Genomic DNA, 46,371 nt, shown 5'->3' with positions numbered 1-46,371 from the left:
AGTGAAAGTACGCATGAACTAAATGCACTGACTGGGTGAATGGATGTCAGGTGCTATTATATCGCCCAAGGCTTTGTTATTGCAGGCTTTGGATACAGTTTCAGCCGGTTGAACTCACGGATTCAGGAACGAGTAAGTAGTTATATCCGGGGGTGTTCAGAGCACCCCCGGCAGAACTCAGCTTACGGCGCTGGTGCCCATAAGCTTTGCAGCTGTCCCAGCAACGACGAGCCCACTCCCTGGTTACCCAGGAATCCCATCACAATCGGCACAAACTGCTGGATCATGCCTGCGTCCATGCCAAGGGCCGAGAATGCGGTCTGAACACCGTCCATAGAAGTCACGTTGGACAGCAGGCTTTCACCCAGCCCGCCACCGCCGCCCAGCAGGCTGGACAGGCCGGAAGCTTCGCTGGTCAGACTGCTCATGGCGTCTGTACCCAGCTGATTCTGTGCAAGCTGCAACAGGGCTCCGGTGCCGCCAACGGCCTGGGTCTTGGTTACACCAAGGTCATTCTGGAGCTGGCCCACCAATTGCTGGGCTTCGCCAGTGACTTCCGTTGTGGACGAAAGTGCTTGTGTGCCGGTGGCGAGAGCATCGTTCAGGCTGAAGGCGCTAGCGGCTGGGGCCAGCAGGTAGATGCTTGAAACAAGAAGAAACTGTTTGAGAATTGCGCTCATAAGGGTGTCCTGATGATGGGTGGGCAATAGTATGATGCTAATCAATATGGGGGCGACTACAACTTAATAAAAGTTCGGGAAACCGAGACAGCCCCGTTTTTGTCGGCCTGCTGATTTCTGCTTCTGCCTATATCACCAATGCAGCAAGCATGCTAAAACGTCGTCGGCCAGCCGTCGCCAGCACTCCTGGTGGCACCGGGCACTTTTCCATTTCTCAGGATGTCAGCATGTCAGACAAATTTTTCTACAAGGGCCGGCAGGACGCACGTCAGCATCACACTACATATGGCGGCTTCAAAACCAAGGCCAGTCAGAAAAGTGGCAGCAAGAAGTACCCGTTAACACTGGTTGTCACCAGTGAGGCGCGGAAGCAAGAAGTTGAAGCCCTGGTGGCCGAGGCTGGTCTTTTTGCGAATATCACGGTTGATGCCCGTGACGGCGCAGTTGAGTCCATCGCTGAGCTGACCGTACTCTTGAACAAGGTTGAAACCATTACCACAACGAAAGCACCGTCCCGGAATGATCCCTGTAGTTGTGGCAGCGGCAAGAAATTCAAAAAGTGCTGTGGCTGATAGCGGCCACAAATCAAGGCAGCCGGGAAGCGTTCGATACGCGGTATGTCGCTGGTTCTTTGATATTATGTGCGTCTTCCACAACTGACAGAACAGGAGCTCACCATGGCGGAATCATCTCTCAAAGAACAGCTTGGCAACGCTGTAAAAGATGCCATGCGCAACAAGGATAAGGACCGGCTTGTTACACTGCGCATGGCCCAGGCGGCGGTGAAGCAGATCGAGATTGACGAGCGCCGTGAGCTTGGCGACGACGACGTTCTGAAAGTGCTGGATAAAATGCTCAAGCAGCGCCGTGATGCGGCCAGCCAGTATGAGGAAGCGGGTCGTGGTGAGCTGGCGGACAAAGAACGGGCAGAAATGGCCATTATTGAAGAGTTCATGCCCGCTGCTCTCAGCGAAGAAGAGCTTGAAGGTTTGATTCGTGCGGCCATCAGCACCACTGGTGCCAAGGGTATGCAGGATATGGGCAATGTAATGAACGAGTTGCGCCCCCAGGTAACCGGCCGGGTGGATATGGGACAGTTAAGCAAGATGGTGCGGGCTGCGCTGGCCGGTTAAGGCTTGGTTATTGCCGCATTTGTGTTTAGCATTGCTGCTTCATGGGTACTGCAACGGTACCCGTGAGGTCAGAAAATTATGGGCACTCTCCGTCACGGATTGAAGGAGCAAAGGAATGAGTAAGAATGTGGTTTTGTTGGGCGATCTGGGCACAGACCATGAAGGGTTTCCGCCCACCCCGGTGATTGCCGGTTCCCCCGATGTTCTGGTTGATGGCAAGCCTGTCGCCCGTGTGGGCGATCCCCTGGCACCGCACTCCAAGCCCAAGCATCCGCCTCATCCCCGCGCCGTAGCGGCGGGTTCTGCTACTGTGCTGATTAATGGCATCCCTGCAGCCGTTACCGGCAGCGCCGTGTCTTGCGGTGGTGTAACCATCGGCAGCGGTAGTGTGGTGATCGGGAGTTAACTCCCGGGTAAGCAGAGCTGCCTCGGCAGAATTCATGATAGGCTTCGGTTTTAGCACCGCCGTTTCAGGCGGTGGCGTTATTTTATGGAGCCTTCATGAGCGATAACCCCCTGGCGCAGATTCTCGAGATGGACGGCGAGGAGCGATACGATTACTTCCTGGATGCCGTTGTTGAAGAGCGGGAAATCTGGATTCTGGTCAATGCTGATAACCAGTTTCTGAAAATTGTTTCCGACGAAGATGGCGTTGCTTACCTGCCGGTCTGGCCCGGTTCAGAATTTGCTGCTGACTACGCCAAAGACTCCGGCGATCTCTCTCCCAAAGCGGTTTCCTTGCCGGATTTCTTCCGGAAGTGGGTAACCGGCCTGAGTCGCGATGGCCTGGACGTGGGCGTTTTCCCCGGTGGGCAGGGCGAGCTGTGGATTACCTCCCCGGATGAGCTCAAGCGGGACCTGCAAGAACTCATGGCGTTCTGATCACCTCCCTGAATCTCCGGAGATCACTATGGATGATGCCTGGCTCACAGCCTTGCCGAAAGCAGAGCTGCACCTGCACCTTGAGGGTGCCCTTGAACCGGAACTGATGTTTGCACTTGCCCGGCGCAATAATATTGAACTGCCGTGGGCCGATGTAGAGGCACTGCGGCAGGCTTATTCTTTCAACAACCTTCAGGAATTCCTGGACCTGTATTATCAGGGTGCGAACGTTCTGCGCACGGAACAGGATTTCTATGACCTTACCTGGGCCTATCTGCAGAAATGCCATGCCCAGGGCGTGGTGCACGTTGAGCCTTTCTTTGACCCGCAAACCCATACCGAACGTGGTATTCCGTTCGAGGCCGCCATCACAGGCATCGGCACCGCACTGCGTGACGGCCGTGCACAGCTGGGAATAACCGGCGGGCTGATTCTGAGCTTTCTTCGCCATCTGTCGGAAGAGGAAGCCTTTCAGACCTTGGAGCAGGCCATGCCGTTTCGGGATCAGTTCTTTGCCGTAGGGCTGGACAGCTCCGAAAAGGGGCATCCGCCCAGCAAGTTCGAGCGGGTGTTTGCCAAGGCCCGGGCCGAGGGCTTTCTGGCGGTTGCCCATGCCGGCGAGGAAGGGCCGCCGGAGTATATCTGGCAGGCTCTGGACCTGCTCAAGGTCAACCGGATTGACCACGGTGTTCGTGCGGCCGAAGATCCCGCCTTGCTCGACAGGCTGGCGGACGAGCAGGTTCCGTTAACGGTTTGCCCGCTTTCTAACATCAAGTTGTGCGTGTTTCCGGATATGGCGCAGCACAACATTCTTGAACTGCTGGAACGCGGTTTGAATGTGACCGTGAACTCGGATGACCCGGCGTATTTCGGTGGCTATGTGCTGGAGAACTTCACCGCGCTGCGGGACGGCCTGGGCATGACGGAAGACCAGGCCCGGCGGCTCGCCCTCAACAGCATGAATGCCCGGCTGGTTTAACAGCGACTGGTTAAGGAAACTAAAATGATTGTATGTGGCGTTGAACTGACCGGCAGCGATGCGGTGGTGTGTTTGCTGAATCTCGACCGCGGGCAATTCAGCCTGCCGGAGTGTAAGGTTCGCAAGCTGTCGCTGCGCAAAAACCATACTCGCGAAGACCTGAAACAGTTTCAGGCTGACTTCGCGGGCCTGATGGCTGAACACGAGGTTGGTTGTGTGGCAATCAAGGAACGGATGCCCAAGGGCAAGTTCGCCGGCGGGGCCATCAGCTTCAAGCTGGAGGCGACCATTCAACTGATGGCCGGAAACGAGCCGGAAGTCCGGTTGCTGCCGTCTTCCCTGATTAAATCCACACTGGCTTCGAATCCGTTACCCATTCCGTTTGCTGAAACCGGCTTGAAGGCCTTTCAGGAAACCGCCTTTGTCGCCGCCTATGTCGGGCATATGACCAAGTAGCCGGCAATCATTCGGAAAGTAGTCTCTGGAGGTGGCATGGCAAAACTACCCACCCAAGCCCGGCAAAGGGCAACGCTAAAGCGGCTCGAGACATTCAGCCGCTTTATGGATAGCAGCATTATGGGTAGCGACTTTCCATTTTGTGAGTATGGCGGCTACACTTCCGGCTTTCCGTGGGCATAAGGACTCCACCGATGGTATCGTTCCGTGCTGCTTTGTATTTCCTGGTTCTATGGATGGTGAGCATTGTCGTGCATGCAATGCCAACGTTGGACATTGCCCAGGCCGAGGTACGTTTGACGGATTTCACCGTAGAGTACTTTACGGATGACTCCGGGTCGCTGGACTTTTCGTCGGTGCGCCAACAACCCTTCCAGCCAACAACCAGTACAACCACATTAGGAACAAAGGCGACGGTAACCTGGTACCGGGTTGCGGTATTCAACGCCGCAGAGCAGGAGCGTGAGCTCTTCCTGCACCTCCCCAAGGCGTATCATGTGCGTGCTATTGATATCTATGAAGAGCGCTCGCATACACTGATTGACCGCGCCTCGATAGACCTCAACAATGCCTCCGATGCTCCCCTGATGTATCAGGGTACCGTTGTTTACCCTTTTCGAGTGCCGTCAGGAGAAACCACGGTGCTCTATGTTCGTAGTCATGTCTATTCACACCAGTGGTTTTCTCTGGAGATATTCGATGACGAGCATTCCCGTCGGGCTCTGGTAGGCGGTCATCTGGATATTGCCCTGTTGGTCGGAATGATGATTGCTCTGGTGTTTTATAACGGCCTTTTGTACTTCGCTACCAGCAAGAAAGAGAACATTCTCTATTCGCTGTACCTTATCTCGGGGTTGGTGTGGATCGCCTTATCGTACGGCTTGATTGCCAAATCCTTCTCCGCATACGGCGATTCAGTCTTCATATTGAATCTGTCGCTGATCACCATGCCGGTTTTTCTGCTGCTATTTATGATGGCCATATTCGAGACCCGGCAGCACTACCCTACGGAGCACCGTTTCCTGCAGGTTATGTTGGCGTTGCTGGCTGTTACCTTTGCCTATGGGATTTTTGATATTTCGGCAGCGTTGAAGCCCGCCAGCAGTCTGGCAGCATTGATGATGGTGGTAACTTTCTCGGTCAGTATTTCACTGTTTCGCAAAGGCCATCCGTTGGTGAAATTCTTTCTCGTTGGCCACACGTTCTTCGTGGTTTTCAACGGCTTTGCGGTGCTTTACTACAAGGGGTTGATTGAACCGGGTTATATCAGCAGTCATGGCGTTGGTATAGGCATTGTGCTGGAGGCGCTCACGCTGGCGTTTATTATTTCCTACCGGATAAAGATTTTGGAGGATGTTCGATCCAGGCAAGATGAACTGAAGAAGCAGGCAGCTACTGACCCGTTGACGCGACTCTATAATCGCCGCTACTTCATGGCCGAAGCGGGGTATCTGCTAGAGAAAGCAAAGTCGACTGGGGAGCCGTTGTCGGTGATTGCTGTCGATGTCGACTTCTTCAAAGCCGTTAACGATACTCATGGTCACAGTATAGGGGATCAGGTGCTGACGAAGATTTCGGCTATTTTTAAGAAGCACAGTCGGTCCCGTGATCTGGTGGCGCGTTTTGGTGGTGAGGAATTTGTGCTTCTTCTACCTGATGCCGACCTCGCGGAAGCTCGACGTTGCGCTGAGAGGATACGTGAAGCAGTTGCGGGCGAGACCGTCGTCGTTGAAGGTGGTGAGGTGATTCAGGTCACCGTAAGTTTGGGAATTGCAGAAGTGAATGCGCTGGTGGAATCGGTCGAATGCGCCGTAGATCGAGCAGATAAAGCACTTTACAAGGCTAAGGAGCAAGGTAGAAATCGGGTCTGTTGCTATCAGTCCGATGCCCTGACAATAACAACATAAAAAATAGGAAAGTGACTATGGACCGGTACGATTTCATTATTGAAGGCGGCCGCTATTTCGACGGCACTGGAGCGCCTTCTGCCATTCGTAACCTGGCAATCAAAGGGGGCCATATCGCCAAGGTTACTGCTGCCCCTATTCCTCATGCCGAAGCCGAGCGCGTAATTGATGCCACCGGCAAGTGGGTAACCCCCGGTTTTCTGGACACCCATACCCATTACGATGCCGAATTGCTGGTCAGCCCGAGCCTGTCGGAATCCGTTCGCCATGGCGTGACCACCGTGCTGGTGGGTAGCTGCTCATTGAGCATGATCTGCAGTGATTACGAGGACGCATCGGACATCTTCACCCGCGTAGAAACCGTTCCCCGGGAGCGGGTACTACCCATTCTGAAGGCCCATAAAACCTGGTCTACCCCTAAACAATGGGTGGAGCACATCAAGCAGGTGCCTCTGGGACCGAATGTGGTCAGCTTTCTGGGCCATAGCGATTTGCGGGTGGGGGTGATGGGGCTGAGCCGGGCGACGGACCTGGCGGTTCAGCCCAGCGAGGAAGAAATGCAAACCATGGAGCGGTTGCTGAAAGAAGCGCTGGATGAAGGCTTTCTCGGGCTTTCGACTATGTGCCTGAAGTGGGACAAGGTGGACGGCGACCGGGAATGGTCGAAAAGCCTGCCCAGTACCTACGCCATTCACTGTGTATGCAGACGGTATTGATGTGGTGTTCTTTGAAGAGTTTAGCGACGCCGGTGCGCACATCCGCAATATGGCATTCTACAACCTGCCGCTGCGCATGCTGAAACTGGTGCACGAATCCATCGGGGAAGGCGACCCGGTGATGACCCTGGAGCAGGCCGTGCATCGGCTGACCGGTGATCAGGCTGACTGGTTTGGTATCGACGCGGGCAAAATCCGGGAAGGGGACAGGGCCGATGTGGTGGTGCTCGACCCGTCAGGGTTTGGCCAGAACCTGGAACAGGTGCACTGGGGCGAGATGGAGAACTTTGGTTTGCAGCGGCTGGTTAACCGTAACCCGGGCATTGTGAAAACTGTGCTGATCAACGGCAAGCTGGCGCTGGACGACGAGCAACTGGTGCCGGAGTTCGGCCGGGAAATGGGCTACGGCCGGTTTATTCCTGCGCGTTAAGGCTTTCCATATCGTAACCGCCAAGGCCTGTCGTGTCGGCTAACATGTAATGTCTGTTTGAAACATGTTCAACCGAGTACGACAGGTTCCGGCTATGGCCAAAAGGTCTTTCATTCGTAAATCCCTGCGCCTGCTAGCCCTGGCATTCGGGGCTGTTGTGGCCCTGGTTTTTCTGACCGTCCTTTTGTTCCGGTTTGTGAACCCGCCGACCTCCGCCTTTATTCTGGCTTATCAACTTGGCACTGCGCCAGAGCCTCTTCGGCAGGAATGGGTGCTCATGGCGGAGATTTCACCCTGGATGCCTCTGGCCGTGGTAGCCAGTGAAGACCAGCGCTTCCCCTATCATTCCGGGGTGGATTTCGAGGCCATCCGCAAGGCAGTATCCGAGTATAAGGCCGGAGAGGGCTTGCGGGGCGCCAGCACCATTACCCAGCAAACCGCCAAGAACCTGTTTCTCTGGAATGGTCGCAGCTTTGTTCGCAAGGCGCTTGAAGCCGTGCTGGCACTGGGGATTGATGGCCTGTGGCCAAAGGAGCGGGTGCTGGAGGTTTACCTGAATATTGCGGAATTCGGGCCCGGAATCTACGGAGTAGAGGCCGCCAGCCAGATCTACTTCGGCAAACCTGCCCGCAAATTATCCCAGACCCAGGCTGCCCGTTTGGCCGCCGTGCTACCCAATCCAAAAGTGTTGAGCGTAACGGCACCCACAGCTTATGTGCAGGAACGGGTGGTCTGGATTCAGCAGCAGATGAACCAGCTCTCCGGGCTCAAATATCTTGAACAGCTGTAATGCGTCAATCGGTATGGGGCGGCAATACAAACCGCTCAAGCACGGTATACACCGAGCCACTTGCACCGGGTGTGCTTTCGAACAGCACGAAGTCCTTGACCGGCATGGTGCCGAATGAAGTGTTCCTGTGGCCCCCAAGCAGTGACGCCACCGAACCGGTCGGTGGGCGGAATCGACTGATTGTTATGTGAGGTTTGAAGCTTGGGTTTTTTAGCGTAAACCCGTTGTTGGTGAGTCGGTTTGCGAGGTTTTGTTGGAACTCCCGAAGTTGGTCTTCCGGCGATACTCCAGCCCAGAGAATTTTCGGGCTCTCCGGGGAACCGAAGCAACCCAGTCCCTGCACATTGAGTTCAAAGGGGGCACGGGTAACGCCTCTTGCCAGGTCGCAGGCCAGAGCCACCTGCGGCTCTTCGACCTGGCCGAGGAATGCCAGGGTCAGGTGCAGTTGTCCACGGCTTTGCCAGCGAGCCCCGGCTACCTGTGTTTTCATCTGCAGGAGGCTCGCCTTGACGGCCTCGGGTATCTCCAGTCCGAAAAACAGCCTTGGCATAACGCGTTTCCGCCTTCAAAGGCTCAAGTCAGTTTCATATTTCATCATATCCCTCTTGATCAGCAATTTCCCGTCCCGGACAGACGCCAGCACGGGTTGCTGTCCCATCAAGACTTCATAGGGGGTCTGCCCCTGCTGAACGATACACCGGGCCGGTAGCCCTTCTTCAATGCCATAGTCCTTAAGGTCCAAGGCGGCTGCACCGTTATCGGTGATGAGCTCCAGAGACTTTTCGATCTGGCTCATGCCCAGCATGTGGCAGGCGTGCAGGCCGACGTCCAGGGTGCGCAGCATGTTGCCATTGCCGATGGGATACCAGGGGTCGCGAATGGAGTCCTGGCCGAAGGCGACTTTCAGGCCGGCGTCCAGTAGTTCCGGTACGCGGGTCAGGCCGCGGCGCTTAGGGTAGCCATCGAAACGGCCTTGCAGGTGCAGGCTTTCGGTGGGCATGGATAGGAACCGAAGGCCGGATTTTTTCAGCAAGCGGAACAGCCGGCTGCAGTAGGCATCGTTGTAAGAGCCCATGGCACAGGTGTGGCTGGCGGTTACCCGGGATCCATAATCCAGGCGTAGGGCTTCAGCGGCAAGCACTTCCAGGAACCGGGATTCCGGGTCGTCAATTTCATCGCAATGGACATCCACCAGCCGGTCGTTCTTGTGGGCCAGCTCCATCAGCCAGCGCACAGACTCGGCGCCGTAATCCCGGGTGAACTCGAAGTGGGGGATGCCGCCTACCACATCGGCACCCAGGCGCACCGCCTCTTCCATCAGCTCTCGGCCATTCTTGAAGGACAGGATGCCTTCCTGTGGAAAAGCTACGATCTGCAGGTCGACCAATCCGGCGGTCTGTTCTCGCACTTCCAGCATGGCCTTGAGGGCCGTCAGGTTTGGGTCGGTTACATCCACATGGGTGCGCACGTACTGGATACCGTGGGTGGCAAACAGCTTAAGGGTTTCGGTGGCCCGTTTGATCACATCTTCATGGGACAGCATGGCTTTGCGCTCGGCCCAGCACTCAATGCCTTCAAACAGAGTGCCGCTCTGGTTCCAGCGGGGTTCACCGGCGGTCATGGCAGCATCCAGGTGGATGTGGGGTTCGACAAAGGCCGGCGTAACCAGGTTGCCGGCGGCATCCAGTTCGTTGTCCCCAGCGGCGGCGGGCCCTGGCATCGGGAGAATGTTGGTGAAACGCCCGCCGGCAATGGTGAGTTTGTACAGTCCATCCTTGCGCGGCAGGCGGGCGTTTATGATTGCGTTCAGTTGTTCGGTCATTTTGTCTCCTGGTGTTGGCGCACCGGCGGTTCAGGGTTAAACAGCAGGTGGGCCATGAGCAGTGATTTGAAATTGTCTGAGCTGTCGGCGTCACTGGCCAGGCCATCGGATAGTTGGTTCATCCGGTTACGAACGGTGTTCCGGTGGCAGCTCAGGGTTTCTGCCATAGCGCTCTGGTTGCCGCGACAGCTGACCCAGGCCTCTAACAGGTCTGCCGAACCGGCGAGAAGTTCGGTATCAACGTTTCCACCGTTTGTGTGCTCAGCCCGGACAATCGCCCTGCCGATGATTTCAGTCACCTCGACCATGGGCAGGGAATAGGGCTGTTCAAACAATGGAAGTGCCAGATCGTCGGCCAGTTGGCACAGACTGTTCGGTAACTGGCCAATGTACGCATCTCCTGTGAGAACGACCAGCCCGGCGATGTTGCAAGCTTTGCCTTCGTACAGACATTCGGCCAGGTTCTGGGGGCTGCGATGCCGGCTGATGCCGGTGACAAACACCAGTTCACCACCTTTGACCCAGTCCTTGAAGGAGCGGTTTTCAGCGAGGTAGGGCCAGCGTACCGGATTGCCGGCGGCGGCATCGCCACCCCGGATCCGGATGGTGCTCAGCCCCGGGAGCTTGGGTACATCGATGCACTGTAGGGCCATTTATGCGGTTCCCATCACCATGGCCCGGCGTTCCAGCACCGCCTGGGAAACCACTAGCACCACGCTGTAGCTGAATGCGGCCACCAACACACCGACAATCGGCGCAATCCAGGGCGAGGTGTAGGCTGCTGCGGAGCCAATCGCGTAAGCGGCAAGGCCGGGTACGTTGAACGCGGGCAGTGTTGTTGTGGCCAGGTTCGGGTACTGGCGTTTATAGCCGACAAAGTAGCTGGCCATGATCACGCCGCCGATGGGCGGGATAAAGGTGCCCAGCAGGACAAGAAATGGAATCAGCCACTGGTACATGCCCATGACCGCCAGGACGGTGCCGATGCCGGCCCCGACAATGGTGACCAGTTTGCGGCGGCGGGTACGGACCAGGTTGCAGCCTGCGACAGCAAAGTTATAGACGGTGTTGTCCTGGGTGGTCCAGAGGTTCAGGAACAGCATCAGAATGCCCAGTGTTGCCAGCCCCTGCGCGACCATGATATCGACAATGTCGGCCTGTTGATAAACCAGGGCACCGAAGGCGCCGATCAGGGTCATCAGGCCGTTGCCCAGGAAAAACGCCAGTAGCGTGGCGATGACGGCAGTCTTTCCGGATTTGGCGAAGCGGGTCCAGTTGGTGGCCTGTGTACCGCCACTGACAAAGGTGCCGAACACCAGGGTAATAGCCGCCGCAACCGTCATCTCACTGGATGGAGTGATCGCCAGTAAACCGGCCAGCCCGCCGGCATCCGAGGTGGCCATGGTCATGCTGACGGCTACCAGAATAATCATGGCGGGCACGGCCACCCGGGACAGCCACTCAAGGCCGCGATAGCCGATAAAGGCCGTGACGCAGAAACCGAACCCGAACAGGACCATCAGCGGGGTGGTCAGGCTCTCCGGCATGCCGGTCAGTTTCACTAACAAGACGGCCATGGTGGCGGTGCCCCAGGCGTACCAGCCAATCTGGGTGAAGCCAAGGATGATATCCGACAGCTTGCTGCCCATTTCTCCAAAGGTGAAGCGGCTCATAAGGGCGGTGTTGAGACCACTCCTGGCTGCAATGTAGCCCAGTACAGCGGCATAGATTCCCAGTAGCAGGTTACCTGCTGCGAGTACCATCAGCATGGTGGAAAAATCAAAGGCCACACCAACGGTGCCGCCGGCCCACATGGTAGCGGTGAAAAAGGTGAAGCCCAGCAGTACCAGCCCCATGGACCAGACGCTTTTGCGTTGATCCATGGGCACCGGGCTTAGGGGGTAGTCCTGCTCTTGCGGGGTCGCCTGAGTAGTCATGGTGGTTTCTCCGTATCGTTAGTCATCACGACAAGCGTTCGCAACCTTCATGCCATTTCTGGATTCGGGCAGGTAAAAGCCTGCAGGCTCCGGGTACTCATTGTGCATATTGCACAATTTCTTGGGTTGCGGAGCCCCGGGACTGCGGTTTATGCATGGAATTGGTGCGGGATCACCGAGCCCTATCCAAATTGGTGCAGGGTTGAATTCTAGAACAACCCGATCTGCGGCGTAGTCAACTCTACCGGCAGTGCTTCCAGTTCTGGAATCTTCTCCCGCAGCAATTCGGTCCACAACGCAGCCAGCTCCACCGCATGGCCGTTGTCGGGCATGTGCATGAATACATAGGGCTGAATGCCAGCCTCAATCCAGGCGGCCACGCGATCTACCCAGGGCGCAAGGAAGGTTCGGTTGGTTTCCAGGTCGGGGTGGCCTATGTAGCGAATCACCGGCGCCGCGTCGCTGGGCAGGATGTGCACCGGAACTCGGGGCTTCTTGCGCTGGGCATCGATGGTTGATTCACAGTCGGGCGTTGCCGAGAACAACGCCCGGCTATCAAGAACCACCCTTGCCAGCTTTCGGGCCCGCAAACCCTGGTTCAATGCCCGTTCTTCGTCACCCTTGGCGAAAAACGCCGGGTGGCGGACTTCTACAGTCCAGTGAAGAAACTCGGGTGCGGTATCCAGGAAATGCCAGAGCTGGTCTAGCCGCTGAGGGCCAAAGCCGGCGGGTAGCTGCAGCAACATAGGGCCCAGCACATCGTTTAGCGGCTCAATCAGCGATAGAAAAGTATCCAGCTCATCGCCCACGCCGGTGAGAAAGCGTTCGTGGGTGATGGCTCGGGGCAGTTTGAACAGGAAGCGGAAGCTGTCCGGCACCTGCTGCCGCCATTGCAGACACTGATCCCGGCTGGGGCTGGCGTAGAAGGTGGTGTTGCCCTCAACGGTGTTGAACACCCGGGCATAGCGCGCCAGGGGAGTGCCGTCGGGTGGCAGCTGGTTGTTCCAGTTCGGATCTTGCCACTGGGGACAGCCGAGGTAGTAGGGCAGTGCCATCTTTTTTTCGCTGCTCTGCTGTGGATAAATTGATCACTCAGGCGCAGGGTTGATCAGGTTGATCAAATAACCTACGCATACCGCCAGCCCTTGGGGTTACACGCTTTACACCGCCTATCCTTTCGTTCCTAACAAAGTTATCCACAGAGTTTGTGGGTAACTGGGGATATCAAAGCTGCACTTTTCCCCTGAGCGCCTTGGTTTTGCCTTTTTTGGTTTTGCTGTCCACACGCCGACGTTGAGAGCCCTTCGTTGGCTTGGTGGGGCGGCGGGCTTTCTGTTGCTTTACCGCTTCCTGAATCAACTCTTTCAGGCGCTGAAGGGCATCGTCCTTGTTTAGCTCCAGGGTGCGGAAAGACTGCGCCTTGATCACGATGATGCCGTCTTTGCTGATTCGCTGGTCAGACAACGCCATCAACCGTTCCTTGTAGAACGGCGGCAGGCTGGAGGTCTGGATATCGAACCGGAGGTGAACGGCAGAGGCAACCTTGTTGACGTTCTGCCCGCCCGCGCCCTGGGCGCGTATCTGGGTGATCTCGATTTCCCAGTCTGCCAGTTCAACGGCGTTGGAGATTTTCAGCATGGGCTTCCTCAGCGTCGGAAAAAGCGGGGGTTACGTTCGATAAAGGCATCAATCCACCGCTCCAGGAACGAGGCCTCGTCCGGATTCTTCAGGTAACGCCAGCCCAGAATGGAAATGATCAGGGCACCAATGGCATCAACAATCAGGTCCCACATGGTATCGGTCAGCCCGGATGGATCCCCCAGCATGGGTTTTTGCATGTTCATTCCGAATAATGAATCCATGGTGAATTCGAAGACCTCCCACAGGGCCCCAATGCCCAGGGCAAACATGAAGGCAAAGAGGGCAACAAAGCCCGGCTTCAGGTGCATCTGGAGCTTCTCGGTTTCGTTCATGATATGCACCAGCAAAAAACCGAGGATGCCAAGCAGGAAGCCCGAAGTGGTGTGCAGGGCCATGTCCCACCACCAGAAGCGGGTGTAGTAGTCGCGAATTTCGCCCAGAAACAGGGACGCGAACACAAAGCCGATGGCCGCCAGCTGCAGTTCCGGTGGAATGTGAATGCGGAAACGCCGCTCAAACAAAACCGGGAAAAAGGTAATGGCAATGATCATGCTGGTCAGGAAGGCAGTGAACCAGCGCTGGCCGATTACAGCAAACACCGCCTCGGCCAGGAGTATCAGTTGCAGGGCAATGGTGATTCTCTGGTGGGTAATTCGAATGCGCATGCACAAGAGGTTCCTGATTTCGTTACGCTTACCCTATCACATCACGCCGGTTTCCAAGCTCCCCGTGACGGTTGCCACGGCTCCGATTGGTGTAGGATAACGGGCATAACCTGAAGCAAGAGACGTTTTACCATGTTGAAGACATTTCTGATGACATTGCTGGCGGCCAGTGTTGCCTTGTTGGCGGGCTGCTCCGGGCCGGAATCTCCGCAGGAAGTTTCTGAAGCCTTCTGGCAGGCGGTTGTTGAAGGCGATGCCGGTGATGCTAGTGACTACTCCACGCTGGTCGACGAGGCTGCGTTCGACAGTTTTGGCGAGAACTGGAAGAACGTGCAAGTGGCCTGGGGCCGCGTTGTTATTGATGAGCAGGTTGCCCGGGTAACCACCACCCTGAGCGGGCTGGAGGGGCGTGATGAAGCGGTTGAAACGGTCACCTACCTGGTGCGCCAGGGGGATGAATGGCTGGTGGACTACTACCGCACCGGCGACGCCCTGGAAGATGGCCCGGTGTGGGGCAGCCTGGTTGGCCAGCTGGAAAAGCTGGGCGAGGATCTTAAAGCCCGCTGGGCACAGCAATCCGATGAGCTGGCACAGGAACTTCAGCTGGTGGGGCAGGAGCTTCAGCAGCAAGCCGCACAGATGAGTAGTGAATTCTCGGGCCTGGCAGAAGAGTATGGTGAGCAGCTGGGGCAACAAATGGAAGCCTGGTCCCAGTCATTGCGAGAGGCGCTGAAAGCCAATCCTTCGGCCTCTTCGAAAGACCGGCGCACGCTGAATGAGGCCGTTACCCAGCTTGAAGCGCAGCAGCAAAAACTGGAAGAGGCGGACCTTCAGGCATTGGCCGAAAGCACCGTTGTGGCCGCAAAGACCCAGTTGCAGCTGGGTGAATTAGGTGAGGAATTTGCCGCCTACAAAGCCGAGTGGCAGCAGCGCCTGGCCGAAATAGAATCGGAAATAGAACGGTTTATGCAACAGCTAAAGGAAGGTTAGGAACCTTTTGGGCTGGCATCCGTGATTATTCATTACACCACTCAGATATTCGGAGAGAATCAAGCGTGAAACCTGCATTTATGTTTGCGATTGCAGCCACAGCCCTGCTGGCTGGCTGCCAGACTTCCGGTTACATGACCTCGGCGGCCACCGATGGAGACGGCGTTACCTGCGCTGAGATCTATCAGGCCTTTGATGCCTATGAGCGCGATCGGCAGTCTGCCAGTGCCCTGGCTGACCTGGGGCGGGTGATCAGCCCCGCCGCCGGTAGTTATGCCGATATGGGCGTGAACCAGGCGTCCAAGTACTACGAAGAAATCAAAGCAAGCGCGAATATTGCATTGGCGATGCGCGGTTGCCAGCCCATCCAGTAACACCGGTCATTAGCTGACAAGAGGAATGCGTATGTCCGTCGAAACCAAACTTGTGGTGTGTCCCCACTGCCATAAGGCAAACCGGGTGCCTGTTGATAAACTTGCCGCCGGTGGCAACTGCGGTGCCATGAGTGAGGCCCAGATCAGCCAGTGGCTGCAAGGGCAGGCGGGATGAGGTTTCCTGCCGTAACGGTTGTACTGGTGGCTGGTGCGTTGCTGTATGTGCTGTGGGATCAGATGCAGGACGAGCCAGCCCCTGAGGACCCGGCCAGGTACACCAACCTGGCTGCCAGCCCGGCCAAGCGCAGTGACGTGGTGGACTGGGCTGTTACACAGATTCCGGAAGTCTGCGCCCAGGCAACCGGGGGTAGCGGAGACCGGTTTGATGACTGCGTGGAGCGGGCGGAGTCCCGTACCTCCACCTGTCGAAGGGCGATTTACGATAACTTTCCGGACAACGTGACATCAGAAGCAGTTTTCCGGGATGTTTCGATTACCATGATGAATTGCCTGGTGCCGGAGTCGGGCCGGGTTCAGCCCTGATTTTTTCAAGAGACAAGGAATCGTCGTTTGGAATTCATTTTCATTATCCTTGTGGCCGGCGCTGCCCTGCTGGTGCCGGTCGGTTCGCTGCTGGGCTTTCTGGCGTTTCGCCAGCGTGACCGGCACGCCTCCCGTGTTGAAGCGCTGAGCCGTGAAGTCGCAACTCTCCGGCAGGAGCTTGCCGCCCTCAAGAGCGGGAATGCTTTCGGAGAATTTGCGCAAGCAACGGCAGACCTGGCACCCGAGCAGGCGCCTGCGGCTGCGCCCGTTTATCCTGCACAAGCAGAATCTCAGGTTGTTCCGGAAGAAAATCCTCCCCAGGCTACTCCTACACCGCCGCCGCAACCCCGGCAACTTTCCCTTGAAACCCGGCTGATCAACGCCCTGAAAGCAAACTGGATGGTTTGGCTGGGTGGCCTGAGTGTAAGCCTGGCCGGAATTTTCATGGTCAGCCATTCCATCAGCGCAGGCCTGATTGGCCCGGTTCAGCAATTTGCGCTGGCTCTGTTGAGTGGCCTGGCACTGCATGCCGGTGCGGAATATCTGCGCCGGCGCCATACGGGCACCGACCAGGTGTTCGCAGCTCTGGCCGGTGGTGGCAGTATTACCCTTTATGCAGCCTTGCTGGCGGGTGTCCGCCATTATGAGCTTATCGGCCCCGTTACCGGGTTGATACTGCTGGCAGTCGTCTCTCTGGCGACCATGGCGCTGGCCTTGGTGCACGGCCCGTTACTGGCCGTGATGGGGCTGTTTGGCGCCTATGTGGTGCCTTTGCTGGTGGGTGGCGAAGGCGGCAGCGTCCTGTTCGTGCTGAGCTACAGCTTTCTGATTACCCTAAGCTCCATGTTGTTGATGCGGCGCGTTCACCGTGACTGGCTCTGGTATGGCACGCTGCTGGGCGCTCTGGGATGGTGGTTATTGGCGGGTATGGGCTCGGCCGCAATGCTGGCGACTGCGGGCTACCTTTCGGCGTTGTTTGTGCTGTTTTCCATGTGGCCCGGTGAAGTCAGTCTTTCCGGAGAGCGTCGTCGTGAAGCATTGATTGCCCTGCTGGCAGCCTGGGCTGTGTCCATTTACCAGCAACCGGCTACAGAGCCGCTGTTTCTGGCCTGGTTGTTTATATTGCCGGTGGCAATTCTCTCGCCTTCCGGGCGCGGGGCTTTCTGGTACTTGCCCTGGCTGGCGGTGCTGGCAACCGTTGTGGGTTGGCTCGGGTTTGCGGCTAAGGCTTCGGGAGAGTTTCTGCTGGTTACCCTGGCCGAAGAGCATCACGGAATGTTCCTTACTTACCTGATGCTGGCAGCTGTCGCTACCCTCATGTCCGGGCTCTGGCAGTGGCGCCAGCAGTTGCCGCTCAGGCGCTGGGCCTCATTGGTGATGATGGCTCCGGTTACCTGGTTGCTGCTGGGTTGGTTGTTATTGGTGCCGGCAGGCGAAGCGTCTGGCGCCTGGGCCCTGGTTTCCTTGTTCGCTGGTGGTGTTTATGGCGCTCTGGCCTGGCGGCTGGAGCAGCGCAGTGAGTGGCGTGCCGGGTTGGCCTGGGCCCTGCTGGCAGCACACGCCAGTTACTCTCTGGCGGTGGTCATGTGGCTGCAGGAAGCCTCGCTTACCTTGGCGCTGGCAGCGCAGTTTGTCAGCCTGGTGTGGCTGGCCCGCCGATATCAGGCATCGGAGCTGTACTGGCTGTTGAAACTGGTGCTGGCCGTTGTGGTGGCTCGGCTGACCTTTAATCCCTGGCTGGACAACTATCAGGCGGCCAGCCACTGGACGCTGCTGACCTACGTCGGTGCTGCCGGCTTTGCGGTAGCGGCAACCTGGCTGGCCGGGCGCAGCGGTGCTATTCGCCCGTGGCTGGAGGGTGCGTCGTTGCACCTGGTTGTTTTGTTTATGGGGGTGGCCCTGCGTTTTGCGCTGTACGACGGTGACATCTTTGTTCGGGATTACAGCCTGACCGAGGCAGCTATCAATACGCTGCTCTGGGGCTCTGTGAGTGTGGTCTATGTGATTCGCGCCCGGGCCAGCGAGACCCTGGTCTGGCTGTATCGGCTGTTTGCGTGGATTTTGCTGGCCATGGCCGGGTTAAGTTATCTGGTGGCGGTTGTGGTTCACAATCCGTGGTGGACCAGCGGGGTGATTGGTGCAACGCCCGTCTTCAACCTGCTGTTACTGGCCTATGGCGCACCGGTGCTGCTGGCATTGGTAATCAGCCGTTATAGGGAGCTGGTACCCCGGCACTGGGCGCTTGCGGTGGCCGGTGCGGCGTTCCTGTTATTTACAGCACTGGAAATCCGGCAGATTTGGCAGGGCAGTGCCATGCCCCTCCAGTTCGGTATGGGCGAGGGCGAGCTCTACACCTATTCGGTGGTGGGCATGTTGTATGCTGTAGCGGCCATTCTATGGTCTGCCCGAAACCATAGCCTGATGTTGCACAAGGTTGGCATGGCGCTGCTGGGCGTGGTAATTGCCAAGATTTTCCTGGTGGATATGTCTGGCTTGCAGGGGCTCTGGCGGGTTGCTGCCTTTATGGGGCTCGGATTGGCCTTGCTGGGCCTGGCGTGGGTTTACCGCAGAAGCCGTAAGCTATAAAGTTAACAAACACTCACTTAAATAAAACGCAGTACATGAGGATATCCAGGTGACAGAACTCGTAACTTACGAACTGAATGATGGCATTGCCACCATCACCCTGAACAACGGCAAGGCCAATGCCCTGAGCCACGAGGTTTTTGAGGGGCTGAATGCCGCCCTTGACCAGGCCGAGCAGGACAAGGCCATTGTGATCCTGACCGGCCAGCCCGGTATGTTCTCCGGCGGCTACGACCTGAAAGAAATGCAGAAAGGCCCGAAAGAGGCCATGGCCCTGGTGAAAGTGGGTTCAACCCTGACTCGCCGCTTGTCTGCCTTCCCGCGGCCGGTGATTGCGGCCTGTAGCGGCCACGCGATCGCCAAGGGTGCGTTTATCCTGCTGTCTGTGGATTACCGGATTGGGGTGGAAGGCAGCTTCAAGCTGGGCCTGAATGAAGTGGCCATCGGCATGACCATGCATCACGCCGGTATCGAGATTGCCCGCCATCGCATGCCTGCGCCGTACTTCTACCGTTCTGTGGTGAATGCCGAGATCTTTAACCCGGAAGGCGCCATTGCGGCCGGCTTCCTGGACGAGGCGGTCGCCCCGGAACAGCTGATGGAGCGTGCGCTTGCCGTGGCTACCCAGATGAAACAGCTGAACATGACGGCCCACAAGCAGACCAAGCTGAAAGTGAAAGCCGATTACCTGGCGCTGCTGGATCGCTGCATTGAGCAGGACTTCGCTCACTTTGACCTGATGGGCTGATAGTTAGCTTCCATCCTTGCTGAACTGGCTGACCGGGCGGAACCGGAACAGCCAGGCCAGCAGCAGATCCGGCAGGGTCTGGATTCGGGTGTTGTAGATCATGGCGCTGTCGGTGTAGCTGTTGCGCAGCAGTGCCAGGTAGCTCTCGGTATCCGCCATGATCGCCATAAAGCGCCCAACCACTTCGTGATTTTTCATCTCCGGATAATCTTCAATCCTGGCTTTGAGCACCTGCGTTGCGGCCTGTTCACGGGCAAGCGTTCGCTCCACATTCGCGGTGGACTCCATGCTGGCGGGCGGCTCGGCCCGTAGTGAGGCAATGTGGGTCATCAGTTGTTTTTCATGGGCCATGGCGGCCTTTACCGTATTCTCCAGCATCGGCCACAGGTCATGGCGTTGCTGCAAAATGGTGTCGATGTTGGCCCTGGCCCGGTTTACCCGGTTCTTCAGGAACACCATGTCGTTGTAATGCAGCACGCCCAGATAAAGGCACAGCACCAGTGGCACCATGAGGGCGGACAGCAGCAGGTTGTCCGGGCTGAACCGGCCATCGGCGGCGAGCAATGAGGTGGCGGTGAACAGAAACAGGCCAAGGCTGGCTGCAATGCTGACAAAACTGCGGGCGCCGCGGTTAAGAACAATGTCATCTTCATCTTTACTACTGATCAGAAACGGCGTCTCGCTGTCCTGCTGGACACTAAGGCGGTCTGGGCGCTGGTTATCCAGGCCGGCAAAGCCAAGGCAATACACCTTCACATCCGGAGCCAGCAGGCGCACGGTATAGCGGCGATCGCCTCGGTTGTGGGTGTGGGTTTTCGGATAGTCGATGGTGGCGCCCTCCGGGTACACCCGGACGCGGCCGTGGTCATCTTCTAACCAGAAGGGAACCTGTTCCTTGCGGGATTCAATGGTTTTCCATTTTTCGTCTTTGTCGGACCCGGACCTTTCCTCGACTTTGTAGTAAAAGGCGACGCAGTTTTCGTTTTTCAGCGGGTCGGTCAGCAGCGGATACTGTTCGTCGGCCCGGATTTGCCCCTTAAGCTCCGATAACCCAAAGCTCAGACCGGCGGCGCTGCTGGTAGGCACCGCCTCGATCAGTCGCTTGAGTTTCACACCTTTAATGGCCAGGTACATCAGAAACAGCGCAAGCAGCCCCGCGCCGGCGGTCAGCACCATGACCGGTATGGAGTACTCAAGCCGAGCCGGCTGCTTTTTCTCCACAGCGGCAGCGGCGAGCGCTGCGGTTTGATCGTCCAGTTCCGGTGCCGGCAGGCGCTCTTCCACTATCGTGCGGAACATCCAGCGGTCCAGCCAGCCGCTGGTGCTCAGGCGGATCAGTTGTTCCAGGGCGGCAATGTCGGCCTGTACCAGTGGTGAGGCAGAACCCTCCCGAAGCTGCTGGTAGCGGCTCTCATACAAGGTGGCGATGGCAGACCACTCCTGGTTCAGGCGGCTGACGCCTAACCAGGCGAGGCTGCCGGATACCCCAACCGTCACCATCAGAATGTAGACCCAAAGCCGGTGGATTTTCAGGGCGGTGAGCGCCAGGGCCAGCCCCAGAGCCAGCAGGCCAGTCGCTATGGATATCCGGACGCCGGCGGAGAACAGCCTTTCGCCACCGTTGGTTTCCAGTTTTCCAGTGGAGATGAGGGCGGGCAGGGAGAAGCCGGACAGCCCGTCAAACCTGACTTCCCGGTGCTCACGGTTGAAATGCCCAACCACATAGGCAGTATCACCGGGGCGCAGGGCCCACTCCGAATAGATCAGGTCACCCTCCTGTTGGTTAAACGTGCGCCGGAGGTTCCAGTCCACATCTGGCTGGTTGGTTTCCGGGTTAACGGTGGCAGCTCCAGTTGCATCTTTGACCTGGAAGCGCTCACCCCACTGGCCGGATTCCAGGGTTCGCAGCCGGGTATCGCCGTCGGAGTCCCGATAACGTTCCTGCAGTCGATACCGGTAGAACACGGCGGGCGTGCCGGAATAGGGCGCAGGGCGGGCGCCAAGGGCATCGGTTACCGTGGCTTCAATCAGGTAGGGCCCGTCTGACAGTGCAGCGAGCGGGGTGGCTGGCAGTCTCTGCATCTGGCGGGTTTCGGTCATTTGTTCCAGCCCCTGATTCATCAGGTGCCAGCTTCCGGCCAGGCAGGCAATGGCGATGAGTGTGGTGATAATGCGCCCGGAAGTACTCGCCAGTGCCATGTGGATAAACGTCCTTTTGTCGTCAGCTGGAAAAAAGTGCAGTATACCTGATCAAATTACCTGCATGGCCCGCAAACCCAGGCGCACAGTAGCCTGGCGCGAGGTGTCCTTACCTTGCTAACAAAGTTATCCACAGTTTTTGTGGGTAAACCAGAAGGAAATGAGCCAGATGACTGACAAACCGGCCAAGCCTGTTGCTGCTTCTGCCATCGAGAAGCATGTGTATAAAGTATTCCCCAACGATATGAATGCCTATAACACGGTATTCGGTGGCATGATCATGGCCAAGTGTGACCGTCTGGCCCTGGTAGTGGCGGAGCGGCATTCTGCCCATGTATGTGTAACCGCAGCGGTCGACTCCATCCACTTCCGGGCACCGGCGAAGGGCAACGACACCCTGTTGTTCAGCCTGTCGCTGAATCGCAGCTGGGGGTCTTCCATGGAAATCGGCGCCAAGGTGGAGGCGGAAAACAGTTATACCGGGGAAACACGCCATATCCTGTCGGCGTTTTTCACTTTTGTGGCGCTGGATGAACAGGGGAAACCGGTGGATGTGCCGGCGGCGATGCCGGAAACCCCTGAGCAACAAAGGCGCTTTGATAACGCTGAAATCCGTCGGGCAGGGCGATTGAAAACCCGGGAGGAGTTATCCCGGGCAAACAGGTAAGATTACTGCGGTAGCAACTATCGCTTCCGGGCGCGAGTCGTGGTATATCAGCGCCCACCAAGATCAACTTTTTCGGAATCAGGTGTTATGCCAAAAGCGAGCGAGATTAAAAAGAACCAGGCCGTTGAATACGAAGGACGGGTGTATTTCGTTAAGGACATTGAACGCTCTGTACCCCAGGGCCGTGCCGGCGGCAGCCTGTACCGCATGCGGATGTACGATGTGGTTACCAACCAGAAGCTGGACGAGACCTTCAAGGACTCCGACATGCTGAACCTGGCAGACCTGGTGCGTCGTCCGGTCACGTTTTCCTACGCCGATGGCGACGAGTACGTGTTCATGGACAATGAAGACTTCACTCAGTACATGCTGAACAAGAGCGCCATCGAAGACGAGCTGTTGTTCATCACTGAAGACACTCAGGGTGTGATGGCCATTCTGGTCAGCGATACGCCGGTGGCCATTGACCTGCCACCTACGGTGGAACTGACCATCGAAGAAACCGACCCGTCTGTGAAGGGTGGTTCTGCCACCGCGCGTACCAAGCCGGCTCACCTGACCACCGGACTGGTTGTTCAGGTGCCAGAGCACATCTCCACCGGCGACCGCATCAAGGTGAATGTGGAAGAGCGCAAGTTCCTCAGCCGCGCCTGATGTGTCTGATCCGCTCCGTCAGCCGACGGAGCGGATCTCGCTGCCGCTCAGGTGGCGATACCCGCCAACAGGAAGCTCCGGGTCCAGTACCAGGCTTCCCATGCTTTCCCGGTGCAGTGACGTTACCCGATTGCCCACCGCGTGGAACATCCGCTTTACCTGGTGATACCGCCCTTCAAAAATGGTGATCCTCGCCTCGTGATCGTTCAGCGGTTCCAGCTGTGCAGGAGAGGTTGTCAATTGCTCGTACTCGAACCAGATACCCTCGGCAAAGCGTAAGGCTGTCTCCGGGCTGATGGGGTCAGCGGTTGTTACCCGGTACACTTTCGGAATCTTCACGGCAGGTTCTGTCAGCCGGCGAGACCAGGTGCCGTCATTGCTCAGAATCAGCAGCCCGGTGCTGGCCCGGTCCAGGCGCCCGCCAATGTGCAGGTGCGGGCGTAACTCCGGCTCAATCAATTCCATAACGGTGGGGTGCTGGTCGTCCCGGGTGGCACTCAGGTAGCCGGCGGGTTTGTGCAGCATCAGGTAATAGGCCGGTTCGGCCGGCTGGATAATGTCCTTGTCGATCTTCACTTCCCGGAATCGGGAAATGTCTTCGTTGCCGTCCCGGCAGACCGCCCCATCCACCCATACCCGCCCGGCTGCCAGTAACTGGTTGGCAAGGCGGCGGCTGATTCCGTTCTGGTTGCTGACGATACGGGCAAGCTTCATTCGGCGGGTGGGGCAAGTCGGCTGAGTTTGTTGACCAGCTTGCGCCAACCAATCGGCAGGCGCTCTTCCAGGGTATTCAGCCGGGCTTTGTCTGCCGGCAGCGGGTCAATGGCCTGCTTGTGACCGTAAATCACCCAGTTGTTGGTTTTGCTTTTGAATACCAGTAACAGGGGAAACTGGCGCCGGAGCTCCCGAAGCAGGTTGCCATCCGGTTCTGGCATACGATGATAGTTCAGCACCAGCCAGCCCCGGGCCGACAGCGCCCGACTGCAGGCCTTGATGAACTGGCGCTGGCTTTGGGCAGGGCTCATGCGGTCTGCGCTGTACAGGTCGGTCAGGATCATATCGGTGCCGGCTTCCGGTAAGTTATCCACCGCCACGCGGGCATCGGCAATGTGGATATCAAGCCGGTCAGACTCGGGCAGAGAGAACCACTCCCTGGCAATGTCTGCCACCTTGCGGCGCAATTCATAAACCTCGATGGACGCTTCCGGCAGCAGGGTGAACAGGCCATGTGCCAGCGCGCCACCACCCAGCCCCAGAACAGTCACTTTACCTGGCGTGGTGAAGGCGAGGGGCAAGAGCATGGCGCGGTTGTATTCGTGTACCGGAACCTGGGGAGCAGAGCGCAGAATCTTGCTTTGCTCGAACACCGAATCAAAGCTCAGGATTCGGTGCTTTCGGTCGTCAATCACAAGGATGTTGCCGTAGTTATCCCGAGCCACATGGACAATATCGCCCTTGATTTCCGGGCTTTTAAGAATGGTGCCCATCAGTTTTTGGCGTAGCGCTGGTGCAGTATGCCAACGCGTTCAACATAGGCCTTGGTTTCCGCATAGGGGGGAATGCCGTTGTAGCGCCCGACGGCACCCGGGCCGGCATTGTAGGCGGCCGTAGCCAGGCGGATATCGCCACCAAAACGTTTGAGCATTTGGGCCAGGTAATCGACGCCGCCACGAATGTTGTCCTGTATGGCAAACGGGTCGTTCACGCCCAGCTCATCGGCCGTGCCAGGCATCAACTGCATCAGCCCCTGTGCGCCCACGGGAGAAACCGCTTTGGGATTAAATGCCGACTCGGCATGGATGACCGCCCGAACCAGGGCCGGGTCTACATCGTATTCCCGCGCGGCGGTCAGGATTTCATCCCGGTAGGGTGTCAGGAACAGGGGAGTCTTGTGCCAGTCCACCCTGGAACCGGGGTCGCAGGCATAGCAATGGAACCGGATAACCTCCGCCTCGGCGTTACCCGGGCGCTGGCTGCTGTAGGCCACCACGCCATGTTCGTCGGTGTAGCGATAAACCGTTTCGGTTTTGGTAGAGGCCCGGGGCTGTGCCTTGCTCTTCACGTTGGTGTATTCCACCCGGCCATCCGGATGGACAATGCGCTGAATGCTGTCGGCCTTGGCGTTGCTGACCAACGCCATCGCCAGGAACAGGCCAGTGATGAGGGCTCGTGCCGGTGTGTTCAGGAAATAGTTACGCATTGCTCGCCTGGGGATAAACAGCCTACCAACGAATTTACCGGGATTGGCTGTGGGAATGTACCGGTAATTGTAGGATTTTAGTGCCGTGATGATACGGAATGTTGATGGGTTCACAAGAGACTTTCGGTAACTCGGCGATGCTCTTGTGCAGACAGTAGGCTACACTGCTAGGAATATGACAACACGGGAGTATTCCATGCCGTTCTCGCCAAAGCACCTTGCTGAACTGAACCTTCTGCTGCAGTTCCCTTCAACCTCCACTCAGGAAGGTATCAAGGTTCATGCCCATTCCGCTGCGCCGGAGACCGTCAAGGCAGCTGAAACGCTGTTTGCCAAAGGTCTGATCAGCCAGATGGACGGAGGCTACCTTACCCCCATGGGGTGCGAGGCGGTTGAGCTTACCCAGAAGCTCCAGGCGATGATTGCCGAGCCCTGACACCAACCTGTTTGAAACAGTAGCGCTGCACCCGGCCAAAACGGTCGGGTGGGGTGCTTTGTTATTCGTGTAGCGGCAGCCGAAACCTATGCCACCGATCTACTACTCCCTGTTTGTGCCCGCGCTGTTCGTCTGGTTGTGGAGCACCGGTTTTATCGGCGCCAAGTACGGCTTGCCGTTCGCAGAGCCGTTTACCCTGCTGCTGCTTCGCATGCTGCTGACGCTTATACCGTTGGCCGTTCTGGCGCTGGTGATGAAATCACGCTGGCCGGGTTGGCGCGGAGCCGGGCACCTGGCGGTGACCGGGTTGCTGGTGCAGGGGACCTATTTGGGCGGCGTGTTCTATGCCATTGATCAGGGCATGCCTTCTGGGCTGGTATCGTTGATCGTTGGCTTGCAGCCCTTGGTCACGGCCTTGGCGGCGGTCTTGTTGCTTCGGGAAACGGTGGCGGGCCGTCAGTGGTCAGGGTTGGTTATGGGATTGGTGGGGGTGGCCCTGGTGCTGGCTGAGAAGCTGGGGGAGGATTCAAGCGGAGCCGGCTTCTCTCCGGTTACCTTGTTTTGGGCAGGATTGTCCCTGGTTGGTATTTCGCTGGGAACGGTTTATCAGAAGCGTTTCGGAACCGGGGTAGATCTGATCTCTGGCACCATGATCCAGTACACCGCCGCCGCTGCCTTGTTTGCCCTGGGTGCTTTTACTCTGGAAACCCGCGAAATCCAGTGGTCACTGCAGTTCAGCCTTGCCCTGGGCTGGCTGGTATTCGGGTTGTCGGTAAGTGCAATTCTGATTCTGATGTGGCTGATACGCAGAGGGGCTGCTTCCCAGGTGGCGAGTCTGTTCTACCTGGTGCCGCCGGTGACGGCGCTGGAAGCCTTCATTCTGTTTGATGAACGGCTGGGGCCAATGGCGATAGCCGGTGGCGTGGTCGCAGTAGCCGGGGTGGCCCTCGTTGTGACCGGAGGGCCACGACCGGTGAAAACCTAGACCTTGGGGCCTTGCCCAGCAGAGCATCTCCTATCCTCCGTTTCAGGGGTGCCCTTTAAAAGTGGCACAGCCCTTCAGGAAGCGCAATTGAGAAGCACTTACCGTTGAGTAATGGTTTGGCAGGAATTCTACTTGCCAGCTACGATACCGGCCACCAGTCGCCCCGCCAGCGCCACCAGAATGGCTCCGAACACCCGCTCGAACCAGACCGCCCGTTTCTTCAACATATCCAGCCACTTCGGGTTGGAAAACAGCCAGGCCACAATCAGGTACCAGCCGGTATCAATCACCAGCGCGGTAGCGGCATAGCCAAACTTCGCCATCAGGCTGGTATCTACCCCGACCACCTGGCTGAACAACGCCAGGAAAAACACCGCGATTTTGGGGTTGAAGAAGGCAATCAAGAAGCCGTCCCGGGCGGCGCTGCGGGTGCTGGGAGCTTCGGGCAGGGCCTGGTCGCTTTGAGCCTTGGCGGTGAGCCCTTTAAACCCGAGCCATGCCAGGTACAGCGCCCCCGCCCATTGCAGAATGGTGAAGGCCCTTGGGGAGGCGGTAATTACCGCCGCCAGGCCGAGAATGCTCAGAAACGCGTAGATGCCCACGCCGAGACCATGGGACAGCGCCGCGACAACGCCATTCCGGCGCCCGCCGGTCATGGTCTGTTTCAGCACCAGGGCCAGGGAGGGGCCGGGCGACATGGCGCCAAGCACGCAGATGGTTACAACAGCTAACCAGGTGGTCAGGGTCATGGGGTTTCTCTGTTCAGTCGGTTTTTCGGGTGGGGTAAACAGACCGTGACAGGGTGGGCTCGCAACCGATCACCTGCCGTGCCTGTTTGTGGGCGTGAAGGTACCAGCGCTGGCCGCCATTGGTAAAGGTATTGCTGGCAACCGGGAAATCCCGGGTTTGCACGGTGCTGGGTATCGGGGTGCCATCGGCATGGCGGTACACGCAGGAGGTTCCGATGGTCATGGCCTGCCGCACGGGCAGGGTAATAAAGCCGTCATCACTGACTTGCGGGGGCTCGTCGTTGATGCTGATAACCTTCAGGCAGGGGCCGAAGTGGATGCGGTTCTGGTCGCCCACTTTTTCTTCAAGGCAATGATGGGCCTTCAGCAATACCGCGTCATCGGCAATATCGCCTTTTGGCCCGGGAAGGCTCTGGCAAGCTGCCAGGGCCGCACTTAGCAGCAGTGTGACGGCTGCGCGTTTCATCAATGGCTCCTTGGTGTCAGTTGCAGGTTGCCTTGCCAGTCGGAACGAAGGGCCTGCAGTAACTGGCGGTCGCGCCCGTAGATATCCTCCCGGAACTGGTAGGTTCCGGCGCGATCAACCCAGACGGTCCAGTACTGCAGGTGAACCGGCACCGGGTTCCGGAGGATGGCGTTGATCGGCTCGCTCGATTGCAGGGCTTCCTGAATGGCCCGATGGTCCCAGTCGCTGTTGCCCTCGAGCAACTTATTCGCCAGCTCAAACGGCCGCTCCACCCGGATGCAGCCGGAACTCAGGGTACGATCCATTCGGCTGAACAGGTATTGGCCCGGGGTGTCGTGCAGGTACACATCATACTGGTTCGGGAACATGAATTTCACCTGGCCGACGGCGTTCTGCGGTCCGGGCTGCTGCACCAGTTGATAGGGGAAGTTGTTTTTGGTCAGGCTATCCCAGTCGATGGTAGCGGGATCAATCTCGACACGGTTGGCGCCCCAGCCTTGATATACCTTGAAGCCGAGCCGGTCCAGGTAGCCGGGATCTCGGCGGATCACTGGCAGCTGGTCTTCGATCATCAGCCGGCGCGGAACCGTCCAGGTGGGGTTGAAGACCAGGTAGCGGATACGGTCACTGAACACCGGTGTCTGCCGGTAGGGTTGGCCGACGATCACCCGCTGGCGCATGGTTTCCTGGCCGTTTTCCACCATGATCAGCTCATAACCGGCAATGTTTACCAAGATGTAGGTATCGCCCAGCGAATCCGGCAGCCAGCGCCATCGCTCCAGGTTGGCGTCGATCTGTTGTAGCCGTTCCAGGGGCATCTGGTTGATGGCCGCCAGGGTTTTACGGCCGATGATGCCGTCGGGATCCAGTCCGTGGCGGGCCTGGAAGGCTGGAATCACGGCGAGCAGGTCATCACTGTACAGCTGGTCGGCAAAGCCGGTATCGAATGCTTCTGAGCTGTCGTTGTCCCGGGCTGGCAGGTCGCCGAGCAGCCTCAGCCGCTCACGGACCTCAATCATTCTGGAGTCTGTATCCCCGGGCCGGATGGCCGGGCCGGAGTCGATCACCGGCCAGGGCTGCCCTAAAAGGTCAGAGACTTCTTTGCGGAGCGCCACCAGTTTGCGGTAGGCCGGCGCTTCCGGTTTCAGGCCTTGCAGGGTTTTGTCGATGCTGTGGTCCAGTATGGCGGCCGCCAGTACTTCATGCATTTTCCTTTGCTGTTCGGAAGGTTGCCAGCGGGCGGAGCGGGTTTCCTGGTCAAGCTTGCCATCATGCAGGTGTGTGGCAAGCAGCAGGAAGGCGTCAGACAATACCAGGTCGAGATCAGCCTGCAGGTCCTCACCATTGTGGTCCAGCGGCTGCGACGCAAAGTCCGCCAGGCTGTCGTAATGGTAGTCGCCAGGGTTCAGGCCTTCATTGGAGACTTCGCGGATGGCTTGCAGCAGTTCCTCCCGTGCCGGGAAAGAGCGCCATGCCGGTTCGTAGTTTCGGGCTTCATAGAACTGCACGAGCGCGTCCCGGGAGTGCAGGTGAGCGCCAAGAACCACCACCGGCTCACCGGCCTGCAAGGCCTCGACCCGGTTGATAATACTATCGTCGCTGTGGGAATTTCCGGCCAGCGCCAGTAACATCAAACCCAACAGACAGCTCTGCCAGAATCTGCGACGGTTGGCATCCTGCATCTGTCTCCCCTCCGTGTCATCATTAGCTTTTAGCCCAGCCGTTCTAACCTGCATGCCGGAGCCCGCTTTTACCCATGTCTGACCTGACTGTAGTTCAGTATATCCTGATTGCATTGATCTTTGTCTGGAGCGGGTTTGTCCGGTCAGGGCTGGGTTTCGGTGGTGCCGTGTTGTCCCTGCCGTTCCTTTTACTGGTTCTTGATGAACCTTTGGTGTTTTTGCCGTTGATTTCGATACACCTGCTGGTGTTCTCCTCCCTCACCATCTGGCTCAACAACCGGAAAGGCGCGAAGGACCGGCAGGCCGGTGGCACGGGCACCGTAGACTGGCGTTATCTGGGGCGCCTGCTGGCGATCATGATTGTGCCCAAACTGATCGGGGTATTCGGGCTGATTACCCTGCCGGGCTATGTGATGAGCTCGATCATTTTCGTGATTGTTGCGTTGTATTCACTGTCATACATTGCCAACCGTCCGTTCCGCAGTGGCAGCAAGACGGTCGATACCATTTTCCTGATGCTGGGGGGCTACATCAGTGGCACTTCACTGATTGGTGCTCCGCTGATTATCGCGGTGGCGGCGCAGCACCTACCCAAGGAGAAGCTCAGGGATACCTTGTTTGCCCTGTGGTTTATCCTGGTACTGATCAAGCTGTCGGCATTTATCTGGGCGGGTGTCGACCTGCAACTCATTCATCATTTGTGGCTGCTGCCGGCGGCGGCCGTGGGACATGTGATCGGGCTCTATGTGCACGGCCGCATGCTCCAGGCCGAAGGTTCGTTGTTTTTCCGGGTGCTGGGTGTAGTGCTGCTGGTGGTCAGCACCATCGGGATGGTTTCTGTCTGGAGTTAGGCGTAATCTGTCAGGAAGGCATCTAATTCAGGGAGGATAACGCGATGAACGCGACCGATCCCGACTTTGCAGCCCTGCGTCGCGCCATGGTGAAGTTACAGATTGCCGGGCGGGGCATTCATGATGGCCGGGTACTGGAAGCCATGGCCAGGGTACCGAGGGAAGTTTTCGTTCCTGCCCACCTCGCAGACGAAGCCTGCGAAGACCATCCGCTGCCTATTGGCCACGGCCAAACCATTTCACAACCCTACATTGTGGCCTTGATGGCCGAAGCTCTGGAGCTCACCGGGCGGGAGCGGGTGCTGGATATCGGCACGGGCTCCGGGTACGCCGCAGCCGTGCTGGCCAGCCTGGCGCTTGAAGTGTATTCCATAGAGCGAATCCCGGAACTGGCAGACCTTGCCCGGCGAAACCTTGATGCAGCCGGATTTTCCCAGGTTCATGTGATGTGCGGTGATGGCACGCTGGGCTGGCCGGAAGCCGCGCCCTTTGATGGCATCTGCGTAGCCGCAGGGGCTCCGGTGGTTCCCGACTCTCTCAAACAACAACTGACCATTGGCGGCCGGTTGGTTATACCGGTGGGGCCTGAGCATTCTGTGCAGCAGTTGACAGTACTCACCCGCCGTTCAGAGCATGATTACCAGCAGGAAAACTTTGGTGATGTACGGTTTGTGCCCCTGCTGGGTGAGGAAGGCTGGCCCTGAGGGCGCTTCAGGTACCCAGCATTCCCGCGTAGGCTGTGTAGAAAAATGCGCAGGAACCGAGCAGGATCAGGCCCCAGGCTGGAGCGGTCATGGCAGAACGTGTCGGCTTGTTCATAGCTACCTCCCTTGGCAATGCTATTTATACGCTGACGTTTTCACTGTAGACCATGATTGACAAATGTCACAAACTAAATTGTTCAGATAACGACCAGACAACATGACTATAACAACAATAAGGAGCCGTTATGGCTATCGATCCGCAGAAACCCACCTCGCTGCACAGCCTGTTCTACTGGGCAGAGAAACATCCTGACAACGTTTACCTGACCCAGCCATACCCCGATGGCCGGGTAGAAGACATTACCTGGGCGCAGGCGGCGGATCAGGTGCGGCGGATGGCCGGTTACCTGAACGGGCTGGACTTACCTCAGCCCAGCAATATCGCCATCCTTGGAAAAAACAGTGCCCACTGGATTCTGGCGGACCTGGCCATATGGGCGGCCGGCCATGTAAGCGTGCCCCTGTACCCGACGCTTAACGGTGAAACCGCGGCCTATGTGCTGGAACACAGCGAGGCGAAGTTGCTGTTCCTGGGTAAGCTGGACGGCACAGCGGATGGCTGGAATGACATCAAGGGCCACATTCCTCCGGATCTGCCGATTGTTTCGTTGCCCATGTCGCCCAGGAACGACACGCCAACCTGGCAGGACATCGTTGCCAGTCAGTCGCCTGCCGAGCCCAGGCTGCCGAACCCGGATGACCTGGCGACCATTGTCTACACGTCCGGCAGTACCGGCCGGCCCAAGGGCGTGATGCACAGCTTCCGTACCATGATTTCGGTGGCAGACGGCCTGCAGCAGTTGTTCCCGGTGTCCTCTTCCGAGCGCATGTTGTCCTACCTGCCGCTGGCCCACGTGGCGGAGCGGGCAGCCGTAGAAACCCAGTCCCTGTATTACGGCTTCCATCTTTACTTTGCCAACTCGCTGGACACCTTCCAGGAAGACCTGCAGCGGGCGCGTCCTACGCTGTTTTTCTCGGTGCCTCGCCTGTGGATGAAGTTCTACCTGGGGGTGAATGCCAAGCTGCCCCCGAAGAAGCAGAAGCTGCTGTTCAGTATTCCGGTGATCAGCTCCCTGGTAAGAAAGAAAGTATTGAAGCAACTGGGGCTGGACCATTGCCGGGCGGCCCTGACCGGCGCAGCACCACTCTCGGCCGAGATTATTGGCTGGTACCGGAACCTGGGGCTGGAGTTGCTGGAGGTTTATGGCATGTCTGAAAACTTCGGCTATTCCCACGCCAACCGGCCCGGGCAGGCAAGGGTTGGCAGCGTGGGTATGGCCAACCCGGGCGTTGAACACCGGATTGGCGATGGCGGCGAGGTTCAGGTGAAAAGTCCCGGGCAGATGGTGGGTTACTTCAAGAATGAGGAGAAAACCCGGGAAGATATTACCGAAGACGGCTTCCTGAAAACCGGTGATATGGGCGAAATCGACGAGCAGGGCTATCTGCGAATCACCGGCCGGGTGAAAGACCTGTTCAAAACCTCCAAGGGTAAGTACGTGGTGCCGGTGCCGATCGAAAACCGGTTTAACCACCCGAAAGCGGAGGTTGTGTGCGTGGCCGGTGCCAATCAGCCGCAACCCTGCCTGATGGTTTTGCTATCAGAAGAAGCGCGTGATGAGCTGGATCGGGGGGCGGATTGCAGCGAACTGGAGCAGGAGCTTGCCCGGGAGCTGGAAGCGGTGAACGCCGACTGCGAATCCCACGAGAAGGTTGCCTTTGTGGTGGTGGTCCGGGAGCCCTGGACTATGGAGAACGGGATGCTCACACCCACCATGAAGATCAAGCGCAACGTGATCGAAGATTACTACAACCGCAAGATGGACGAGTGGTTTGCCCGGAATGCCAAGGTGATCTGGGAGTTCTGAACGTTCTTCGAGGCAAACAAAAACCCCGGCATGGAATCCATGCCGGGGTTTTTTGATTCAGGCTGCCGGGCTTATACGCCGCCCTGTACCTGGGGCATATCCTGGGCTGCGGCAACTGCTTTGCGGTTGGCAATGCGCAGTTTGCGGCCGATAAACTGCATCACCTGTTTTGTCGCGGCGCGGGTATACTGGCGGCGCATCTCCACTCCATTGTGGAGGATGCTTGATGGCTGCGGGCGAACGCTCGCGGTGTACTTCTGAATCATGGCGCCTTCCTCCTTCATCGGGTGGCTGGAATCGTTAACTTGCAAACAATTCTAGGGGTTCTTATTTGCAGTTTGAATACGGTAAACTCCGTACTCACGTTGCAAATATGCAGTAACTATGGACTGGGATTATCTTCGATATATACGGGCTCTGGCAATAGCCGGAACCTTCGCAAAAGCCGGTGAATTGCTGGGTGTTCACCAAACCACTGTTTTACGGCGACTTGACCAGATGGAAGAGTCCCTGGGGGTTCAGTTTTTCGAGCGCAACCGGGACGGATTGCAGCTGACACCAGTCGGGGAAATGGCCTTTCGGGAAGCGGAAAGGCTGGCAACCGATATGGAAAACCTCGAACGCAAACTGGTGGGCCAGGACGGTGCGCCTGTGGGCAAGGTCCGGATTGCCGCTGAAGACGCCATGATGAACGAGCTGCTCAGCCCGATCCTGGCGGAACTGGTGCGGGAGTATCCGGACATCGAACTGGAAGTGCTCACCGACAACGATGTTGCCAACCTGAGCCACCGGGAAGCCGACCTGACGCTTCGCCCGGAAAATAAACCCCAGGCTACCCTCGAAGGCGAGCGTATTGCCGCGATTGATTCGGCGGTTTATGGCGCTGCGAAATACTGCCGGCGCAATCGCGATATGGACATCGAAAACCAGCCGGAAGCCTGCACCTGGATTCTTCCGGATGAGTCTTTCAGCCACCTGGCAACGGGCCGGTGGTACCGCAAGCATCTCAAGAACGTAAACTCGGTCATTCGCTGCAACAGCCTGCAGGCGATGGCCGCTCTGGCCAGGGCCGGCGCCGGGCTGGCGGTTCTGCCTTGCTACCTTGGCGAGCCGGCAAAGGAATTACGCCGGCTGTCAGACCCCCTGGACGGTGAAAGTGTCGACCTCTGGTTGCACGTCAACCAGGACACCCAGCAAATGGCCCGGGTGCGGATTGTGATGGAGTTTCTGGCCGAACGCCTGCAGGCACTGGAGTCTGCCGTCGAGTTCAGCGCAACTCTCTGAGCTCAACCTTCAGCCGAACAGAAGGGCCAGAACTGATACCACCGCCAGCACTGGAACTCGGCTTCGCAGGTTTGCAGCTGGTTGTGGTACCGAAAGGCCCGGTTCTGAACCCTCTGCGCGAGGGACTTGATGGCTGGTTTCTGGGCAAAGGATCGCCGGGCATAGCCGCCGCGGCCCTCGTGGTAGGCAAGATACAGCTGCGCGGGCGCGGTCAGGGCAATGCCCAGGTGCCGGTGGCTCAGCTGGTTGTACCAGCCCACGAAATCCAGCGCATATTCCATATCGGTGCGAACGGTTCGCCAGCTGCCGTCTGTGGCAATCAGGTATTCACCCCAGGCCGGGTCCAGGGCTTGGGCATAGCCCAGCGCGGTGGTGGGTCGTTTCCTCGGAATCAGCCCCCAGAGCCGGGTGCGGGGAGGGCGGGCGTGGCTGCGAAAGGATGATTCGTAATAGACAAACGCCAGCTGGGTAGCCACAGGCGTGCCCCATTTCTCCTGTGAGGCCCGGGCGTAGTCATACCAAGCGGTATGTTCGCGGAAGATCTCGCAGATGTTGTCCGTGTTGGCCGGCGGGTCGGGCGCCAGCAGGCTGAAACGCAGCGTTGCCCAGATGCCGATGACCAGGCCGAGCAGGGGCAGGCCATACCAGCTCACCCGTGAGCGCCACACATTAAAACGCTTGTTGCGGTTTTTTCGGGGTTTTCTGGTCTTTTTCCGGCTCATCCCTACCAAACTGTCATCTCCGAAGCCCCACGGACACTTGCCCGGGCGCCTGTTGCCGTGTCATAAACAGGGCGATTCGATCATCAGGATAATAGAGAAATGCGACTGAACTCCCTAGTTAAACCTCTTTTAATCACCGGCTTTATGCTTGCGGGCACGGCCCAGGCTGCGCCTGATGCCAGGGAGGTTCTGGAAGCATCTCCGGTAGATGACATTGTGGCCCAGTACCCGGAGATGATGAGCCGGGGTATTCAGGACGGCCTGAAACAGAGTGGCCAGGTGCCGCCCATGGTGGCAGACAGCATCGGGTTTCTGGTCAGCAACAGTTTTCGTGCAGCCGATATAGAGCAAAGGATTGTCGCCAACCTGGAAGCTGCCCTGACACCGGAGCAGTTGGAAGAGGTGCACAGCTGGTACCAGACACCGGTGGCCGGCAAGATCGCCGAGGCGGAAATCGCCGCGTCCGCACCGGCAGCCTGGCCGGAGATTCGCAGCCGGGCGGAAGATCTGAACAAACGCTACCAGGGTACGGCCCGGGAAAAGCTGTTTGATCGCTTCGATGCGGCGTCACGGGCCACCGAGAGTGCAGTGGATACCACCATCGCCGTTCAGCTCGGGTTGGGCACCGCCATGGCGGCCCTGAGCCGGGATTCGGTGCACCACGAAAAAATGCGCGAACGGCTGGAAAGCCAGCGCCCGGCTTTGCGGGGGATGGTGGGCCAGCAAGTCTACGACGGCTATCTGTTCACCTATCGCGACATCAGCAACCAGGAAATGAATCTGTATCTGGATTTTCTTGAAAGCGAGGCGGGCAGGAGTTTCACCCGGGTGGTCACAAACAGTGTTCAGCAAGCCGTCATCGAACCGGTTGAAAGCATCGGAGCAAGGCTGGCGGCGTTTGGGAACTTCGGCGGGGAGTAGGGCGTTTACGTTTTAACCGGAACAGTGCCGCCTGCGCGATGCACAGGCGGCCGGCAAACCTTAGCTGCGGGAAGTCACTTCCAGCAGGTGGTAGCCAAACTGGGTCTTGATGGGGCCGATCACGGTGTTCAGATCGCTGCTGAACACGGCCTTGTCAAACTCGGGAACCATCTGGCCCGGGCCGAAAGAACCCAGGTCGCCGCCATTGCGGCCAGACGGGCAGGATGAATGCTGCTTCGCGACTTCCGCGAAATCCTGGCCACCTTCGATGGCTTTTTTCAGTTCTTCACACTTGGCTTCGCTGTCTACCAGAATGTGGCGTGCAGTTGCTTGTGCCATGATCAATATCCTGTAGTTGGATGACGGGTGTATGGACGGAAACGTCTGACACGAATGCTGCCCGCACCGGCCGCCAGAGGCAAGCGCTTTTTGTCGGTGTTTCTGCGGTCTCACAGTCTGCCTTGCAAACCTGTACAATGCGCGGTTTCTCTTCGCCGGCGTTGTCCCGGCCCTTACGTTTGCAGGTTCTTTTCTTGATCTCCACCGCCAATCTCACCATGCAGTTCGGGGCCAAGCCCCTGTTTGAAAATGTTTCTGCCAAGTTCGGCAACGGCAACCGTTACGGTCTGATCGGTGCCAACGGCTGCGGCAAGTCCACCCTGATGAAGATTCTGGGTGGCGACCTGGAGCCCTCGGCCGGGCAGGTCATGCTGGAGCCGAACATCCGCCTGGGTAAGCTGCGCCAGGATCAGTTCGCCTACGAGGATTGCACGGTGATGGACACCGTGATCATGGGGCACGAAGAACTGTGGAATGTGAAGAAAGAAAGGGACCGCATCTATTCCCTGTCGGAAATGAGCGAAGAAGACGGCATGGCCGTGGCGGACCTGGAAGTGGAGTTCGCCGAAATGGACGGCTACACCGCCGAATCCCGCGCCGGCGAACTGCTGCTGGGCCTGGATATTCCTCTGGAGCAGCATGAAGGGCCCATGAGCGCCCTGGCTCCGGGCTGGAAACTTCGCGTGCTGCTGGCCCAGGCCCTGTTCTCTGACCCGGACGTACTGCTGCTGGACGAGCCCACCAACCACCTGGATATCAACACCATCCGCTGGCTGGAAAACATTCTGGTGGCCCGCAACAGCACCATGATCATCATCTCCCACGACCGCCACTTCCTGAACAGTGTCTGTACCCACATGGCGGACCTGGACTACGGTGAGCTGCGACTTTTCCCGGGCAACTACGACGAATACATGACCGCCGCCACCCAGGCCCGCGAGCGCATGCTGTCAGATAACGCCAAGAAGAAGGCCCAGATTGCCGAACTGCAGCAGTTTGTCAGCCGCTTCTCGGCCAACGCTTCCAAGGCCAAGCAGGCCACCTCCCGTGCCCGCCAGATCGACAAGATCCAGCTGGAAGAGGTGAAGCCGTCAAGCCGGGTGAGCCCGTTTATCCGCTTCGAGCAGGGCAAGAAACTGCACCGCCAGGCGGTCACCCTGGTAGGCCTGACCAAGGGCTTCGACGAAGGCCCGCTGTTCAAGAACCTGGATTTGCAGATCGAAGCCGGCGAGCGTGTGGCCATCATCGGCCCCAACGGTATCGGTAAAACCACTTTGCTGCAGTGTCTGGCTGGCGCCTATGAGCCGGATGCCGGCGAGGTGAAGTGGACCGACAGTGCGGAGGTAGGCTACTTCGCCCAGGACCATACCGCCGACTTTGCCCGTGACGACACCCTGACCGACTGGATGGCCCAGTGGACCACCGGTGGTGAGCAGCTGGTGCGCGGTACTCTGGGGCGGATGCTGTTTTCCGGGGATGATATCGGTAAGTCGGTGAAGGTGATTTCCGGTGGTGAGCAGGGGCGGATGCTGTTTGGTAAGCTGATTCTGCAGAAGCCGAATGTGATGCTGATGGATGAGCCGACGAATCACCTGGATATGGAGTCCATCGAGGCGTTGAACCTGGCGCTGGAGAATTATCCGGGGACGATGATTTTTGTCAGCCACGACCGGGAGTTTGTTTCTTCGCTGGCGACGCGGATCATCGAGTTGAAGGCGGATGGCATTACCGACTTCAGTGGCAGTTATGATGATTATCTTCGGAGTCAGGGTTACGTTTAAGTATTAAACATGGGGTGCCGGCACGGGTGTGGGTTGGGCCTTCCAAAACACGCTCCTTCGGCACATCCATGTGACGCTTGAGCTCCGCCATCCATGGCTCCGCACAGTTTTGGAAGGCCCAACCCAAACCCGCGCTCTGACTTCGGAGCTGTATTCAGAAACACGTAAAGGCAACTATTTTGAATGAATCTCAGGTTATTAACGCTACTCGCAAGTGGGTCGAAGATGTAGTCGTTGGCTACAACCTGTGCCCCTTCGCCAAGCGGGAGCTGGTCAAGAACCGGGTTCGGTTTACGGTGACAAACGCCACAAACGAAGACGACCTTCTGCAGGCCCTGCATGGTGAATTGCAGCGTCTGGAAGACGAACCGGAGGTTGAGACAACACTGTTGATTCATCCGGACGTGCTGCAGGATTTCTACGCCTACAACGAGTTTCTGGACGCGGCTGATGCGTTGCTGGCCTATCTGGAGCTTGAGGGTGTTTACCAGATCGCCAGTTTCCACCCGGATTACCAGTTTGCTGAAACCGAGCCGGGGGCTGCGGAGAACTACACCAACCGGTCTCCGTATCCTATGCTGCACTTGCTGCGGGAAGCGAGTCTGGAGGCGGCGATTGATGGTTATCCGAATGTGGACGGGATTCCTGATCGGAATATCGCACTGATGAATGAGCTCGGTGCGGAGAAGATGCGGGCGGTTCTGGCGGGTTGTTTTGATAGCCGAGGAGGGAGTCAGGACTGATGTCTGGCGCGCACTATTCCTACCAGTTTCAGGCGAGCAGGGTGCGGGCGGAGTTTTTCCGGCTGCTGCCCATTTCGTTGTTTGTGGTGGCGTTTGGTGCAGCTTTCGGCCTGGCGTCTACCCAGGAGGGGTTGTCGCCGCTTGAATCGATTCTGATGAGCGCCACGGTGTTTGCCGGGGCTTCGCAGTTTGGTGCGCTGGATTTGTGGGGCACGGAGGTGTCTGTGCTGCCGATGATGGTGGTGGTGTTTGCCATCAACTCCCGCCACCTTTTGATGGGCGCTTCGCTGTATCCGATGTTGAAGCAGGTGCCGCCCGGGCGACGGTACGGTCTGATGCTGCTACTGACGGATGCCAACTGGGCGGCCTGCGCCCAGGACTATCAGAACGGTCGACACAATCTGGAGGTGATTGTGGGCGGCGGTCTGGTGCTATGGCTGGCGTGGGTTTTGGGTACCGCGCTGGGGGTGTATTTCGGTGGCCTTATGCAGAACCCGGAGGCATTCGGGCTGGATATGGTGCTGGGATGTTTCTTGCTGACGATGGCATTGGGCGGCCGGAAATCACCCCGGGTTCTGGTGGCCTGGCTGGTGGCGGCGGTCAGTGCGCTGGCGGCCTGGAAATGGCTGCCGCCGAACATGCATGTGGTGGTCGGAGCGCTGGCTGGCGGCTTGATCGGGTTGTTCTGGCTGGAGCCCAAGGCAGGTTCAGGCAAGGAGGTGGCGAGTGACCATTGAAACCACCTCCGCCGGCGTACTGGCGCTGATTGCCATTATGACAGTGGTTACCCTGGTCACCCGCTTCGGCGGTGTGTTCCTGATGTCGTTCGTGCGCATCAATCCCCGGGTCGAGAGTTTTATCAACACCATGGCTAGCTCGGTGTTGATCGCCATCATTGTGCCTATGGCGGTAGACGGTGATCTCGGGGCCCTGGCTGCGTTGGTGGCCACCGGGATAACCATGCTGGCCACCCGTAAACCCTTGCCTTCGATTACCGTCGGTCTGCTGGCTGCGGCCCTGGTGCGTTATCTGGGTTAGAGCGCGCGAGCCCAGTTTCAGAGTCGTGGTACCTCAGGTTTGTTCGTTGCGGTAGGGCAGCAGGGTTTGTGATTCGGCGAAGTAGGCCTGTACGTGTTCGGATTCCTCGCTACAGAAATCAGCGATAGCCTCCCGGAAACCCGGGTGCAGAATGCCATGCCAGGAGTGGGTGATCACCGGCTCGAAGCCCCGCACCAGTTTGTGTTCGCCCTGGGCTCCGGCGTCGAAGTGCTGGAGCCCCAGCTTCAGGGCAAGTTCGATGCCCTGGTAGTAGCAGGTTTCAAAGTGCAGATGATCATACTCTTCCAGGCAGCCCCAGTAGCGGCCGTAGAGGGTGGTTTCACCGGCCAGGAACAAGGCGCCGGCAATCATCTCGCCATGGCGCACGGCCATGATGATGTGCAGGTGCTCCGGCAGGTGTTCCCGCAGCAGTTCGAAAAAGGCCTGGTTCAGGTAGGGTGCCTGGCCTCTTTTCAGGTATGTGGCCTGGTAGAACACAAAGAATGCCGACAGCACCTGGTCGGAGATGTCCCGGCCGTGGAAGGTGTGAAAGGTAATCTCCTGATCCGCCACTTGCCGGCGTTCCTTGCGGATGGATTTGCGCTTGCGGGAAGTCAGTGCCGCCAGAAAGTCTTCAAAGTTCTGGTAACCACGGTTGTGCCAGTGGAACTGGCAGCCGGTGCGGTGCAGTTCCTGGTCGTGGCCAAGCAGGGCCTGGTCCGGCGCATCCGGAAACAGCAGGTGCCAGGAATGGGCGCCCAGCTGCTGGGTCAGATTGCCCAGTAACTGATCGAGCAGGGCGGGCGTAAGTTGCGCCCGTAACGAAGCATCCAGCAATAACCTTGGCCCCTGTGACGGGGTAAACGGAATGGCGATCAGCAGCTTCGGGTAATAGGGCAGCTGGTAACGCTGGTAGGCTTCGGCCCAGCTCCAGTCGAACACGTATTCGCCCCTGGAGTGGTTTTTCAGGTAGGCCGGGGCCAGACCGCAGATCTTGCCTTGCATGCGAAAAACCAGGTGGCAGGGTGTCCACCCGGTTTCGGTACGGGTACAGCCGGAATCTTCCAGCGCCTGAAAGAATTCGTAGCGCAGGAAAGGATTGTTGCGCCCGGCCAGCCGTTGCCAGTCGTCACGGGGAATGTCCGTGATGCTGGCGCAGGTGGTCAGGGTGATGTCAGGTGAGACGGGTTCTGCCATGGTTTCGGGCAAGCTCTGTTAACTTTCCCTATACCATACGACAGAACCGGGCTTGTGATCACTTCTGGGCGTTACCGCAGCGTTTCTCCATCTTCTGCTGCCATTTGCCCATGCGCTCCTGCTGCTTTTGCTGACGCTCCTGGTGGATCTCGTCCCAGATCTCGCGTTGCTCGTCAGTCAGCTTCAGCCGGTCGGCCATTTCAGCCCGGTATTTCTGCATTTCGGCCTGGCGCTCTTCACGGTACTCGGCGCTGAACTTGCCTTTGCCTTCGCGGAAGTTCTCGCACATTTCTTTCTGGTCCCATTTGCCACCCTGCTTCTTCATGCCCTGATCCTGGGCCATAGCTGCGGGGCTGGCGGCGAACATCGCGGCCATCAGTACGCCGGCGGTCAGTAAGGATGTTTTTGCTTTCATGGTTGTTGCCTCATCGGTTGGTGTTCCTGTGGTGATCATAGTACGCCGGTGCAACGTCAGTTGGTGTCAGGCTGGTGTAAAGGTTCGGTAAAGGCAAATGCCTGGCCGTCAGCCGTGCCCGGGCGCCGTGTTAGACTGTTGCCGGGCAACAGGAGAGAAACGGATATGCAGAACCGGGTACTGCTGGTTGAAGACGATGACGAACTCAGGGAACTGCTGTCGCAGTATCTGAGCACCCAGGGTTTCAGCGTGCGTGAGGCCGCCAATGGCCGTGACGGACTGGCACTGGCGTTGGCCCACGATTGTGACATTGTGGTTCTGGACATCATGCTGCCGGATATCAATGGCCTGGATGTGCTGCGTGAACTGAGAGCCGAAACCCATTTGCCGGTGATTCTGCTGACCGCCCGTGGAGACGAAACCGATCGTATTGTCGGCTTTGAAGTGGGAGCAGACGACTACATCCCCAAACCCTGTAACCCCCGTGAACTGGTCGCCCGCCTGCAGGCGTTGCTGCGCCGTATTGCCTGGGACCAGAAAACCGATGTGGATGCCACCCGAACCTATGGCGACTTGCGGGTAGAACCGGGGCAGCGGCGTATTTACCAGGATGACGCTCCGCTGGAGTTAACTGCCACCGAATACGAAGTGCTGCAGGTGTTGCTGGCCCATGCCGGCAGTGTGGTGCGCAAAACCGACCTGATGCAGTGGGCCCTGGGCCGCCGGCTGGAGGCTTACGACCGCACCCTGGATATGCATATCAGCAACCTGCGCAAAAAGCTGGGGAACGATGATCCGCCTCGCATCGAAACTGTGCGGGGGCTGGGTTACAGCTATCGGGTACCGGCACAATGAAGTCATTCATGTTCCCGCTGTTCTGGCGGATATTTATTTCGATCTGGCTGGCGATGGCCGTTACCGTTGTGGCCAGTAACCTCGCCACCCGTTACTTGCTGGATCGGGAGCGGCAGGCCGTTGAACGGCAAGTTGGCTTGCATGAGATCGCCCGGGAGGCCCTGAACCTTCGCAACCGGGAAAACCGCGGCGAAATGTGGCGGTTCCTGCGGTCAGAGGGCGAGCGCCTTGACCTGCACCTGATGCTGATCGAGAAAGAAGAAGGGCATCGCGGGCTGCCGCGCAATATCCGTGAGCGGATTCAGTCGGGCTGGTACCCCAACAAGCCGGCACTGATTAACCTGGAGGAAGGTTACCAGCTGGTTGCCTGGCCCCGGATGGGTGGCGACGGCTGGCTGGACCCGAGGTTGTTCCGTTTCCTGGAATTTGCACTGGCGTTTGTCCTGATCTCCCTGGCCTGCTGGTGGATTGCCCGCCTGGTGTCCAAGCCCTTGAAACATATGGAGAGCACCGCCCAGGCCATTGCCGCCGGCGATACCCGGCTGCGGGTGCCTCAGCGTATTGCCCGGCGGCGTGACGAGGTGGGGCAACTGGCGACCGCCTTCAACGCCATGACCGACCGGCTGTGCCAGTTACTGGAACGCCAGAACCATCTTCTGCGTGATATTTCCCATGACCTGAGAACACCCCTGGCCCGGCAACGGGTGGCCATAGAGTTGGCCAGTGACACCGGGGCAGACCCCGCCATGATGGCCAGTATCCTGCGCCAGAATGAGCGGCTGGAAACCATGACCGGTCAGATTCTGACGCTGTACCGGGTGTCGGAGAACGGTGACGCCATGGAGCGGGAACCGGTGCAGCCACTGGAGCTGATCAACCGGGTGCTGCAGGATGCCGCGGACTTTGCCGCACAACGGGGTGTGGACTGCCAGCTGGATGCTACTGACGCTTCCCGGGCGGTGTCGGTACGGGGCGATGCCGGATTGTTGCAGCGGGCGTTTGATAACGTGCTGCAGAATGCCCTTGACCACACGCCTTCGGGTAAATCCGTGCGGGTGTCAGTGTCGGCCCCCGATGGCAGTCTTCAGGTGGATATTGCCGATGACGGCCCGGGCGCTCCGGAGGAGCTGTTGCAGCACCTGTTCGAGCCGTTCTTTCGCGCGGACAAGTCCCGGGGTGGTAAAGGCTGGGGCCTTGGCCTTGCGATTGCCCGGGACATCGTAGCGGCCCATGGCGGAACAATTACCGCACGGAATCGTCCCGAGGGTGGGCTTGAGGTAAACATCCGGTTGCCGGTTGAGAGAGTATCATGAGTAAAGATTACCCGGTCCCGTCAGGATACCTTGAGCGGGAAACGGAAGTGAAAAAAAGCCGTTTCATTGCCCGCGTGTACCCGGTGAGCAGCCGGGACGAGGTGCGCGAGCACGTTGCCCGGGCCCATGCCGACTTTCCGGACGCCCGGCACGTTTGCTGGGGATACCAGATAGGCCGCCCCGGCTCGGCAGCGGAAGCCGCCATGAACGATGATGGTGAACCCTCCGGCACCGCCGGTAAGCCCATTCTGAACGTGATCCAGCACAAGGATATGGGCGATGTGCTGGTGATCGTGATCCGCTATTTTGGTGGTATCAAACTGGGCGCCGGCGGCCTGGTGCGCGCCTACGCAGGCGCTGCCGAGAGTGTGTTGTCGGAAGTTGGCCGTACCGTGCAGCAGGCACGGGTGCTGGCGGATGTGGAACTTGGCTTTGCCGATGAACAGCCGCTACGGCACTGGTGCGACGGCCACGAAGGCACCATTGAAGACATTACCTACAGTTCCCGTGTGAATGCCCGGGTGTCGGTGCCGGAAGTGCGGCAGGCGGAGTTTGCCGCCTTCTGCGATGCCCAGAAACTCGATTACCGTTTTGACACATAGAAGTTAGCAGCATCCGGCTGACCGTTTGCCGGCGTATACTGGATCAAGCGGCCAATTAAACAGGGGAGAAGAGCGATGCGTATTCTGTTTGTAGCAGCAATGGCGCTGGTTCTGGCCGGTTGTGCCAGCAATGTCGTGACGGACTACAACTCGGCAACCGTGTTCGGTAACTACGCCAGCTGGGCCTTTGCACCCAACCAGCAGGATTCCGGTTTTACCTCGCTGGATGACAGCCGGGTTCGTAATGCCATTGAGCGTGAATTTACCCGCAAGGCGATGAAAAAGCTGCCCGATACCGAGGCTGACCTGCTGGTGAGCTGGCAGATTGTGCCCGAAGAGCGCCTGGAGCAGGTAGGCGTCGGGCTGGGTTTCGGCTTTGGCCGGGGTAACTTTGGCTGGGCCCTGTCGGCACCGCCACCTGTGCGGGAAATCACCGAAGGCAAGCTGGTGGTTGAGCTGGCCGACCGGCGCAACGAAGAGGTGGTCTGGCGCGCAGCCAGTCGTCGCTACCTGAATGAAAACCAGTCTCCGGAAACCCGGCGCAAGCTGATTGACGAGGTTGTCTCCGAGATGTTTTCCAAATACCCTCCGGGCCTGAACTGATCAGTACACGGGATCAACCATGGGTATGAAGAACAGAAACGGCGGCCTGGTATTTTCCACTGAAACGGGCCGCATGTGCCCGGAGTGCCGGCAGCCAGTGGCCGAGTGCACCTGTGGTCAGCCGGAACGACCGGCCGGTGACGGCGTGGTGCGGGTAAGCCGAGAAACCAAGGGTCGCAAGGGCAAGGGTGTAACGCTGATTACCGGTATTCCCCTGAACGACAAAGAACTCAAGGCCTACGCCAAAGTGCTAAAAGCCAAATGCGGCACAGGTGGTACAGTAAAAGACGGCGTGGTGGAGATTCAGGGCGACCAGCGGGACCTTCTGGTGCCCTTGCTTGAGCAAAAGGGGTGGACGGTTAAAAGGGCCGGCGGCTGACGCTTCACCACATTCAGACGTTGAGGGGAGGCAGGTATGCACATAGTGGTCATGGGCGCGGGCGTTGTGGGTATCACAACGGCCTGGTTTCTGCAGCAGCAGGGGCACCAGGTAACGGTTGTGGATCGCCAGGCGCAGGCCGGCCTTGAAACCAGCTATGCCAATGGCGGCCAGATTTCCGTATGCCATGCCGAGCCCTGGGCTAACCCCTCCGCGCCCCTGAAAATTCTGAAATGGCTGTTCCAGCCCGAAGCCCCGCTGCTTTACCGGCCCCGCCTGGACCCCTACCAGTGGCGTTGGGGGCTTTCCTTTCTGACTCAATGTACGTCTGCCCGGGCGGCCCATAATATCCGCCAGATGGTGAATCTGGGCATCTACAGCCGGAGCCAGTTGCAGGCTCTGCGTAAAGAGCTGGATATTGACTATGACCATCTCGAGAAAGGCATTCTGCATTTTTACACCAGCCAGCAGGAATTTGATGCCGCCATGGAGCCGGCGCGGATTATGCGGGAGCTGGGCTGTGACCGGCAGGTAATCGATGCCGACCGCGCGGTGGAACTGGAGCCGGCATTAAAAGATGTGCGCCAGCGGATTGCCGGGGCGACCTACACCGCCGATGACGAAAGTGGCGATGCCCGGAAATTTACCCAGGCCCTGGCCCGCCGTTGCGCCGAAGCCGGCGTGGAGTTTCGCTACGGCACCGAGGTGCTGGGGTTCGACAAGGCGGGGGATCGGATACTCGGTGTTCAGACGTTAACCGAAGGCCGGCACCAGGTTCTGCGGGCCGACAGTTACGTACTCTGTCTGGGTAGTTTCAGTGCAGTGCTGGCCCGGCGGCTGGGTTTGTTCCTGAATATCTATCCGGCCAAGGGCTATTCGATCACCGTGCCGGTAAAAAATCCGGACGCGGCATTCCAGGTGAGCCTGACGGATGACGAGTACAAACTGGTGTATTCCCGGCTGGGTGACCGTATTCGGGTGGCTGGTACGGCTGAGCTGAACGGCTACACCCGGAACCTGGACTTCATCCGCTGCCGGGCGATCGTGCGCAGGGCGGCCGAGATCTTGCCGGGGGCGGGACACTGGGACCAGGCCGAGTACTGGACAGGCTTGCGGCCAACGACGCCCTCCAACGTGCCCTATATCGGCAAAAGCCATTTCCACAACCTTTACCTGAACACCGGCCACGGAACCCTGGGCTGGACCCATTCCTGCGGCTCGGCCGCGGCCCTGGCCGATATCGTGGCTGGCCGCACTCCGGAGGTGGACTTCACCTTCACCGGCCTCTGATTTTTACCCACAAAAAAGCCGGTGCCTGAAAAACAGACACCGGCTTTTTGGGGGTGGGTGGATCAGTCCGTCAGCTGGTCCCGGATCAG

Annotated in this window: 56 protein-coding genes (1 of these 56 running past the window's edge); 35 read left to right on the top strand and 21 right to left on the bottom strand. The window is 58.3% G+C overall.

Annotated elements, in window-relative coordinates:
• Nucleotides 1-182 precede the first annotated feature (182 nt).
• Nucleotides 183-680, bottom strand: a complete 498-nt coding sequence (locus LWH94_RS07005; RefSeq protein ID WP_022987914.1) for a DUF2780 domain-containing protein — start codon at nt 678-680, stop codon at nt 183-185.
• A 227-nt stretch (nt 681-907) separates the two neighbouring features.
• Here LWH94_RS07005 and LWH94_RS07000 point away from each other — a divergent pair, with 227 nt between their 5' ends.
• From LWH94_RS07000 to mtgA, 10 genes are all read left to right on the top strand, one after another.
• Entirely contained in the window at nt 908-1,252 is a 345-nt protein-coding gene (locus LWH94_RS07000; RefSeq protein WP_022987915.1) for a PBPRA1643 family SWIM/SEC-C metal-binding motif protein, read from the top strand.
• 105 nt (nt 1,253-1,357) lie between these two features.
• On the top strand, nt 1,358-1,813 hold the full coding sequence (locus LWH94_RS06995) for a GatB/YqeY domain-containing protein (protein WP_232901670.1): 456 nt from the start codon (nt 1,358-1,360) through the stop codon (nt 1,811-1,813).
• A 115-nt stretch (nt 1,814-1,928) separates the two neighbouring features.
• Nucleotides 1,929-2,219: a type VI secretion system PAAR protein gene (locus tag LWH94_RS06990; RefSeq protein ID WP_022987917.1), complete on the top strand. Its 291-nt coding sequence runs from the start codon at nt 1,929-1,931 to the stop codon at nt 2,217-2,219.
• 95 nt (nt 2,220-2,314) lie between these two features.
• Nucleotides 2,315-2,695 (top strand): DUF2750 domain-containing protein, encoded by a 381-nt coding sequence (locus LWH94_RS06985; protein WP_232901669.1) that lies wholly within the window; start codon nt 2,315-2,317, stop codon nt 2,693-2,695.
• A gap of 28 nt (nt 2,696-2,723) precedes the next feature.
• Nucleotides 2,724-3,674, top strand: a complete 951-nt coding sequence (locus LWH94_RS06980; RefSeq protein WP_232901668.1) for an adenosine deaminase — start codon at nt 2,724-2,726, stop codon at nt 3,672-3,674.
• Nucleotides 3,675-3,698: 24 nt separating this feature from the next.
• The gene (locus tag LWH94_RS06975; RefSeq protein ID WP_232901667.1) at nt 3,699-4,130 is read left to right on the top strand and encodes a DUF3010 family protein; all 432 of its coding nucleotides are present in this window, start codon (nt 3,699-3,701) and stop codon (nt 4,128-4,130) included.
• A gap of 194 nt (nt 4,131-4,324) precedes the next feature.
• Entirely contained in the window at nt 4,325-6,037 is a 1,713-nt protein-coding gene (locus LWH94_RS06970) for a sensor domain-containing diguanylate cyclase (RefSeq protein WP_232901666.1), read from the top strand.
• A 17-nt stretch (nt 6,038-6,054) separates the two neighbouring features.
• Complete coding sequence (locus LWH94_RS19605; RefSeq protein ID WP_442914972.1) at nt 6,055-6,753, top strand: amidohydrolase family protein; 699 nt, start codon at nt 6,055-6,057, stop codon at nt 6,751-6,753.
• A gap of 1 nt (nt 6,754) precedes the next feature.
• Complete coding sequence (locus tag LWH94_RS19600) at nt 6,755-7,183, top strand: amidohydrolase family protein (RefSeq protein ID WP_442914971.1); 429 nt, start codon at nt 6,755-6,757, stop codon at nt 7,181-7,183.
• A 94-nt stretch (nt 7,184-7,277) separates the two neighbouring features.
• Nucleotides 7,278-7,973 carry a monofunctional biosynthetic peptidoglycan transglycosylase gene (mtgA, locus tag LWH94_RS06960; RefSeq protein ID WP_232901665.1) on the top strand — a complete coding sequence of 232 codons (696 nt, stop codon included), beginning with the start codon at nt 7,278-7,280 and terminating at the stop codon, nt 7,971-7,973.
• 4 nt (nt 7,974-7,977) lie between these two features.
• On the opposite strand, the gene thpR is transcribed toward mtgA, so the two are convergent.
• The 7 genes from thpR to LWH94_RS06925 all read right to left on the bottom strand — a co-directional run bounded on the left by thpR (nt 7,978) and on the right by LWH94_RS06925 (nt 14,038).
• Nucleotides 7,978-8,523 carry an RNA 2',3'-cyclic phosphodiesterase gene (thpR, locus tag LWH94_RS06955; RefSeq protein WP_269802506.1) on the bottom strand — a complete coding sequence of 182 codons (546 nt, stop codon included), beginning with the start codon at nt 8,521-8,523 and terminating at the stop codon, nt 7,978-7,980.
• Between the two features lie 15 nt (nt 8,524-8,538).
• Nucleotides 8,539-9,795 carry a cytosine deaminase gene (gene codA, locus LWH94_RS06950; protein WP_232901663.1) on the bottom strand — a complete coding sequence of 419 codons (1,257 nt, stop codon included), beginning with the start codon at nt 9,793-9,795 and terminating at the stop codon, nt 8,539-8,541.
• A complete protein-coding gene (locus LWH94_RS06945; RefSeq protein WP_232901662.1) occupies nt 9,792-10,448 on the bottom strand; it encodes a PucR family transcriptional regulator in 657 nt (218 codons plus the stop codon). The genes codA and LWH94_RS06945 overlap by 4 nt, the downstream gene beginning before the upstream one ends.
• Complete coding sequence (gene codB / locus LWH94_RS06940) at nt 10,449-11,732, bottom strand: cytosine permease (RefSeq protein ID WP_232901661.1); 1,284 nt, start codon at nt 11,730-11,732, stop codon at nt 10,449-10,451.
• Nucleotides 11,733-11,941: 209 nt separating this feature from the next.
• Nucleotides 11,942-12,787: a DUF72 domain-containing protein gene (locus LWH94_RS06935; RefSeq protein ID WP_232901660.1), complete on the bottom strand. Its 846-nt coding sequence runs from the start codon at nt 12,785-12,787 to the stop codon at nt 11,942-11,944.
• 169 nt (nt 12,788-12,956) lie between these two features.
• Nucleotides 12,957-13,370, bottom strand: a complete 414-nt coding sequence (arfB, locus tag LWH94_RS06930) for an alternative ribosome rescue aminoacyl-tRNA hydrolase ArfB (protein WP_232901659.1) — start codon at nt 13,368-13,370, stop codon at nt 12,957-12,959.
• A gap of 8 nt (nt 13,371-13,378) precedes the next feature.
• A complete protein-coding gene (locus LWH94_RS06925) occupies nt 13,379-14,038 on the bottom strand; it encodes a hypothetical protein (RefSeq protein ID WP_232901658.1) in 660 nt (219 codons plus the stop codon).
• A 132-nt stretch (nt 14,039-14,170) separates the two neighbouring features.
• On the opposite strand from LWH94_RS06925, the gene LWH94_RS06920 reads away from it, so the two are divergent.
• The 6 genes from LWH94_RS06920 to LWH94_RS06895 all read left to right on the top strand — a co-directional run bounded on the left by LWH94_RS06920 (nt 14,171) and on the right by LWH94_RS06895 (nt 19,279).
• Nucleotides 14,171-15,028: a hypothetical protein gene (locus LWH94_RS06920; protein ID WP_232901657.1), complete on the top strand. Its 858-nt coding sequence runs from the start codon at nt 14,171-14,173 to the stop codon at nt 15,026-15,028.
• Between the two features lie 65 nt (nt 15,029-15,093).
• Nucleotides 15,094-15,402, top strand: a complete 309-nt coding sequence (locus tag LWH94_RS06915) for a hypothetical protein (protein WP_232901656.1) — start codon at nt 15,094-15,096, stop codon at nt 15,400-15,402.
• A gap of 31 nt (nt 15,403-15,433) precedes the next feature.
• The gene (locus tag LWH94_RS06910) at nt 15,434-15,577 is read left to right on the top strand and encodes a hypothetical protein (RefSeq protein ID WP_022987932.1); all 144 of its coding nucleotides are present in this window, start codon (nt 15,434-15,436) and stop codon (nt 15,575-15,577) included.
• On the top strand, nt 15,574-15,945 hold the full coding sequence (locus LWH94_RS06905; protein WP_232901655.1) for a hypothetical protein: 372 nt from the start codon (nt 15,574-15,576) through the stop codon (nt 15,943-15,945). The genes LWH94_RS06910 and LWH94_RS06905 overlap by 4 nt, the downstream gene beginning before the upstream one ends.
• A gap of 27 nt (nt 15,946-15,972) precedes the next feature.
• Complete coding sequence (locus tag LWH94_RS06900; protein WP_232901654.1) at nt 15,973-18,531, top strand: DUF2339 domain-containing protein; 2,559 nt, start codon at nt 15,973-15,975, stop codon at nt 18,529-18,531.
• Nucleotides 18,532-18,580: 49 nt separating this feature from the next.
• Nucleotides 18,581-19,279, top strand: coding sequence for a crotonase/enoyl-CoA hydratase family protein (locus tag LWH94_RS06895; protein ID WP_199457967.1), 699 nt, complete (start codon nt 18,581-18,583; stop codon nt 19,277-19,279).
• Nucleotides 19,280-19,282: 3 nt separating this feature from the next.
• Here the strand turns inward: LWH94_RS06895 and LWH94_RS06890 are convergent, their stop codons facing one another.
• Nucleotides 19,283-21,478 (bottom strand): LemA family protein, encoded by a 2,196-nt coding sequence (locus tag LWH94_RS06890; protein WP_232901653.1) that lies wholly within the window; start codon nt 21,476-21,478, stop codon nt 19,283-19,285.
• Nucleotides 21,479-21,647: 169 nt separating this feature from the next.
• Between LWH94_RS06890 and LWH94_RS06885 the strand changes: the two genes are divergently transcribed.
• Nucleotides 21,648-22,145: an acyl-CoA thioesterase gene (locus LWH94_RS06885; protein WP_199457969.1), complete on the top strand. Its 498-nt coding sequence runs from the start codon at nt 21,648-21,650 to the stop codon at nt 22,143-22,145.
• Between the two features lie 87 nt (nt 22,146-22,232).
• The gene (gene efpL / locus LWH94_RS06880; protein ID WP_058341429.1) at nt 22,233-22,799 is read left to right on the top strand and encodes an elongation factor P-like protein EfpL; all 567 of its coding nucleotides are present in this window, start codon (nt 22,233-22,235) and stop codon (nt 22,797-22,799) included.
• An 18-nt stretch (nt 22,800-22,817) separates the two neighbouring features.
• Here the strand turns inward: efpL and LWH94_RS06875 are convergent, their stop codons facing one another.
• Genes LWH94_RS06875 through LWH94_RS06865 form a run of 3 tightly spaced genes read right to left on the bottom strand, consistent with a single transcriptional unit; the run spans nt 22,818 to nt 24,999 of the window.
• Entirely contained in the window at nt 22,818-23,513 is a 696-nt protein-coding gene (locus LWH94_RS06875; protein WP_232901652.1) for a pseudouridine synthase, read from the bottom strand.
• Nucleotides 23,510-24,286 carry a spermidine synthase gene (locus tag LWH94_RS06870; protein ID WP_232901651.1) on the bottom strand — a complete coding sequence of 259 codons (777 nt, stop codon included), beginning with the start codon at nt 24,284-24,286 and terminating at the stop codon, nt 23,510-23,512. Before LWH94_RS06870 ends, LWH94_RS06875 begins: the two co-directional genes overlap by 4 nt.
• On the bottom strand, nt 24,286-24,999 hold the full coding sequence (locus LWH94_RS06865) for a lytic transglycosylase domain-containing protein (protein WP_442914970.1): 714 nt from the start codon (nt 24,997-24,999) through the stop codon (nt 24,286-24,288). The genes LWH94_RS06870 and LWH94_RS06865 overlap by 1 nt, the downstream gene beginning before the upstream one ends.
• Before the next feature lie 196 nt (nt 25,000-25,195).
• Here LWH94_RS06865 and LWH94_RS06860 point away from each other — a divergent pair, with 196 nt between their 5' ends.
• Together LWH94_RS06860 and LWH94_RS06855 are read left to right on the top strand one after the other, a co-directional pair.
• Complete coding sequence (locus LWH94_RS06860) at nt 25,196-25,435, top strand: TIGR02647 family protein (RefSeq protein WP_022987942.1); 240 nt, start codon at nt 25,196-25,198, stop codon at nt 25,433-25,435.
• A gap of 88 nt (nt 25,436-25,523) precedes the next feature.
• Nucleotides 25,524-26,420: a DMT family transporter gene (locus LWH94_RS06855; protein WP_232901650.1), complete on the top strand. Its 897-nt coding sequence runs from the start codon at nt 25,524-25,526 to the stop codon at nt 26,418-26,420.
• A 128-nt stretch (nt 26,421-26,548) separates the two neighbouring features.
• On the opposite strand, the gene LWH94_RS06850 is transcribed toward LWH94_RS06855, so the two are convergent.
• The 3 genes from LWH94_RS06850 to LWH94_RS06840 are packed head-to-tail and all read right to left on the bottom strand — an operon-like array spanning nt 26,549 to nt 29,317.
• Complete coding sequence (locus tag LWH94_RS06850) at nt 26,549-27,169, bottom strand: LysE family translocator (protein WP_232901649.1); 621 nt, start codon at nt 27,167-27,169, stop codon at nt 26,549-26,551.
• Between the two features lie 13 nt (nt 27,170-27,182).
• Nucleotides 27,183-27,635, bottom strand: coding sequence for a hypothetical protein (locus tag LWH94_RS06845; RefSeq protein ID WP_022987946.1), 453 nt, complete (start codon nt 27,633-27,635; stop codon nt 27,183-27,185).
• On the bottom strand, nt 27,635-29,317 hold the full coding sequence (locus LWH94_RS06840; protein WP_232901648.1) for a L,D-transpeptidase family protein: 1,683 nt from the start codon (nt 29,315-29,317) through the stop codon (nt 27,635-27,637). The genes LWH94_RS06845 and LWH94_RS06840 overlap by 1 nt, the downstream gene beginning before the upstream one ends.
• Before the next feature lie 74 nt (nt 29,318-29,391).
• On the opposite strand from LWH94_RS06840, the gene LWH94_RS06835 reads away from it, so the two are divergent.
• From LWH94_RS06835 to LWH94_RS06825, 3 genes are all read left to right on the top strand, one after another.
• Nucleotides 29,392-30,168: a TSUP family transporter gene (locus tag LWH94_RS06835; RefSeq protein ID WP_232901647.1), complete on the top strand. Its 777-nt coding sequence runs from the start codon at nt 29,392-29,394 to the stop codon at nt 30,166-30,168.
• A gap of 44 nt (nt 30,169-30,212) precedes the next feature.
• Entirely contained in the window at nt 30,213-30,872 is a 660-nt protein-coding gene (locus LWH94_RS06830; RefSeq protein WP_232901646.1) for a protein-L-isoaspartate(D-aspartate) O-methyltransferase, read from the top strand.
• Nucleotides 30,873-31,117: 245 nt separating this feature from the next.
• On the top strand, nt 31,118-32,800 hold the full coding sequence (locus LWH94_RS06825) for an AMP-binding protein (protein ID WP_232901645.1): 1,683 nt from the start codon (nt 31,118-31,120) through the stop codon (nt 32,798-32,800).
• A gap of 71 nt (nt 32,801-32,871) precedes the next feature.
• Here LWH94_RS06825 and LWH94_RS06820 read toward each other — a convergent pair whose 3' ends face one another.
• A complete protein-coding gene (locus tag LWH94_RS06820) occupies nt 32,872-33,066 on the bottom strand; it encodes a hypothetical protein (protein ID WP_022987951.1) in 195 nt (64 codons plus the stop codon).
• A gap of 118 nt (nt 33,067-33,184) precedes the next feature.
• Between LWH94_RS06820 and LWH94_RS06815 the strand changes: the two genes are divergently transcribed.
• A complete protein-coding gene (locus LWH94_RS06815; RefSeq protein WP_036218924.1) occupies nt 33,185-34,084 on the top strand; it encodes a LysR family transcriptional regulator in 900 nt (299 codons plus the stop codon).
• A 2-nt stretch (nt 34,085-34,086) separates the two neighbouring features.
• Here LWH94_RS06815 and LWH94_RS06810 read toward each other — a convergent pair whose 3' ends face one another.
• Complete coding sequence (locus tag LWH94_RS06810) at nt 34,087-34,806, bottom strand: transglycosylase SLT domain-containing protein (RefSeq protein ID WP_232901644.1); 720 nt, start codon at nt 34,804-34,806, stop codon at nt 34,087-34,089.
• A 99-nt stretch (nt 34,807-34,905) separates the two neighbouring features.
• Between LWH94_RS06810 and LWH94_RS06805 the strand changes: the two genes are divergently transcribed.
• Nucleotides 34,906-35,727, top strand: coding sequence for a DUF2059 domain-containing protein (locus LWH94_RS06805; RefSeq protein WP_232901643.1), 822 nt, complete (start codon nt 34,906-34,908; stop codon nt 35,725-35,727).
• 60 nt (nt 35,728-35,787) lie between these two features.
• On the opposite strand, the gene LWH94_RS06800 is transcribed toward LWH94_RS06805, so the two are convergent.
• The gene (locus tag LWH94_RS06800) at nt 35,788-36,066 is read right to left on the bottom strand and encodes a peptidylprolyl isomerase (protein WP_022987955.1); all 279 of its coding nucleotides are present in this window, start codon (nt 36,064-36,066) and stop codon (nt 35,788-35,790) included.
• Between the two features lie 194 nt (nt 36,067-36,260).
• Between LWH94_RS06800 and LWH94_RS06795 the strand changes: the two genes are divergently transcribed.
• The 4 genes from LWH94_RS06795 (at nt 36,261) to LWH94_RS06780 (ending at nt 39,628) form a co-directional block, all read left to right on the top strand.
• On the top strand, nt 36,261-37,847 hold the full coding sequence (locus tag LWH94_RS06795) for an ABC-F family ATPase (protein WP_232901642.1): 1,587 nt from the start codon (nt 36,261-36,263) through the stop codon (nt 37,845-37,847).
• A 179-nt stretch (nt 37,848-38,026) separates the two neighbouring features.
• Nucleotides 38,027-38,590, top strand: coding sequence for a DUF1415 domain-containing protein (locus tag LWH94_RS06790; RefSeq protein ID WP_022987957.1), 564 nt, complete (start codon nt 38,027-38,029; stop codon nt 38,588-38,590).
• On the top strand, nt 38,590-39,327 hold the full coding sequence (locus tag LWH94_RS06785) for an AzlC family ABC transporter permease (protein ID WP_022987958.1): 738 nt from the start codon (nt 38,590-38,592) through the stop codon (nt 39,325-39,327). Before LWH94_RS06790 ends, LWH94_RS06785 begins: the two co-directional genes overlap by 1 nt.
• Complete coding sequence (locus tag LWH94_RS06780; protein WP_022987959.1) at nt 39,317-39,628, top strand: AzlD family protein; 312 nt, start codon at nt 39,317-39,319, stop codon at nt 39,626-39,628. The genes LWH94_RS06785 and LWH94_RS06780 overlap by 11 nt, the downstream gene beginning before the upstream one ends.
• Before the next feature lie 33 nt (nt 39,629-39,661).
• Here the strand turns inward: LWH94_RS06780 and LWH94_RS06775 are convergent, their stop codons facing one another.
• Nucleotides 39,662-40,825 carry a GNAT family N-acetyltransferase gene (locus tag LWH94_RS06775; RefSeq protein WP_232901641.1) on the bottom strand — a complete coding sequence of 388 codons (1,164 nt, stop codon included), beginning with the start codon at nt 40,823-40,825 and terminating at the stop codon, nt 39,662-39,664.
• 58 nt (nt 40,826-40,883) lie between these two features.
• The gene (locus LWH94_RS06770; protein WP_058341413.1) at nt 40,884-41,240 is read right to left on the bottom strand and encodes a hypothetical protein; all 357 of its coding nucleotides are present in this window, start codon (nt 41,238-41,240) and stop codon (nt 40,884-40,886) included.
• 165 nt (nt 41,241-41,405) lie between these two features.
• Here LWH94_RS06770 and LWH94_RS06765 point away from each other — a divergent pair, with 165 nt between their 5' ends.
• The 6 genes from LWH94_RS06765 to LWH94_RS06740 all read left to right on the top strand — a co-directional run bounded on the left by LWH94_RS06765 (nt 41,406) and on the right by LWH94_RS06740 (nt 46,282).
• Entirely contained in the window at nt 41,406-42,095 is a 690-nt protein-coding gene (locus tag LWH94_RS06765) for a response regulator transcription factor (RefSeq protein WP_232901640.1), read from the top strand.
• Nucleotides 42,092-43,408, top strand: coding sequence for a sensor histidine kinase (locus LWH94_RS06760; RefSeq protein WP_232901639.1), 1,317 nt, complete (start codon nt 42,092-42,094; stop codon nt 43,406-43,408). Before LWH94_RS06765 ends, LWH94_RS06760 begins: the two co-directional genes overlap by 4 nt.
• On the top strand, nt 43,405-44,010 hold the full coding sequence (locus tag LWH94_RS06755) for a YigZ family protein (protein WP_094623827.1): 606 nt from the start codon (nt 43,405-43,407) through the stop codon (nt 44,008-44,010). The genes LWH94_RS06760 and LWH94_RS06755 overlap by 4 nt, the downstream gene beginning before the upstream one ends.
• 75 nt (nt 44,011-44,085) lie before the next feature.
• On the top strand, nt 44,086-44,613 hold the full coding sequence (locus LWH94_RS06750; RefSeq protein WP_022987965.1) for a DUF4136 domain-containing protein: 528 nt from the start codon (nt 44,086-44,088) through the stop codon (nt 44,611-44,613).
• Nucleotides 44,614-44,632: 19 nt separating this feature from the next.
• Complete coding sequence (locus tag LWH94_RS06745) at nt 44,633-44,992, top strand: translation initiation factor Sui1 (RefSeq protein ID WP_232901638.1); 360 nt, start codon at nt 44,633-44,635, stop codon at nt 44,990-44,992.
• 36 nt (nt 44,993-45,028) lie between these two features.
• Nucleotides 45,029-46,282, top strand: a complete 1,254-nt coding sequence (locus LWH94_RS06740; RefSeq protein WP_232901637.1) for a D-amino acid dehydrogenase — start codon at nt 45,029-45,031, stop codon at nt 46,280-46,282.
• Nucleotides 46,283-46,344: 62 nt separating this feature from the next.
• On the opposite strand, the gene LWH94_RS06735 is transcribed toward LWH94_RS06740, so the two are convergent.
• On the bottom strand, nt 46,345-46,371 hold the 3' end of the coding sequence (locus tag LWH94_RS06735) for a fatty acid--CoA ligase (protein WP_232901636.1). 1,620 nt of this gene lie beyond the right edge of the window; only the last 27 of its 1,647 coding nucleotides appear in the window; its start codon lies beyond the right edge, outside the window; the stop codon is at nt 46,345-46,347.

Origin of the sequence: Marinobacter sp. G11 (genome assembly GCF_021282325.1) — a bacterium.
GTDB classification, from domain to species: domain Bacteria; phylum Pseudomonadota; class Gammaproteobacteria; order Pseudomonadales; family Oleiphilaceae; genus Marinobacter; species Marinobacter vinifirmus.
The sequence above is the reverse complement of the archived record's forward strand: the minus strand, read 5'-3'. Positions and strand labels throughout refer to the sequence as shown.

Excerpts from the sequence above, each read along its gene's own strand:
- LWH94_RS06775 (WP_232901641.1), bottom strand. The coding sequence starts at position 40,825 with ATGGCAGAACCCGTCTCACCTGACATCACCCTGACCACCTGCGCCAGC.
- LWH94_RS06945 (WP_232901662.1), bottom strand. The coding sequence starts at position 10,448 with ATGGCCCTACAGTGCATCGATGTACCCAAGCTCCCGGGGCTGAGCACC.
- LWH94_RS06745 (WP_232901638.1), top strand. The coding sequence starts at position 44,633 with ATGGGTATGAAGAACAGAAACGGCGGCCTGGTATTTTCCACTGAAACG.
- LWH94_RS06910 (WP_022987932.1), top strand. The coding sequence starts at position 15,434 with ATGTCCGTCGAAACCAAACTTGTGGTGTGTCCCCACTGCCATAAGGCA.
- LWH94_RS06820 (WP_022987951.1), bottom strand. The coding sequence starts at position 33,066 with ATGATTCAGAAGTACACCGCGAGCGTTCGCCCGCAGCCATCAAGCATC.
- LWH94_RS06875 (WP_232901652.1), bottom strand. The coding sequence starts at position 23,513 with ATGAAGCTTGCCCGTATCGTCAGCAACCAGAACGGAATCAGCCGCCGC.
- LWH94_RS06860 (WP_022987942.1), top strand. The coding sequence starts at position 25,196 with ATGCCGTTCTCGCCAAAGCACCTTGCTGAACTGAACCTTCTGCTGCAG.
- LWH94_RS07005 (WP_022987914.1), bottom strand. The coding sequence starts at position 680 with ATGAGCGCAATTCTCAAACAGTTTCTTCTTGTTTCAAGCATCTACCTG.
- LWH94_RS06905 (WP_232901655.1), top strand. The coding sequence starts at position 15,574 with ATGAGGTTTCCTGCCGTAACGGTTGTACTGGTGGCTGGTGCGTTGCTG.
- LWH94_RS06925 (WP_232901658.1), bottom strand. The coding sequence starts at position 14,038 with ATGCGCATTCGAATTACCCACCAGAGAATCACCATTGCCCTGCAACTG.
- codB (WP_232901661.1), bottom strand. The coding sequence starts at position 11,732 with ATGACTACTCAGGCGACCCCGCAAGAGCAGGACTACCCCCTAAGCCCG.
- LWH94_RS06975 (WP_232901667.1), top strand. The coding sequence starts at position 3,699 with ATGATTGTATGTGGCGTTGAACTGACCGGCAGCGATGCGGTGGTGTGT.
- LWH94_RS06825 (WP_232901645.1), top strand. The coding sequence starts at position 31,118 with ATGGCTATCGATCCGCAGAAACCCACCTCGCTGCACAGCCTGTTCTAC.
- LWH94_RS06855 (WP_232901650.1), top strand. The coding sequence starts at position 25,524 with ATGCCACCGATCTACTACTCCCTGTTTGTGCCCGCGCTGTTCGTCTGG.
- mtgA (WP_232901665.1), top strand. The coding sequence starts at position 7,278 with ATGGCCAAAAGGTCTTTCATTCGTAAATCCCTGCGCCTGCTAGCCCTG.
- LWH94_RS06810 (WP_232901644.1), bottom strand. The coding sequence starts at position 34,806 with ATGAGCCGGAAAAAGACCAGAAAACCCCGAAAAAACCGCAACAAGCGT.
- LWH94_RS06970 (WP_232901666.1), top strand. The coding sequence starts at position 4,325 with ATGGTATCGTTCCGTGCTGCTTTGTATTTCCTGGTTCTATGGATGGTG.
- LWH94_RS06835 (WP_232901647.1), top strand. The coding sequence starts at position 29,392 with ATGTCTGACCTGACTGTAGTTCAGTATATCCTGATTGCATTGATCTTT.
- efpL (WP_058341429.1), top strand. The coding sequence starts at position 22,233 with ATGCCAAAAGCGAGCGAGATTAAAAAGAACCAGGCCGTTGAATACGAA.
- LWH94_RS06870 (WP_232901651.1), bottom strand. The coding sequence starts at position 24,286 with ATGGGCACCATTCTTAAAAGCCCGGAAATCAAGGGCGATATTGTCCAT.
- LWH94_RS06850 (WP_232901649.1), bottom strand. The coding sequence starts at position 27,169 with ATGACCCTGACCACCTGGTTAGCTGTTGTAACCATCTGCGTGCTTGGC.
- thpR (WP_269802506.1), bottom strand. The coding sequence starts at position 8,523 with ATGCCAAGGCTGTTTTTCGGACTGGAGATACCCGAGGCCGTCAAGGCG.
- LWH94_RS06800 (WP_022987955.1), bottom strand. The coding sequence starts at position 36,066 with ATGGCACAAGCAACTGCACGCCACATTCTGGTAGACAGCGAAGCCAAG.
- arfB (WP_232901659.1), bottom strand. The coding sequence starts at position 13,370 with ATGCTGAAAATCTCCAACGCCGTTGAACTGGCAGACTGGGAAATCGAG.
- LWH94_RS06805 (WP_232901643.1), top strand. The coding sequence starts at position 34,906 with ATGCGACTGAACTCCCTAGTTAAACCTCTTTTAATCACCGGCTTTATG.
- codA (WP_232901663.1), bottom strand. The coding sequence starts at position 9,795 with ATGACCGAACAACTGAACGCAATCATAAACGCCCGCCTGCCGCGCAAG.
- LWH94_RS06935 (WP_232901660.1), bottom strand. The coding sequence starts at position 12,787 with ATGGCACTGCCCTACTACCTCGGCTGTCCCCAGTGGCAAGATCCGAAC.
- LWH94_RS06770 (WP_058341413.1), bottom strand. The coding sequence starts at position 41,240 with ATGAAAGCAAAAACATCCTTACTGACCGCCGGCGTACTGATGGCCGCG.
- LWH94_RS06920 (WP_232901657.1), top strand. The coding sequence starts at position 14,171 with ATGTTGAAGACATTTCTGATGACATTGCTGGCGGCCAGTGTTGCCTTG.
- LWH94_RS06885 (WP_199457969.1), top strand. The coding sequence starts at position 21,648 with ATGACTGACAAACCGGCCAAGCCTGTTGCTGCTTCTGCCATCGAGAAG.
- LWH94_RS06890 (WP_232901653.1), bottom strand. The coding sequence starts at position 21,478 with ATGGCACTGGCGAGTACTTCCGGGCGCATTATCACCACACTCATCGCC.
- LWH94_RS06740 (WP_232901637.1), top strand. The coding sequence starts at position 45,029 with ATGCACATAGTGGTCATGGGCGCGGGCGTTGTGGGTATCACAACGGCC.
- LWH94_RS06750 (WP_022987965.1), top strand. The coding sequence starts at position 44,086 with ATGCGTATTCTGTTTGTAGCAGCAATGGCGCTGGTTCTGGCCGGTTGT.
- LWH94_RS06865 (WP_442914970.1), bottom strand. The coding sequence starts at position 24,999 with ATGCGTAACTATTTCCTGAACACACCGGCACGAGCCCTCATCACTGGC.
- LWH94_RS06830 (WP_232901646.1), top strand. The coding sequence starts at position 30,213 with ATGAACGCGACCGATCCCGACTTTGCAGCCCTGCGTCGCGCCATGGTG.
- LWH94_RS06995 (WP_232901670.1), top strand. The coding sequence starts at position 1,358 with ATGGCGGAATCATCTCTCAAAGAACAGCTTGGCAACGCTGTAAAAGAT.
- LWH94_RS06765 (WP_232901640.1), top strand. The coding sequence starts at position 41,406 with ATGCAGAACCGGGTACTGCTGGTTGAAGACGATGACGAACTCAGGGAA.
- LWH94_RS07000 (WP_022987915.1), top strand. The coding sequence starts at position 908 with ATGTCAGACAAATTTTTCTACAAGGGCCGGCAGGACGCACGTCAGCAT.
- LWH94_RS06845 (WP_022987946.1), bottom strand. The coding sequence starts at position 27,635 with ATGAAACGCGCAGCCGTCACACTGCTGCTAAGTGCGGCCCTGGCAGCT.
- LWH94_RS06840 (WP_232901648.1), bottom strand. The coding sequence starts at position 29,317 with ATGCAGGATGCCAACCGTCGCAGATTCTGGCAGAGCTGTCTGTTGGGT.
- LWH94_RS06990 (WP_022987917.1), top strand. The coding sequence starts at position 1,929 with ATGAGTAAGAATGTGGTTTTGTTGGGCGATCTGGGCACAGACCATGAA.
- LWH94_RS06980 (WP_232901668.1), top strand. The coding sequence starts at position 2,724 with ATGGATGATGCCTGGCTCACAGCCTTGCCGAAAGCAGAGCTGCACCTG.
- LWH94_RS19605 (WP_442914972.1), top strand. The coding sequence starts at position 6,055 with ATGGACCGGTACGATTTCATTATTGAAGGCGGCCGCTATTTCGACGGC.
- LWH94_RS06785 (WP_022987958.1), top strand. The coding sequence starts at position 38,590 with ATGTCTGGCGCGCACTATTCCTACCAGTTTCAGGCGAGCAGGGTGCGG.
- LWH94_RS06760 (WP_232901639.1), top strand. The coding sequence starts at position 42,092 with ATGAAGTCATTCATGTTCCCGCTGTTCTGGCGGATATTTATTTCGATC.
- LWH94_RS06985 (WP_232901669.1), top strand. The coding sequence starts at position 2,315 with ATGAGCGATAACCCCCTGGCGCAGATTCTCGAGATGGACGGCGAGGAG.
- LWH94_RS06755 (WP_094623827.1), top strand. The coding sequence starts at position 43,405 with ATGAGTAAAGATTACCCGGTCCCGTCAGGATACCTTGAGCGGGAAACG.
- LWH94_RS06815 (WP_036218924.1), top strand. The coding sequence starts at position 33,185 with ATGGACTGGGATTATCTTCGATATATACGGGCTCTGGCAATAGCCGGA.